At 42.2% G+C, this 57,671-nt stretch carries 46 protein-coding genes and 5 pseudogenes (1 of these 51 running past the window's edge); 22 read left to right on the plus strand and 29 right to left on the minus strand.

Annotation, left to right across the window (positions count from 1 at the left end):
• Positions 1 to 348 precede the first annotated feature (348 nt).
• The 15 genes and pseudogenes from V7L12_RS03900 to V7L12_RS03970 all read right to left on the minus strand — a co-directional run bounded on the left by V7L12_RS03900 (position 349) and on the right by V7L12_RS03970 (position 16,259).
• Positions 349 to 1,092, minus strand: a complete 744-nt coding sequence (locus tag V7L12_RS03900) for a 3-oxoacyl-ACP reductase family protein (protein ID WP_335082313.1) — start codon at positions 1,090 to 1,092, stop codon at positions 349 to 351.
• Between the two features lie 175 nt (positions 1,093 to 1,267).
• Entirely contained in the window at positions 1,268 to 1,480 is a 213-nt protein-coding gene (locus V7L12_RS03905; protein WP_335082315.1) for a hypothetical protein, read from the minus strand.
• Between the two features lie 129 nt (positions 1,481 to 1,609).
• Positions 1,610 to 2,302 (minus strand): alternative oxidase, encoded by a 693-nt coding sequence (locus V7L12_RS03910; RefSeq protein WP_335082317.1) that lies wholly within the window; start codon positions 2,300 to 2,302, stop codon positions 1,610 to 1,612.
• A 129-nt stretch (positions 2,303 to 2,431) separates the two neighbouring features.
• Positions 2,432 to 2,890 (minus strand): hypothetical protein, encoded by a 459-nt coding sequence (locus V7L12_RS03915; protein WP_335082319.1) that lies wholly within the window; start codon positions 2,888 to 2,890, stop codon positions 2,432 to 2,434.
• 45 nt (positions 2,891 to 2,935) lie between these two features.
• The gene (locus V7L12_RS03920; RefSeq protein WP_335082321.1) at positions 2,936 to 3,217 is read right to left on the minus strand and encodes a hexameric tyrosine-coordinated heme protein; all 282 of its coding nucleotides are present in this window, start codon (positions 3,215 to 3,217) and stop codon (positions 2,936 to 2,938) included.
• A 31-nt stretch (positions 3,218 to 3,248) separates the two neighbouring features.
• The gene (locus V7L12_RS03925; protein WP_335082323.1) at positions 3,249 to 3,899 is read right to left on the minus strand and encodes a nitroreductase; all 651 of its coding nucleotides are present in this window, start codon (positions 3,897 to 3,899) and stop codon (positions 3,249 to 3,251) included.
• 44 nt (positions 3,900 to 3,943) lie between these two features.
• On the minus strand, positions 3,944 to 4,351 hold the full coding sequence (locus V7L12_RS03930) for a hypothetical protein (protein WP_335082325.1): 408 nt from the start codon (positions 4,349 to 4,351) through the stop codon (positions 3,944 to 3,946).
• Between the two features lie 82 nt (positions 4,352 to 4,433).
• Positions 4,434 to 4,709: pseudogene (locus tag V7L12_RS03935) on the minus strand (GMC oxidoreductase); the annotation flags it as partial.
• Between the two features lie 326 nt (positions 4,710 to 5,035).
• Positions 5,036 to 5,974: an NAD-dependent epimerase/dehydratase family protein gene (locus V7L12_RS03940; protein WP_335082329.1), complete on the minus strand. Its 939-nt coding sequence runs from the start codon at positions 5,972 to 5,974 to the stop codon at positions 5,036 to 5,038.
• Positions 5,975 to 6,033: 59 nt separating this feature from the next.
• Positions 6,034 to 6,414 (minus strand): nuclear transport factor 2 family protein, encoded by a 381-nt coding sequence (locus tag V7L12_RS03945; RefSeq protein ID WP_335082331.1) that lies wholly within the window; start codon positions 6,412 to 6,414, stop codon positions 6,034 to 6,036.
• 121 nt (positions 6,415 to 6,535) lie between these two features.
• A complete protein-coding gene (locus V7L12_RS03950) occupies positions 6,536 to 7,060 on the minus strand; it encodes a DsbA family protein (protein WP_335082333.1) in 525 nt (174 codons plus the stop codon).
• Between the two features lie 257 nt (positions 7,061 to 7,317).
• Positions 7,318 to 8,769 (minus strand): class I SAM-dependent methyltransferase, encoded by a 1,452-nt coding sequence (locus tag V7L12_RS03955; RefSeq protein ID WP_335082335.1) that lies wholly within the window; start codon positions 8,767 to 8,769, stop codon positions 7,318 to 7,320.
• Positions 8,766 to 9,429 (minus strand): annotated as a pseudogene (locus V7L12_RS03960) (restriction endonuclease). Before V7L12_RS03960 ends, V7L12_RS03955 begins: the two are co-directional and overlap by 4 nt.
• Before the next feature lie 14 nt (positions 9,430 to 9,443).
• Complete coding sequence (locus V7L12_RS03965; RefSeq protein ID WP_335082337.1) at positions 9,444 to 10,094, minus strand: response regulator transcription factor; 651 nt, start codon at positions 10,092 to 10,094, stop codon at positions 9,444 to 9,446.
• A 102-nt stretch (positions 10,095 to 10,196) separates the two neighbouring features.
• Positions 10,197 to 16,259, minus strand: a complete 6,063-nt coding sequence (locus V7L12_RS03970) for an AAA family ATPase (RefSeq protein WP_335082339.1) — start codon at positions 16,257 to 16,259, stop codon at positions 10,197 to 10,199.
• 76 nt (positions 16,260 to 16,335) lie between these two features.
• On the opposite strand from V7L12_RS03970, the pseudogene V7L12_RS03975 reads away from it, so the two are divergent.
• Positions 16,336 to 16,686, plus strand: a pseudogene (locus V7L12_RS03975) (ATP-binding protein); the annotation flags it as partial.
• Here V7L12_RS03975 and V7L12_RS03980 read toward each other — a convergent pair.
• Both V7L12_RS03980 and V7L12_RS03985 read right to left on the minus strand, forming a co-directional pair.
• Positions 16,658 to 16,945 (minus strand): hypothetical protein, encoded by a 288-nt coding sequence (locus tag V7L12_RS03980; protein WP_335082341.1) that lies wholly within the window; start codon positions 16,943 to 16,945, stop codon positions 16,658 to 16,660. The pseudogene V7L12_RS03975 and the gene V7L12_RS03980 sit on opposite strands and share 29 nt — an antisense overlap.
• 133 nt (positions 16,946 to 17,078) lie before the next feature.
• Positions 17,079 to 17,702, minus strand: a complete 624-nt coding sequence (locus V7L12_RS03985; RefSeq protein ID WP_335082343.1) for a 4Fe-4S single cluster domain-containing protein — start codon at positions 17,700 to 17,702, stop codon at positions 17,079 to 17,081.
• A 199-nt stretch (positions 17,703 to 17,901) separates the two neighbouring features.
• Between V7L12_RS03985 and V7L12_RS03990 the strand changes: the two genes are divergently transcribed.
• From V7L12_RS03990 to V7L12_RS04000, 3 genes are all read left to right on the plus strand, one after another.
• Positions 17,902 to 19,095 carry an NAD(P)/FAD-dependent oxidoreductase gene (locus V7L12_RS03990; protein ID WP_335082345.1) on the plus strand — a complete coding sequence of 398 codons (1,194 nt, stop codon included), beginning with the start codon at positions 17,902 to 17,904 and terminating at the stop codon, positions 19,093 to 19,095.
• A gap of 156 nt (positions 19,096 to 19,251) precedes the next feature.
• On the plus strand, positions 19,252 to 19,899 hold the full coding sequence (locus V7L12_RS03995; RefSeq protein ID WP_334821189.1) for an HAD-IA family hydrolase: 648 nt from the start codon (positions 19,252 to 19,254) through the stop codon (positions 19,897 to 19,899).
• Positions 19,900 to 20,019: 120 nt separating this feature from the next.
• On the plus strand, positions 20,020 to 20,880 hold the full coding sequence (locus tag V7L12_RS04000; RefSeq protein WP_335082347.1) for a Tab2/Atab2 family RNA-binding protein: 861 nt from the start codon (positions 20,020 to 20,022) through the stop codon (positions 20,878 to 20,880).
• A gap of 157 nt (positions 20,881 to 21,037) precedes the next feature.
• Here V7L12_RS04000 and V7L12_RS04005 read toward each other — a convergent pair whose 3' ends face one another.
• Positions 21,038 to 21,172: a hypothetical protein gene (locus V7L12_RS04005; protein ID WP_334821193.1), complete on the minus strand. Its 135-nt coding sequence runs from the start codon at positions 21,170 to 21,172 to the stop codon at positions 21,038 to 21,040.
• 15 nt (positions 21,173 to 21,187) lie between these two features.
• Between V7L12_RS04005 and V7L12_RS04010 the strand changes: the two genes are divergently transcribed.
• On the plus strand, positions 21,188 to 22,501 hold the full coding sequence (locus tag V7L12_RS04010) for a TldD/PmbA family protein (protein ID WP_335082349.1): 1,314 nt from the start codon (positions 21,188 to 21,190) through the stop codon (positions 22,499 to 22,501).
• Between the two features lie 72 nt (positions 22,502 to 22,573).
• Positions 22,574 to 25,243, plus strand: a complete 2,670-nt coding sequence (locus V7L12_RS04015) for a chloride channel protein (protein ID WP_335082351.1) — start codon at positions 22,574 to 22,576, stop codon at positions 25,241 to 25,243.
• Positions 25,244 to 25,267: 24 nt separating this feature from the next.
• Here V7L12_RS04015 and V7L12_RS04020 read toward each other — a convergent pair whose 3' ends face one another.
• From V7L12_RS04020 to V7L12_RS04030, 3 genes and pseudogenes are all read right to left on the minus strand, one after another.
• Complete coding sequence (locus V7L12_RS04020; RefSeq protein ID WP_104909255.1) at positions 25,268 to 25,459, minus strand: hypothetical protein; 192 nt, start codon at positions 25,457 to 25,459, stop codon at positions 25,268 to 25,270.
• A gap of 29 nt (positions 25,460 to 25,488) precedes the next feature.
• Positions 25,489 to 25,833: pseudogene (locus V7L12_RS04025) on the minus strand (glycosyltransferase family 4 protein); the annotation flags it as partial.
• Between the two features lie 449 nt (positions 25,834 to 26,282).
• A complete protein-coding gene (locus tag V7L12_RS04030; protein WP_335082353.1) occupies positions 26,283 to 28,355 on the minus strand; it encodes a serine/threonine-protein kinase in 2,073 nt (690 codons plus the stop codon).
• A gap of 546 nt (positions 28,356 to 28,901) precedes the next feature.
• Between V7L12_RS04030 and V7L12_RS04035 the strand changes: the two genes are divergently transcribed.
• Both V7L12_RS04035 and V7L12_RS04040 read left to right on the plus strand, forming a co-directional pair.
• Complete coding sequence (locus tag V7L12_RS04035) at positions 28,902 to 30,143, plus strand: peptidase (RefSeq protein ID WP_335082355.1); 1,242 nt, start codon at positions 28,902 to 28,904, stop codon at positions 30,141 to 30,143.
• 54 nt (positions 30,144 to 30,197) lie between these two features.
• Entirely contained in the window at positions 30,198 to 30,428 is a 231-nt protein-coding gene (locus V7L12_RS04040; RefSeq protein WP_335082357.1) for a hypothetical protein, read from the plus strand.
• 4 nt (positions 30,429 to 30,432) lie between these two features.
• On the opposite strand, the gene V7L12_RS04045 is transcribed toward V7L12_RS04040, so the two are convergent.
• Positions 30,433 to 31,824 (minus strand): TIGR03985 family CRISPR-associated protein, encoded by a 1,392-nt coding sequence (locus V7L12_RS04045; RefSeq protein WP_335082359.1) that lies wholly within the window; start codon positions 31,822 to 31,824, stop codon positions 30,433 to 30,435.
• A 114-nt stretch (positions 31,825 to 31,938) separates the two neighbouring features.
• Between V7L12_RS04045 and V7L12_RS04050 the strand changes: the two genes are divergently transcribed.
• The 7 genes from V7L12_RS04050 to V7L12_RS04080 all read left to right on the plus strand — a co-directional run bounded on the left by V7L12_RS04050 (position 31,939) and on the right by V7L12_RS04080 (position 39,628).
• A complete protein-coding gene (locus V7L12_RS04050; protein WP_335082361.1) occupies positions 31,939 to 33,213 on the plus strand; it encodes a Card1-like endonuclease domain-containing protein in 1,275 nt (424 codons plus the stop codon).
• Positions 33,210 to 34,841 carry a Cas10/Cmr2 second palm domain-containing protein gene (locus tag V7L12_RS04055; RefSeq protein ID WP_335082363.1) on the plus strand — a complete coding sequence of 544 codons (1,632 nt, stop codon included), beginning with the start codon at positions 33,210 to 33,212 and terminating at the stop codon, positions 34,839 to 34,841. Before V7L12_RS04050 ends, V7L12_RS04055 begins: the two co-directional genes overlap by 4 nt.
• The gene (locus V7L12_RS04060; protein ID WP_335082365.1) at positions 34,842 to 35,513 is read left to right on the plus strand and encodes an RAMP superfamily CRISPR-associated protein; all 672 of its coding nucleotides are present in this window, start codon (positions 34,842 to 34,844) and stop codon (positions 35,511 to 35,513) included.
• Positions 35,510 to 37,165 (plus strand): RAMP superfamily CRISPR-associated protein, encoded by a 1,656-nt coding sequence (locus V7L12_RS04065; protein ID WP_335082367.1) that lies wholly within the window; start codon positions 35,510 to 35,512, stop codon positions 37,163 to 37,165. The genes V7L12_RS04060 and V7L12_RS04065 overlap by 4 nt, the downstream gene beginning before the upstream one ends.
• On the plus strand, positions 37,162 to 37,518 hold the full coding sequence (locus V7L12_RS04070) for an RAMP superfamily CRISPR-associated protein (RefSeq protein WP_335082369.1): 357 nt from the start codon (positions 37,162 to 37,164) through the stop codon (positions 37,516 to 37,518). The genes V7L12_RS04065 and V7L12_RS04070 overlap by 4 nt, the downstream gene beginning before the upstream one ends.
• Entirely contained in the window at positions 37,466 to 39,334 is a 1,869-nt protein-coding gene (locus V7L12_RS04075) for a TIGR03986 family type III CRISPR-associated RAMP protein (protein WP_335082371.1), read from the plus strand. Before V7L12_RS04070 ends, V7L12_RS04075 begins: the two co-directional genes overlap by 53 nt.
• A 144-nt stretch (positions 39,335 to 39,478) precedes the next feature.
• Entirely contained in the window at positions 39,479 to 39,628 is a 150-nt protein-coding gene (locus tag V7L12_RS04080) for a hypothetical protein (RefSeq protein ID WP_335082373.1), read from the plus strand.
• 178 nt (positions 39,629 to 39,806) lie between these two features.
• Here V7L12_RS04080 and V7L12_RS04085 read toward each other — a convergent pair whose 3' ends face one another.
• The 6 genes and pseudogenes from V7L12_RS04085 to V7L12_RS04110 all read right to left on the minus strand — a co-directional run bounded on the left by V7L12_RS04085 (position 39,807) and on the right by V7L12_RS04110 (position 49,138).
• Positions 39,807 to 41,834 (minus strand): serine/threonine-protein kinase, encoded by a 2,028-nt coding sequence (locus tag V7L12_RS04085; RefSeq protein ID WP_335082375.1) that lies wholly within the window; start codon positions 41,832 to 41,834, stop codon positions 39,807 to 39,809.
• A gap of 527 nt (positions 41,835 to 42,361) precedes the next feature.
• Positions 42,362 to 43,456, minus strand: a complete 1,095-nt coding sequence (locus tag V7L12_RS04090) for a serine/threonine-protein kinase (protein WP_335082446.1) — start codon at positions 43,454 to 43,456, stop codon at positions 42,362 to 42,364.
• 372 nt (positions 43,457 to 43,828) lie between these two features.
• Entirely contained in the window at positions 43,829 to 44,389 is a 561-nt protein-coding gene (locus V7L12_RS04095; protein WP_335082377.1) for a hypothetical protein, read from the minus strand.
• A 145-nt stretch (positions 44,390 to 44,534) separates the two neighbouring features.
• On the minus strand, positions 44,535 to 45,758 hold the full coding sequence (locus V7L12_RS04100) for a type II secretion system F family protein (protein ID WP_335082379.1): 1,224 nt from the start codon (positions 45,756 to 45,758) through the stop codon (positions 44,535 to 44,537).
• Positions 45,759 to 45,837: 79 nt separating this feature from the next.
• Positions 45,838 to 46,968: pseudogene (locus V7L12_RS04105) on the minus strand (type IV pilus twitching motility protein PilT); the annotation flags it as partial.
• 163 nt (positions 46,969 to 47,131) lie between these two features.
• The gene (locus tag V7L12_RS04110) at positions 47,132 to 49,138 is read right to left on the minus strand and encodes a GspE/PulE family protein (protein ID WP_334821222.1); all 2,007 of its coding nucleotides are present in this window, start codon (positions 49,136 to 49,138) and stop codon (positions 47,132 to 47,134) included.
• Between the two features lie 439 nt (positions 49,139 to 49,577).
• On the opposite strand from V7L12_RS04110, the gene grpE reads away from it, so the two are divergent.
• Together grpE and dnaK are read left to right on the plus strand one after the other, a co-directional pair.
• Complete coding sequence (gene grpE, locus V7L12_RS04115; RefSeq protein WP_334931598.1) at positions 49,578 to 50,324, plus strand: nucleotide exchange factor GrpE; 747 nt, start codon at positions 49,578 to 49,580, stop codon at positions 50,322 to 50,324.
• 228 nt (positions 50,325 to 50,552) lie between these two features.
• Positions 50,553 to 52,511 (plus strand): molecular chaperone DnaK, encoded by a 1,959-nt coding sequence (gene dnaK / locus V7L12_RS04120; protein WP_335082383.1) that lies wholly within the window; start codon positions 50,553 to 50,555, stop codon positions 52,509 to 52,511.
• 193 nt (positions 52,512 to 52,704) lie between these two features.
• Here the strand turns inward: dnaK and V7L12_RS04125 are convergent, their stop codons facing one another.
• Positions 52,705 to 52,965 (minus strand): hypothetical protein, encoded by a 261-nt coding sequence (locus tag V7L12_RS04125; RefSeq protein ID WP_334931594.1) that lies wholly within the window; start codon positions 52,963 to 52,965, stop codon positions 52,705 to 52,707.
• A gap of 168 nt (positions 52,966 to 53,133) precedes the next feature.
• Between V7L12_RS04125 and dnaJ the strand changes: the two genes are divergently transcribed.
• From dnaJ to V7L12_RS04150, 5 genes are all read left to right on the plus strand, one after another.
• Positions 53,134 to 54,264 (plus strand): molecular chaperone DnaJ, encoded by a 1,131-nt coding sequence (gene dnaJ / locus V7L12_RS04130; protein ID WP_104909241.1) that lies wholly within the window; start codon positions 53,134 to 53,136, stop codon positions 54,262 to 54,264.
• Positions 54,264 to 54,521: a sulfurtransferase TusA family protein gene (locus tag V7L12_RS04135; protein WP_335082385.1), complete on the plus strand. Its 258-nt coding sequence runs from the start codon at positions 54,264 to 54,266 to the stop codon at positions 54,519 to 54,521. The genes dnaJ and V7L12_RS04135 overlap by 1 nt, the downstream gene beginning before the upstream one ends.
• Complete coding sequence (gene rsgA, locus V7L12_RS04140; protein WP_335082387.1) at positions 54,518 to 55,657, plus strand: small ribosomal subunit biogenesis GTPase RsgA; 1,140 nt, start codon at positions 54,518 to 54,520, stop codon at positions 55,655 to 55,657. The genes V7L12_RS04135 and rsgA overlap by 4 nt, the downstream gene beginning before the upstream one ends.
• A gap of 91 nt (positions 55,658 to 55,748) precedes the next feature.
• Positions 55,749 to 56,468 carry a Uma2 family endonuclease gene (locus V7L12_RS04145; protein WP_335082389.1) on the plus strand — a complete coding sequence of 240 codons (720 nt, stop codon included), beginning with the start codon at positions 55,749 to 55,751 and terminating at the stop codon, positions 56,466 to 56,468.
• Positions 56,469 to 57,194: 726 nt separating this feature from the next.
• Positions 57,195 to 57,671 carry the beginning of a glycoside hydrolase family 57 protein gene (locus tag V7L12_RS04150; protein WP_334821235.1) on the plus strand. Its footprint extends 1,113 nt past the window's final position, so the window shows 477 of its 1,590 coding nt (coding positions 1–477); it begins with the start codon at positions 57,195 to 57,197; its stop codon lies beyond the right edge, outside the window.

Below are 57,671 nucleotides of genomic sequence, written 5' to 3' on the forward strand. Positions count from 1 at the left end.
ATGTTTGAGTGGTTTATCCGAAACACTACCTTTGATTTTCTATCTCTCCAGATGTACGGAGTTTTTTCAGAAATCAAATACTAATCCTATAGATAAATAAAAGTAAATCTTTGACAAAGATACCTCCTTGGGATTCTGCATACTGGAAATACACCGGATATAGTCATTGACAATTTTAGATGAATATGCGTATTATTCCTCACTTGTAGCGAACTACTGATTTGACTCAGGAAGCTAAAAATAGCTCTGACTATGGGTTACAGTGTACTTGCAGTTAGTGTATCCACTCATTGCTGAGAATACGCGGTTTTAAGGGTTGATGTTTGCAATTCGCTACACCTGCGGCAGTTAGGCGCTGAACCCTCCATCAATCATTAGGTTTGCACCAGTGATGTAAGCTGCCTCAGACCCAGCTAGATAAGCGACCATCCCTGCAACCTCCTCAACAGTGCCGTAGCGGGGCAGTGCTAGCTGCTTTTTGAGCATCTCGGCAAACTCACCCTCTGGGGGATTCATATCCGTAGCGATCGGCCCGGGCTGCACGTTATTGATCGTAATTCCACGCGGGCCGAGGTCACGCGCCAGCCCTTGCACAAGCCCTTGCAAAGCAGATTTGCTCATGGCATAAACAGAGCCGCCGGCAAATGGCATACGTTCGGCGTTGGTGCTGCCAATGTTGATGATGCGTCCGCCTTCTTGCATATGCTTGACTGCGGCTTGGGTCGCCACAAATACGGCACGCACATTAATGGCAAAGGTGCGATCAAAGTCCGCAAGCGTGAAATCATCGATAGGAGCTATCTGCGCTACACCTGCATTATTCACAAGGATATCAATGCCACCCAATTTCTCTACTGTCTGTTCAACAGCAGCCACCACTTCACTAGCTTCAGCGCTGTTGGCTTGGATGTCCAAAGCCTGAACGCCGAGCGCCTGGACTGCTTCGGCGATTTCCTTGGCGCGGTCGGGCGAGCTGGTATAGGTGAAAGCGACATCAGCGCCTTCAGTTGCCAAACGCTTAACGATGGCGGCCCCGATACCGCGACTTCCTCCAGTGACGAGTGCGCGTTTATTTTTGAGTGTGTAGTTCATATTCGATACCGTCGATTAGAAATTGGATAAAATGCTTAGCGTCTAATGGGTAAAAGCTGCAAATTCTGCAACAACCTAATCTACTCGTCATGAAAGTCACAATTGATTAGAATACATTTGTGCATTGCTGTTCCTTTTGTAGTTGACTACTCTAGGAATGCCAACCTGTAAAATGTTACCCAATAGTACCCTCAGAGAAATTATAGGGTGTATCAGGCTTGTGTGCGTGGCGATCCTGGGGTACTCCCTTGCAGTTCTTGCCTTCGTTAGGGAAAATATCGCGCTCCACTACTGTTACTTGCTGGTAATAATCTGCTAATGCCCTCGCTGCCAGCAGTCCGCCCATGCTTGCGCCCATCACAATTGCTTGTTGAGCGATCATTTTCATAGTTTGTTCCTCTTCTAGGTCGCAAAGGTGCTAATAAATTTGTCTGCAAAACTAAAGTCAGGAGGTTGTACCTTTAATTACGTAGCTTGCTTCTCGCAAAGGGAGTATTAGGAATTAGTAATTATTTAGTCAAACTTCTGCTTCGCTCGATAAAACTTTTGTGACTTCAAAAACCGTATGGGGACTTTTGAAGGTTAGCCGCGCTTGTGGTTTCTGGAGTGCCACCATAGTTTTCACATGTTCGCATTCGTCATCACGGATGTTCACAAACACGTCGTATAAATTATCTACCTTGGGACGGCGAAATTCATGACCTGGTGCAGTCTGAACTTCATCAAACATATAGAGATCGCCATCGCGGTAGAAGTTGATTCCAACCTGGGGCGCTTTTTGAGCTTTCAGTTGGGCTTCATTGGTTTGCAAATATTCGTCATAGGTGTGGTAGGCATGACCTTCAATCAGTTCCATCAGATAGTAGGCGTAAGAGGGAAACAACATGTAAATCGGCACAACCACCCAGTAGTAAGCTACAGCAACGTGTTGAGCGATGAAGCGATCAATCCAGAGGCGATCGCCCCCCAGTGATTCCATGATCAACAGATGATGTAATTCGTTCCAGGTTTGGGCAAAGTGAACCTTCAACAAGTCAGCTTTGCGCCAGTAACCCAATGTCTCGTAAAAATGCAGCACCGATAGATAAGAAAAGTAAGGAACGCGGGCGATGGTTTCCAACATATAAAACCGGGCGTAGGAACGATTTCCGTACACTACATCTACAATGAATACGAAAAAACTGACGATCGCTTTAATCAAAACTTTCATGGTGCATTCCTCCAAAATCAGAACAGATTACTAAATTTAAGGGACATATTAGCCCCCAATCCCCAATCCCTAATCCCCAGTCCCCAGTCCCTTTTACAGCCATAAGTTCTACTCCCAATATGTAAACATTTAGGGAAACACGAGTTTGGATGTAGGTGAATGACCCAAGTAAATGTGAGCAGACGATTTCAGCACAATTTCAGAGTAGATAATTTTTTGAATCTCTAAACTGGGGACTCGATTTGCAAGTGTGCGGTAAGCAGTGATTTCTCCTTCAAGGCTAAAGTCAGCATTTGCTACACAGTGGTAATAATCGTGAATTGCCAGGAACGCAAAACCATAAAACGGATTCGGATAAATCTCGCTATCGTAACTATCAGCCGACACCCAAAGCTGCTGTTGGGCAATATCCGCACACATTTGGGCCGCAGTGCGATAGCGCATATAGTTGGAGAACATGGGATTAATCGGAAGTTGTTGGAACTCGCTTATCAGCCAGTCACAGAGTTCTAGTTGAGCTATGTCTGAGATTTCGACAGATTCTCCTTCTAGGTAGAGTTTGGCTAGGGTTTCTACTTTGGGTGTCATTGAAATCACCTCTGAGCAAATTACTGATTTGACGCTTTTGAGATATTACTTACGCCAGTAATTATTAGCTGCGGCGATCGTGGTAAACTCTGTTGCAACCGTTTGTCCAACGGCAATTAGCATCATGGCATCGTTACCATATACATCTCGTAACTGTTTGCGTTTTTCTTCATCAGGCTGAGTCAGTTTAATAATTAGCCGTGCCATTTTGACTGCCAGTTGTCGTCCTTCCTCTGGTGTCTCGGTCAATAGTGAGTTATTAGGAACTAATGTAACTTGGGGTGACGTTACAACAGGTGAATTGGTTGGAGCCATTGTATTATCCATGTCAAAATCTCCTAAATAAGAAAAATAGCCTTCAATGGTCAAGAAACGCAACGTTTTTCTCAACAGCCTCACGGCTGATATGTAGATGATTCGCAGGAAAATCAGGATCGGAATAGCCAACGGCTAAACCACAAATAATCAATAATTCCGGTGGGATATTTAATTCGTTACGGATGATTTCGGGATAACCTGCTAGCGAAACCTCTACGCAAGTGCCAAGACCACGAGCAGTTAGGCACAAAACCAGTGTTTGTAGATACATCCCCACACTCAAAGCATCCGCAACACCGAGGTCTTGATGCATACAAACAATACCAACCACTGGTGCGCCAAAAAATTCGTAGTTGCCAAGAACTGCCAGTTCTCTATTTGCTTTATCGTCACGAGTAATACCCATCGCCCCGTAGACTTGCACGCCTAGTTCCTGGCGGTAATACCGGAAGGCTTCTGGAAGTGGCGGGATGTTGGGCTGTTGTTGCTTGGCTTGGTTTAGCAAAGCCTTTTGGAGGCGATCGCGACGAACACCAACAGCAAACACCATCCGCCACGGCTGGATGTTTGAATTTGACGGCGCACACTGCGCTAAAGCGAGGGCTTCATCGAGCAAAGCTCGTGGCACTGGTTGAGATAAGAATTTGCGTGTTGAGTGTCGGTCTTTAATAGTTTGTTCGAGATCGAACATATTAAATCAACCCTGATGAGAAATAAATATGAACTCGAAAGAACTCATAAGACTTGTTGTTGCTGAGTCGTCGTTTTCAATGCCCATATACCAACCCAACAGCCAAATCCATCCACAATTAATATCAGGATAGCTGTGACTTGGAATAGCATTCCCCAACCTGCAAAGGCAACTTGAGACACATGATCGGGACTAATTACGATGAAATGATTGTAAATTCCAAAAAGCAGCGATCCAGCTATTGAACTCACCAATAGCCAGCTACCGATGCGGTAAAACTGCGTCCAAAGTAAAACGGCGGCAATGATGGGAGTTAGAAAAATCACAATCCCCACAAATGAAATCTGAAGCAAAGATAGGGCAACTGGGATTTGTATATGTGCTAAACCATGCAGTCCGTTGGCGATCGCATGAAGAACCGCGATCGCTGTTCCATATTGAGCAATCTTCATTTTTCTTCTACCTCGGGGTAAAATCCCCATTACAAAAAGTAATTGCGTTAGCGTAGCGAAGCCCATTGCGAATTGGTATGAGTCACTTGGCAATTGCTTTGGGTGCTTGCTTGGAAACGCTACCTGCTGCTTTAATTAAATCTGCGGCTTTTTCGCTAACCATTATTGTGGGCGCGTTTGTATGTCCCGTGATTAGCGTTGGCATGACCGAAGCATCTACAACTCGTAACCCTTCAACTCCATAGACCCGCAATTTTGAGTCTACAACTGCCATTGAGTCCGTGCCCATTTTACAGGTGCCGATTGGATGAAACACCGTACCGCAGGTTTCCCGCACATAAGCTTCAAGGGCTACATCGTCAGTGTAAGTCATGATTCTTTCTCCTTTTTCGTTGTCTGTGATGAATTAATTAACAGGACTTACGCAAAATTATGAAAAAATGTAGACGCGCAAGCGGCTGACCGCAGGGTACCGCAAAGGACACGAAGTAAAGAGGTTTTCAGAGAGTTCTTGTGTAAGTCCTAATTGAGTCCAACTGAGTTCAACCCCATTTTTGGTCTTGTGGTTGTTGAGTTTAACAGGGAACAGTTAAGGAATACAGCGATTTTAGTGGTGTTGAAAAAAGCATAAATATTTTTGCCTAACTACTGATCGTGAAATTTCCTTACTTGTCCCTTAACTTGTTAGCTGGCACGAGCAACGGGAGTGTCAACCATCCATTCCAAAGGTCGCGGCTGAAAATTGAGTTCGCGTTTTGCCTTGGCATTTGAGGCCCCGCGCATCTGGATGCCGTAGTAAACAGCATCCGCACCACCTAGTCTTAGCGCCTCTTCAACTGATATCTGGGGAGGCGGCGGCGCATTCAGCCAACGAGCAAAAGCCGGGAGCCACTCGCGTACTTCTAAGGGGCGATCGCCTGTAATCAGATAAATGCCAGGATTGCCTTGCTCAACTGCTGCAACTGTGGCGATCGCCACATCCTCAATGTGAACCCACGACCACACACCTTCGCCATTGCCAACGATGGGAAATTGTTGCTGTCGCACCTGTTGAGCAACGTCGCCATCAGGAGCAAACCAAGTGCCAGGCCCGTAAAAGAAGCCATAGCGCAAGACAATCCCTTCTAGATTGGGCGTTTCCAGGAGGCGATGCTCGATTTCATTCACCGTGCGAGCATCGGCGGCAACTGCGGCCGAAGCATATATAGATAGCGGTGTTTCTTCATTTGCCAATCCCGTACCGGGAACTGCCCAGAATGCGATCGACTGTCTCAGGTAACGGCGCACGCCTGCCGCTTGCGCTGCTGCTAGCACATTAGCACCGCCTTCTAGACGAATACGCTGGTTTAATGGTGCTGCCGCACTCATCGATTCGCCAGTGTAGGTCTTGGGTAGAGCGGTGAGTTGTTCGATTACTACTTCTGGTTGAGCGCGGGTGACAGCGGCTTTGACAGCATCAGCATCGAATACATCTGCGATCGCAGATTCTACACCTTGTTCGGCTAAAGTTTTGGCTCTGTCTGGAGAACGGGTCAGAGCAACTACATCGTGTCCTTTTGCCAGCAATTGCGCGATTAGCGGATGACCAATTGCTCCCGTTGCTCCTGCAACAAAAATTTTCATCTGTGAACCTCCTGTTAAATTCTTAACCGCGTTTAACTGTTGGTTAAAACTGATTAGACTTATATCAGTGCAGCTTTTAGCACATCAGTGTCAATGTAAACCTCTAATCTCACAATTTTTTCCTCCTTGACTGTCCAGATGTGAGCCAAATTACAACTAAACTTTTTTCCAGTTTGCTTGGCGATGCCATTCGTTTTACCGATCGCAACGATTTGATTACCTGATGAAATGTAATAAGAGACATCGACTTCTGAATCAATCAATGGAGAAAACTTAGAGAAAAAAACCTTGCTCTCATCAAAGCCACGATAGCGACCACCCCAAGGAACTTCTTCCGTTTGATAAAACTCAACATCAGGGGACATGAGTGCGAAATAATTTGGAATGTCTTTCTCGTTGAGATAAACGTAAGCCTGCTTGACAATTTCTAAAGCTTTCATTTACATACTTTCCTGATTTTGACTAAGCCTGGTTAGGTGTCACTATTTCAGCACTAATTTTTTGTTCTCCCCACATTTCACACTCAATTGATGATTGCTTTTGATTACTAAATCGGTGTGTCTAGAGAATCGCTGCAAGTAATCTCTCTGTATGCCAGGCATCTCTATAGCGAACTCCGTTAACAAATAAGGCTGGTGTACTACTGACACCGCTGTGTATACCACCTTGCATATTTTGATTGACTCTTTGAGCGTGAACGCGATCTGTCATATCCCGAAGGAATCGATTGATGTCAAGCTGTATTGCATTGGCATACTCTAGAAGATAGCCATTGTTAAGTGCGGATTGATTCGCAAATAAGAGATTGTGCATTTGCCAAAACTTATTTTGCGCGGCGGCGGCTTCTGCTGCTTCTGCTGCCTTTTGTGCTTGGGGATGAAGTTGTGTGCGGGGGAAATGACGAAATATAAAGCACAATTGGATCTGTTGCTGAATCTCTTGAATCATCCTGTTAACCTCACTACAGCAAAGACATTGATAGTCACCGTATTCCACTAAAATGACTGATGCATCGATTTTTCCTTGGGTATGGTCGTGTTCTGAAATTGGCATGAGCAGCCTGTCGCGATCGCTTGTCTGACTCATCTTTGTTTTATGCGGTCTGTGGAAGCATCTTGGCGATGAAAATGCTGGAAAGAACAGTAAGAAATTGAATATCGTTTCTTGATTCTGAGAATATAGAAATTGCTGCTACTTGTCGCATCCCCCACGGTAAGTTTTTAGGCTAACAATAGGGGTAGCAAATAACTTACTCTTAAGGCTAGAAACAACCTATCCTTAAGAGCAGGTATCTGAGAAAATTGCAGGAAAGTGCAGTCAATGATTTGTAATAATTTTTATTATTACAAATCTATGGATAGTCTTTTTGCTAAAGCAGACAAATTTAAGGTGTTCAAGATACTAGACTTAATTGGACGCTTTTCATCCCAAAAAATTAGAGAAGAGTAGAACTCTATTGCTGGTATAGAAGTCAAAAGTGCAAATATTTGGCTAGCAACTTGTTCGTCATCAAAACTTAGAAAATAGACAGTATCATCAAAGACAATAGCTTTACCATCCATTTTTCCAACCAGCCTAAAATCTAGTTTTTTATAAAGTCCACAAATAGCAATCTTCCAGGGAGCGAATGTGTATGAGCCAACTCCAAATATAGAAAAACGGAAACTGTTTTTATAAATTTTGCTTTTTCTACTATCTAAATATTCTGAATGAGTCTCTAAATATTCCCAAGTTTTAGGAGCTAAGTCTCTGATGTACTCAGTTGTTTCACCAATACATCTTTGAGTAACTAAAACATATCGATTAAGGCTTTTTGTCCGATTCTGAGCGACATCAGAACCCTTAGCCAAAGGAAACAGATAAGTCTCCTCAATATCGACAACTTCTCCTAGTCCATTGGTAAAAATATCATTAACTTTAGAAAGTTCCATGACAACAGAAGAATCATGCTTAATGCCAGATCGCCATTTTAATCCCATGTTAGGATTATGTAAATCTTGTAGCTTATCGAAAGATGTTACATCTCTAATTTGAGTGTTGTTACGATAACCTATTCGGTAATAATTATTGGAGTTAAGATTATTAAACACATCACAAAAATAGTTTTGCGAGTTTAAGTCAAATTTGCAAAATAGAAGACAAGCATCAACAGTTGCATTAAAATATTTTTTGGCATCTATTTTGTAAGTTGCACAGTAAGCAAGATTTAAACTTTGGGAATGAATGTAATTCAATAATTTTCTTGAAACAGAAGTTTTGCATAGCATTGCCAGATAAGCTTCATGCTTTTGCAACCACTGAATTGAATGAATTAACATCCACTCAGAAATATCAAAATTGCTCTTGCCTGTGATTGCCTCTAAACCTTTGTGATTCTGAAAATTGTTTTTTTGGGGCAAATTTTCGCCACCTATTAAACCTTGTTGAGAGTTAGTAACCCAAGGGAAGTTTCCTAGCATCAATATTTTTCCACTAAACTCATCACTTAATGATGACCAATCAAACTCAAAAAAATTTCCTTGCTGAACTTGGATTCTTTGATCGTTTAAAAGCTGATTGTTTTTGCTAATCTCTTGTATATAGTCTTGATTTATTTCCAATCCAATGATTTTACTTGCCGATGGAAACGAATTTGCGGCAGCTTGAATAAAGTTGCCAATACCACAGGTTGGCTCAACAATCACATCAGGAATTACATCAAGCTCTAGTAGTTTATGGCAAATTTTTTCAGCTAACTCTGATGGAGTTTGAAAGTCTCCGTACTCCGCTTTCAGCTTTGCAGGAATCTGAATCATAAGATTGCCCTATAAACAGCAACTACACCTGCTTCTTGCCCAGCACGCTCAATGACTCTTCCATATTGAAGCCGCCATTTGCAAAGCATTGGAAATTGTTAAAAATCCTTGGATTGGAGGATTCGCAAATATTTCATCCGCAATGTTTGCTGCTTCAATCTCATCAACAGGCAGGTTTCGATCCAGCATAAATGCAATCAAATCATCTTTATTGCCTTCATTGTCCAAAATATTACGAACTTTGCGAGTCATCTGGAAATCTGCTGTTCTTTCAGCAGCTACATAAACCGTGTATAAAATACTTAAAGTTGCTGTTCGGCTTGTACTGTTGTCTGCCTTGTCGTAAACAAAAATAATCAGCGAATATCCAAGACCAAAAATCTTTTGTCGTGCAGATTTAAAGGGACATGACGACTGAGGTTGTCTAATGCTGGTTACTTTTACGTCAACAAGCAAACCAGGAAAGTCGATTCCACTTGCTGAATTACCTTCCAAAAACTCATATTTTCCTTTTAGATAAAGTCTAAACTTCTGTTCTAAATACGTTCCAACAGCTTTACCGTCTGTGACACCGTAAAGAATGGGTTCTGGATGCTGGGACTCGGCTGCCGAAAAGATTGCTGCTTCAGAGCATAGGGTTTCTACCGTCAAGATTGGCATGGGCAGTTCAATTCTTAAAGTGTAATAATACCGCGCTTGAGAGCAACAATCATTGCTTGAGTCCGATCGCTCACTCCCAGTTTGCTCAAAATATTTTTCACATGGAATTTGACCGTTCCCTCAGCGATCGCCAAAGCAGTGCTAATCTCTAAGTTACTCTTGCCTGTTGCCATCAGGCGCAACACTTCCAATTCGCGATCGCTCAGTTCTGGACTCCGTATCCGTTCTGCTAGTTTTGCGCCCACGGCAGGGGGGATGTACTGCTGACCTCTGTGAACTGACCGAATTGCTGTCAGTAGTTCGTCTGGTTCTGCATCTTTTAAGACATAACCTTTTGCGCCTGCTCGCAGTCCCCGATAGATGTCTTCGTCGCCGTCATAGGTCGTCAAGACAATGATTCGAGCGTCGGCAAACTCAGCGCAAATGGTAGCGATCGCTTCCACGCCACTGAGTTCCGGCATCCGCAAATCCATCAATGTGACATCGGGTTGATGTTGGCGGAACAATTCTACTGCTTCGTAGCCGTTGCAGGCTTGCCCAACCACGGTCATATCTGGTTGATAATCGAGTACGGCTGCTAGACCTTCTCGCATAAATGGATGGTCGTCAGCGATCAAGATGCGGATTACAGAGGAGTCAGGTGTAGTGGGTGAGCATTGGGTCACGTCGCTTCTCTTCGAGACGCCAAGGGCGAACGCTCCGAATTCAAAATTAAAGACACTCATAAATAAATAAATTTATTGGCTCTGTATCCTTTTCATTTTCGGTCATGGCGTTTGTACTCTGACTACAATTTCTGTGCCTTGTCCCAAGTGGCTGACAATCGTCAATTCTCCTCCAATGCGTTGGGCGCGTTCGGTCATTCCCAGTAACCCAAAGCCCCGACTGACGGATAGACTTTGGCTTTCAAACCCTTGCCCATTGTCTTTGATTTGCAAGACGACTTGCGATGATTCATACCGCAACTCAACGCGGATTTCGCTGGCATTAGCATACTTAAAGGCATTGGTTAACGCTTCTTGCCCGATGCGAAGTAAATTACTTTCCACCTCTTTCGGTAAAGTATATGGTTCGCCGATTGCTTCGCAGACGACCTGCACTGAGGTATGAGAAAACATCTGAGCCGCGAGGCGATCAAGTGCGCTATGTAAATCCCCTTCTTCTAATATCTGCGGGCGGAGCGCTTCTACTGAGCGACGGGCATCCGCCAGCCCGGAACGCGCCAAGATCCGCCCTGTTTTTAGGTGTGACTGGGCGGCATCTGGATCGAGGGTAAGACGTTGGGAGGCAGCATCTAAGTGAACGATGATACTAGTAAAAGCCTGGGCTAGTGTATCGTGGATTTCTCTAGCCATGCGGTTGCGTTCTTGCAGAATTGATGATTCTTCGGCGCGTTGGCGTTCCCTTAGTGCAGCGTTGCGCTGTTCACTAATGTCTGCAATCAAACCATAGTATCCTTTGACTTGAGCGTGGCGATCGAAATCGGGAATGGAGGTGACAGCAAGATACTTTTTGCCCATCGGCAAAGGGACTTCTGCTTCATAGGTTGTAAATTGTCCTGCTAGGGCTTGATTGATGTACGGTTCAATAATTTGATAAGCTGCCTCACTCATGACTTCACGAACCTGCTTACCCAGAATTTTATCTCGACTACAGCCATACCAGTCCTCATAGGTGCGGTTGATAAATCGATAGCGCTGCTCTGTATCTATGTAGCAGATACAAACGGGGAGAGCGTCGGTAATCAGTCGTAATTCCTGTTCTCGATGGCGCAGTGCGGCTTCGCTTGCTTGTAAAGCTGCCGTTCGTTGGGCTACTTGTTGCTCTAAGGTGCGGTTGTAATCGGCTAACAGTTGCTCTGCTTGCTTGCGTTCTGTAATGTCTTGAAAAGCTGAGATCGCATAAATCACATTGCCCTGTTCATCAAAAACTGGAGTTCCCCACCCTTCAACTGGAATGATGGCGTTGTGTTGGTGAATTTCTAAATCGTCAATTCTCGTGTGATCGCCTTTTAACGCCCGCATCACTGGCAAGTTCTCAATGGGATATGGTTCCTCTGTTCCCGCTAGATAAAGTTGATAAATTTCTGCAAGTTGCTCTGGTGTCGCACCAGGAATAATCCCTTTGCCCAATAGCTGAATTGCCTGTTGATTGGCGTAGCAAGGGCGACCCAGTGTATCCACGACTCCAATTCCTACCGGCACCGCTTCCAGGAATTGAGCCATCTGACTTTCGCTAGCGCGCAACTTGGAGTAAAGTTTGGCATTTTCAATGGCGATCGCTGCTTGGGTAGATAGGAGATGTAAAACTTGCGATCGCTCTGGTGTAAATGCTCCAGTTGCTAATTGATTTTCTAGATACAATACGCCAACAAGCTTACCTTGGTTCAACAGTGGCAAACAGAAAATAGATTGAGTTTGGTTGTGTTGAATGTATGGCTCATTGATAAAATTACCTTCACGAGTGGCATCATTTAAAATGACAGATTCATGAGTCCGAATCACATAATTAATAATTGATTCAGGCAATCGATTTGCTGGTGGAATGGATTGCAGTATTTGTGTAGCACAGACATTCTTACCATCATTGAGTTCATAAGAAGCTTCAATCGCCCATTCTCCTAAGTTTTCCAAAATCAGAAATCCTGTTTGTGCGCCAGCATTCTCAATTAAGATTTTCATCAAAGAACTGAGCAATTGATCCAGTTCCATTTCACTAGAAATTGCTTGGAATGCTTTTAGTACCGCCGCTAAATCGAAAGCGATGTCTGAGTTATTAGAGGTGGTTCCAGAAGTTGTATGAATTGGTGTAGAAGCCATACCCAATGGCTGAGGAAATAGCTGCGGATAGCGAGTCTCTAAATCTTTGACCTTTGCAACTGCTCCCCAACGTTCATAGCAGTAGTGAGCTTCTTTCATGTAGGTTTGGGCAAACTTTTCTCTACCTCGCACCAAATAATGTTTTGCAGCCAATTCATAAGCTAACGCTTCTTCTTGGATATATCCATTTTCACTGGCTCCTTGAATGGCTTGTTCATAGAATTCTTCTGTCTCAAGCAATTGTCCTGAAACTCGTGCAATCTCTGCTTGCACCAAATGATATTTATGTAAATAATTCATGGGCGCATAACGTGCCCAATCTTTTATTGTTTCCTGGTTAACCGCAACTTTTTTGAGGATTTCCTCTTGCACTTGATTATTGCTTCTAGGGTATACCGCAAGCCTTGCCAGAGAGTCATAGAGGTAGTACAAAGGAACAGAGGGTGTCGCTCTTACTTGGAGTAAATAACTTTCTGCTCTAGCTGAGTTTTCAACTGCTTGATCGTACTTAGAAAATAGATAGCATACGAGAAGTTTGTTGAAATACACTAGAAAGATTGCAAATCCATCTTGTCCGTCTTGTGTAAGTGTATTCTCCTCATTGTTGGATTCGCCAATTAGACTGGTTGGATTGACCGGACATTCCCTCAAATTTAAGATAGACTGCTGAAATATTTCAGCCCAATTGAGTACTGCTTCCTGTTTAAATTGACGGATTGCTTCACTGAATGTCCTCATCTCCCGTTCAACCTCCAAGAGGTCCTTTCCAACGACAAAGGATTGGAGGCAGTAAGTGTGAGCGCAATAGGCAGCAAACTCAAAATCTCCAGTTTCTAGTCCACTTTGATAGGCTTCTAGTAATGGCTGCAATATTTTTCTAACATGTTCTTTCCGATGGATGATGAAGATATTTACAAACATCAATGTCCTGGCTTTGAGGGAATGGGTATTCGGCTGTGACAACTGCCTTAAAGCAAGCTGTCCAAACTGATAGCCAGACTCGATGTTTCCCACCATTCCACAAAGAATTAATCCACACAAGGCATAGGCAAAGGGAGAAGCAAACGCATTACCATACTGAATGGACAAGTTGACCTGTTTAGATGCAAGTAGAGGCATCAAATCGGGAGCCACAATATAGGCAGCAACCGTGATGCTTGATAAAATTCGCATCGCCGCTAACTTGTCCGGCTCTGTCATTTGGGGCAAATGGCTCAAGTCCTCAATCGGCTTTGAGCCGATGAGTGATGCGATTGCGTCTAGTTCAAGGCGAATATCTGATTGACTTGGCTTTTCAGGGAAACCGATTCCCAGTTGCTGCAAAACTTGCAATGCCGTATTGATCGCTTTCAATGATTGGTTCTGCGCTATGTATGTTTGAATTTTGACTTCGTAAACTTTCACGCTGTCGAGAACTGTTTTAGCTTTTTGTAGAATGATCGCCACCCAATATTCTACCTGCTCAAAATCGCCACACAAATATGCGACTTCTGTTGTTTCTGAATATAAATCTAAGGTCAGGTCATAGTTTGTTTGCCAGCTAGATGCTGCCAGCCATTCTCTCCCTGTGGCTAAATAGTTTTTAGCGATATTATGGGCGATCGCTGCTTTTGCTTTTTGACCTGCGATTAAATTTAATCGCGCAATTTCATTGCGTTCGGATTGCTCGGTAATCAGCCCAATTCCATGATTGAGATGATCGACAATTTCAAATATTCGTTCTGATAGTTGCTCTGGCAAAGTTTTTTTGAGGAGATTACACCCAATTTGTAAATGAACAACTTGTTTATGCGGCTCATCAATTAAGGCGTATGCTGCTTGCTGTACGCGATCATGCAGAAACTTATGCTCTTTAATTAACAAGTTTTCATTTAATTCAGATAGGGGTTGAATTAATCCATTTTGTATGGCTGCGAGTAAATCTAAAAAGACTAATTGAGGTGATTTATTACAAACAATCGATAAAACATCTAAATCAAATTCAGCTCCAATACAAGCCGCTAATCGGAGAATTTGCTGTGTGGAGTCTGGTAGTTTCTTCAACTTGACCAGCATTAATTCCACAACATTATCGGTAATATTTTGGGCTTGGATTCGAGCAATGTTCCATTGCCACCCCCCCTTACTAAGGGGAGCCAGTGCGTTGGGCGGCTCTGCCGACTTGTTCGCTCTTAGCGTTCCCGCAGGGTAGCATCTGGCGTGGGATTGAGGGGGGTCAAAGGTCAACAAATTTTCGCTATACAGCATTTTCAAAAATTCATTGACAAAAAAAGGATTACCCTCAGTTTTACGCAGCACTAACTCAGCCAAAGAATGAACATTGTCAGGATTGTAATGTAGTGTCTCGGCAATCAACTGATTCAATGGTTCCAGCGTTAAGGGTGTCAGAATAATTTCTTGAAAAACTACTCCTTGTTTTCGCAGTCTTTCTAGCATTAATGCGAGTGGATGCGTTGAATTTACCTCATTATCTCGATATGCTCCAATTAAAAATAGAGATTGGATTTGCTCATCTAGCAGCATCAACTCGATTAACTTCAGCGTTGCTGAGTCTATCCACTGCAAATCATCGAGAAAAATTACTAGGGGATGTTCCTTGTCACAAAACACCCGCACAAACGATTGAAAAATCCGATTGAAGCGATTTTGAGCTTCAGTTGCGCCTACCTCCGTTGCAGGTGGCTGCTTGCCAATAATTAACTCAACTTCTGGGATGATATCAATAATGATTTGTCCGTTGTTACCTAAGGCTGCAAGCAGACGCGATCGCCATTGCTGCACTTGCTCGTCTGACTCACCGAGTAGTTGCTGTACTAATTTTTGCAGAGCATCTGCGATCGCACTGTAGGGAATATTACGCTGAAATTGATCGAACTTCCCAGAGATAAAATAGCCCCGCTTTTGGGTGATTGGTTTATAAATTTCCTGCACTAACGCTGATTTCCCAATTCCAGCATAGCCAGATACCAACATCATTTCGACTGGGAATGTTGAGTTGCTATTTTGTTCCTGTTCTGAAATATTTTCTGGATGGTTTGGTGAAGCAGCAACGCGCTCAAAAGTCGCTATTAACATTGCAACTTCTTTGTCTCTTCCATAGAGTTTTTGAGGAATTTGAAACCGATCTTGAATGTCTTGCAGACCCAGTTGAATATTATCAATTTTACCAATTTCTGTTAATTGCTCGGCACAAATTTCTAAATCCGCTTTGATTCCCCAAGCACTTTGATAGCGATCCTCGGCATTTTTTGCCATCAGTTTCATAATTATATTTGAAACTGCTTTGGGAATCGTTGCATTCAATTCATGAGGTGGAGGTGGCTGTTTAGCAATATGACAATGGACTAGTTCAAGGATGTCCCTTGTGGGAAACGGCAGTTGTCCGGTTAGCAGTTCGTAAAAGGTCACACCCAGCGAATAGAAATCAGTGCGGTAATCGAGTAAACGATTCATTCTCCCGGTTTGTTCTGGAGACAGGTAGGGGAGGGTTCCTTCTAAAGCATAGTGGCTTTTGAAAGTTGGATTTGTGCGGTTAAAGCGGGTGGCAATCCCAAAGTCAATGATTTTTACAACACCAGTATGTGGATTGAGGACAATGTTGCCGGGGTTGATGTCCTTATGAATCACATCAGCTGCATGGATTCTGCCTAAAATGTCTGTGAGGTCAATGGCAAGCCGGAGGAAAGTAGATAAGGGCATGGGGGAGAAAGTCTCTGGACACTTGTGCATCCATTGTTCTAAAGACTCTCCACCAAAGTCTTCTAATAAAATTACAAGCGTGCGTTGATATTCCTGCTGGCTGTATGCCTTGATGACTCCTTGCAGGTTGAGGGAGCGGGTAATTTCATATTCTTGTTTGTAGCGAGTCAGTTCTTGGGTAGAGGGATAATCAAGCTTTAGCATCTTGACGATGAGCGATCGATTATCTTGCACTTTGATCCCCCGATACACCAGAGATGCCGAACTCTCATAGATTTTGCTTTGGATGGCAATTCCAGGTAGGGCAATCATTGTGATCTCTTTCGATGATTATCATGAGCCGCATCGCTAATTATACAGTTTGCGATTTATTTTAATGATAATGATCAACTTTGAGTTAGGAGTGCGAGATATTTGCGTAGGCGTAGCCCGTCGTAGACATCGCTTCATCATCCCAGAAAAACTCTATGGTCGGCAAGCAGAAGTAGAAAGCTTACTCGCAGTCTTTGACAGAGTAGCACAGGGAAACACTGAAACGATTTTGGTAGCAGGTTTCTCTGGTATTGGTAAAACTGCCGTTATTAATGAAGTCCATAAACCCATTGTGCGACAAGGGGGTTATTTTATCAAAGGGAAATATGACCAATTCCAACGCAACATTCCCTTGAGAGCTTTTGTACAAGCATTTCGGGATTTAATGGGGCAATTACTTAGTGAAACCGATGCCCAACTTGAACAATAGAAAGCCAAAATTCTGACAGTTTTGGGTGAGAATTGCCAAAATTGCGATCGCAAATACCAATGATTTGCAAGGTATAGTATGCAACAGTAACTATAGGTTCATCTCTTTGTATACCCGAAATAACTTCAGCATAGTTGCTCTGGTCAATATACAAATCGTTAGAACCTGGAGTATTGGAATTTCCACATGGTGCATTGATTAATTTGCCAACAAAGTGGCAGTGTTCAAAACCAGACAGTGGATGCTGGCGTACCAAAGCCGCAAGGCGTTCAGCATCAGACGGAGCATTCGATCAGGAAGCGGGGGTGTAAAAATTTAACCCTCAGAAGGTCAATGTCGAGCCTCAGAAGGTCAATTTTTAAGCTTTAACCCCCACACCCCATACCCCACTACGTTAGTTCTAGTCCACCTTGATAGCCAGTGACAATGCGACCACCATCTTTGAGGATGTGGATTTCTATCTGGTCGCTAGCCCAAGTAATCTGGTCTTGGAAAGCCGGGTTTAACACCCGAACCCGTTGATTGCTAGAAGAAACTGGAGAATTGGGAGAATTAATTGCCAGAGATTGTACAAAAGGCCCGTCAATCAGAATATCGAGTTGTTCTAACAATGCTTGGGAACCTGGCGGCGCGGATTGTGACTGTAGCTGCTTAAGAGTGAACCCAGAAAAAGACATTACATTTAAACCAGCAGCTTTTACCTTCCGGGCTAAAGATGCTAGTGCGGTTGCTTGCCAAAATGGTTCTCCACCAGAAAATGTTACACCCGTGTTGCGCGGATTGCTGAGAATATTATCGGCAATGGTATCAACAGCAATCAATTGATTAGCCTCAAAAGACCAGGAGTTAGTATTAAAACAGCCAGGGCACTCACGCAGACAACCTTGTACCCAGACGACTGCACGACAACCAGGGCCATTAACTTCTGATTGATCGACGTAACCCATAATATTGAGATAGCCTGGGGGAATTTCCATGAGTGCTAGCGATGGGTCAGTTGGCTTAATTTCCATCTCTTTAACTCCTTTTAGCCGTTAACTGTTAAATATAGCGAATCTCCAGTTAGATAACCGTGACAATGGTTATATAACTGGAGATTTAATTGATGATTAATTTCTCAAAAACTTTTGGAGGTTTGGAAAAGTCCGCTTTAACTTACTAGACTGAAGTTAGTTGCCTAATTAATATTGATTGTTGCATAGCATAGAATAGATGACTGAACAAACTTCTAGAATTTGTATCCTTGGCGGAGGCTTTGGTGGTCTCTACACAGCCCTGCGGTTAAGCCAATTACCTTGGGAATCTACGCAAAAACCCGAAATTGTTCTAGTAGATCAAAGCGATCGCTTCCTATTCTCTCCTTTACTTTACGAATTACTCACTGGCGAACTGCAAACCTGGGAAATTGCCCCACCCTTTGAAGAACTTTTGCAAGGGACAGGAGTGCGTTTTTATCAAGGGGTTGTGTCTGGAATTGACATCGACCAGCAACGGGTAAATATACAAGAAGGGCCGGAAATCCCTTACGACCGATTAGTGCTGGCGCTAGGAGGTGAGACACCGCTAGATTTAGTCCCTGGTGCAACAGCCTACGCCTACACATTCCGCACAATCTCTGATGCTTATCGTTTAGAAGAACGCCTGCGATTTTTAGAAGAATCGGATGCTGATAAAATTCGGGTAGCGATCGTTGGGGCTGGCTACTGTGGTGTAGAGTTAGTTTGTAAATTAGCCGACAGACTAGGCGAAAGAGGACGCTTTCGGATAGTTGAAATCGCCGACCAAATTTTGCGAACTTCCCCGGAGTTTAATCGGGAAGCAGCAAAGAAAGCAATAGATGCCCGTGGTGTATTTCTTGACTTAGAAACCAAAGTCGAATCAATCGAGCAAAATAGCATTTCCCTAGAGTACAAAAACCAGTTAGATACGATTCCCGTGGATTTGGTAATTTGGACTGTGGGAACTAGAGTTGCGCCCGTAGTAAAATCTCTTTCTCTCAAGCAAAATCAGCGTGGTCAAATCACCACTACACCCAATCTGCAAGTCCTCGATCATCCAGAAATCTTTGCCTTGGGAGATTTAGCAGACTGTCATGATGCTGAAGGACAACAAGTCCCCGCTACTGCACAAGCGGCTTTTCAACAAGCTGATTATACTGCTTGGAATATCTGGGCAACTCTGACTAATCGCCCCCTCCTTCCCTTCCACTACCAGCAGTTAGGAGAAATGATGGCACTAGGAATAGACAACGCCACTCTCACTGGTTTGGGAATTAAACTAGATGGTCCCTTGGCATACGTCGCCCGCCGTGCTGCTTACTTATATAGGCTGCCAACTTTAGACCATCAGCTTAAAGTTGGTTTTAATTGGCTAGTCCGTCCGATCATAGAAACACTTTCTCGATAACTTTCAAGGTTGGGCATTGGGCATTGGTAAAAACCAAGATGTTTACGATGATTTGTTTTATTTCCGCCAATCTACTTAGCAGATGCTAGACTCTACCCACAGAAGCTCTTAACAAGCCAAAATCTAAAATTCAACATTCAAAATTTTCAAAATTTAATGGAACAACCGAAAGTTATTTTTTTAGATGCTGTGGGTACACTCTTCGGTGTTAAAGGTAGTGTGGGCGACGTTTATAGTCAGATAGCCCAGGAATTTGGCGTTATAGTTTCAGCCGAAACATTAAATACAGCCTTCATCCAAAGCTTTAAAGCAGCGCCGCCACCGATATTTCCAGATGCAGAACTGCAAGATATTCCCCAGCGCGAGTTTGATTGGTGGCGGATAATTGCTCTGAACACTTTTGAAAGGGCAGGTGTTCTCAAGGAATTTTCTGACTTTTCGGCTTTTTTTAGCGAACTTTACATCCACTTTGGCACTGGCGAACCGTGGTTTGTCTATCCCGATGTCTTACCAGCTTTAATCAACTGGCGGCGGTTGGGGGTTACTTTGGGAGTACTGTCCAATTTTGATTCTCGGATTTACTCTGTATTGCAAAGTTTGGGATTGAGAGAGTTTTTTACCTCCGTCACTATTTCTACCCAGGTACGTGCAGCGAAACCCGATCCTCAAATTTTCGCTATTGCCTTAGACAAACATAAATGTTCTCCAGAGGCAGCCTGGCATATCGGCGATAGTATTGTAGAAGATTATCATGCAGCCAAAGCAGCTGGACTCCGAGGCGTTTGGATCGATCGGGGAAAATAAAGGCTTTTTCTAAATTACCACTCAGCACTCTTTTGCCCAATCCCCAATCCCCAATGCGCCCCAACACTCGTATGATCAACATATCAGGAAAACATAACAGCCAGATTTTTACCGCAAAACATGGGCAGTATTTGGGAAATCGATTTTTACTCCCGTCCGATTTTGGACGATAATCAAAAAAAAGTTTGGGAAGTTTTAGTCTGCGAAAGCCCCTTGGATATCGGCGCAAAAGCAGATTCTTTGTTTCGTTATGCTCAATATTGTCCCAGTACCCAGGTAAATTCGGGCTGGTTGCGGACAGCATTGCAGGAGGCTATTAACCAAGCTGGAAAAGCACCAATTAAAATCCGCTTTTTCCGCCGCCAAATGAACAATATGATTACTAAAGCCTGCCAAGATTTGGGCATTCCCGCCCAGCCTAGCCGTCGCACTTTGGTTCTTAACCAATGGTTAGAACAGCGCATGGAAGAAGTGTATCCTCAAGAGGCAGGGTATCAAGGGGGGACTAATCCCTCAGTCCGCTTGGAGAAACCTTTGCCGCAACGTTTACCAGATGCTTTGGAAGGACAGCAGTGGGTATTTGTTACCTTAGATGCTGCGGATTTTGCTGATATGCCAGAGTGGGAAATTGGCTTTGGTGAAGCTTTCCCTTTAGAGTTAGCGAAAGTTTCACCCGAAGCCCGTATTCCTGGTATTTTGATTTTTTCATCAAGAGCGCTACCCTTGGCTGGCTGGATGTCTGGTTTGGAGTTAGCTTTCTTAAAACTTGACACCAGTCAAGAGGCGAGATTGCTTTTAGAAACTGGTGTAACTGAAAGTTGGATTGTGGCAAATATCAAAAAACCTCAAATCTTAGCAGAAGCTAAAGGTTTTGAAGAAGCCAAGCAAAAAGCTAATGGAGTACATTTTATGGGTGTACAGTCCGATCCCAAAGCACAATCTTTTGCTGGTTTTTGGCTGTTGCAAGAGGTTAATCTGTGAAAATGGACTGGGGACTGGCAACTGAGGACTAGGGACTGGGAAGATAAGGAGAATAACCATACCCAATGAATGACTAATGACTAATGACAAATGACTAATGACTAATGACTAGATCCGTTGAGACATGACAATGATTTGGGATAATTAACTGCGTCCATCAGTGTTGATCTGCGGTTCCAAATCGTAACTGTAAGGAAACACTGATGATTTTTGGATAGTTATCTGCGTTCATCACTGGAAAGTGCGATCGCACTTCTCTTGAGACAGCGTTGATATGCGGTTCAAAATCCACAATTCACTAAGAGTCATGGGTTCTGAAAATTTGTCACAAGATACACTAGCCGAACAGTTGCTGGAACTAGCTATAAAATCTGGAGCAGAAGCTGCTGAGGTGTATCAGTCGCGATCGCTTTCTCGTCCAGTGTTTTTTGAGGCAAACCGGCTCAAACAGCTAGAAACCAACCAATCTGAAGGTACAGCACTACGGCTTTGGCGAAACGGGCGTCCGGGACTGACAGTAGCTTACGGTTCTGTCTTAGCTGAAGTAATGGTGGAAAAAGCTCTGGCTCTGAGTCAACTAAATCAACCGGAAACTGTAGAATTAGGCTTTAACTTTCAGCCTGACTACCCAGATTTAGGGGAAAGTTTGCCGATAGAGGTTTTGGTGGACTGGGGCAAAGAAGCGATCGCACTCATCCGTGATGCCTATCCCGAAGTTGTATGCAATGGTGACTGGGAATGTGATATTGAAACCACCAGACTAGTCAACACCAAAGGTTTAGATTGTCACTATACTGATACTACCCTCAGCTGCTATGTATCAGCAGAATGGGTGCGTGGTGATGATTTTTTAAGTGTTGCTGATGGTCAAACCAACCGGGGGGAACTCGACCCACAGAGATTAGCTAATCAAATTTTACAACGGTTAATTTGGGCCAGAGAAAATATCTCACCTCCCACTGGTCGCGTCCCAATTTTGTTTACTTCTAAAGCCGCCGATATGCTTTGGGGTACTGTGCAAGCCGCTTTGAATGGCAAGCGAGTTTTAGAAGCAGCTTCACCTTGGGCAGAACGTTTGGGTAAGGAAGTAGTTGCACCCAGTCTCACCCTCTACCAAGATCCAGAAGCTGGCCCTTACAGTTGCCCTTTTGATGATGAAGGCACTCCGACTCAATCTTTGGTATTTATCCAAAACGGGATTTTACAGCGTTTTTATGGCGATCGCACCACCGGCTCACAACTGGGTACTAACACCACTGGAAATGGTTTTCGCCCTGGTTTAGGTAGCTATCCCACCCCTGGTTTATTTAATTTTCTCATCCAACCAGGTTCGGCATCCCTACCAGATTTGATTCAACAACTAGATAATGGCTTAATTGTCGATCAAATGTTGGGTGGTGGCGGCAGTATTTCTGGAGATTTTTCGATCAACGTCGATTTAGGCTACCGCGTCCAAAACGGTCAAGTAATTGGGCGCGTTAAGGATACGATGGTTGCAGGTAATGTTTACACAGCCTTGAAGCAATTGGTTACACTAGGCAACGATGTTGATTGGAATGGTTCTTGTTATACTCCGTCTTTGATAGTAGAAGGGCTATCCACGACGGGGAGAAATAATTGAAGAAGAATTCAGGAGCGAAGCAAGGAAAGCTCCGCTCCTGAATTGTGAATTATTTTTGAGAAATTTGACATTATGTGGTACTCACCTATTTTCCAACGCTTGCGGCAACTGCTACAACCACGGCGTCGTTTAGCAATTTTTGAAGCTTGTCTGATTGGTTTGGTTTCTGCTCTTGGAGCAGTCTTACTTAAATCGGGGGTAGGATTGCTAGGTGCCTGGCGAGTGCAGACATCGCTGCTGCTACCAGCTTGGTTGGTGCTACCAGCTATCGGACTTGCCTTTGGATTCCTTGCCGGATGGCTGGTTGAGCGCGTAGCACCAGAAACTTCTGGGAGCGGGATTCCTCAGGTGAAAGCAGTGTTAGCCCGTATACCAATTGCTCTAGATTTGCGAGTTGCCGTGGTCAAGCTAGTGGGCGGTATTCTGGCACTAGGTTCTGGGCTAGCTTTAGGGCGGGAAGGACCAACAGTTCAACTTAGCGCCGCTTTAGCAGCTCAACTCAGTCGGTGGTTTCCGACTTCGCCAGATCACCGTCGCCAGTTGATTGCTGCTGGTGCAGGAGCAGGGTTAGCCGCTGCCTTCAATACGCCGATTGCAGGTGTGTTGTTTGTAGTAGAAGAACTGTTACAGGATTTTTCGGAATTTACCTTGGGTACTGCGATTCTGGCTTCTTTTATCGGTGCCGTCGTCTCGCGCGTATTGGGCGGTCGCAGCCTGGATCTCAATCTAGCATTAACTGCTTCCAAGACAGATTTTTTTGTTCAAGATATTCCCTTCTATTTAGTGTTAGGGGTTGTGGCTGGGTTGATGGGGGCGTTATTCAATCGCGGGATTATTGCTAGCTTAAGTGTTTACCGCCGCTCTCTACGTTTTGGATTACCTGCTCGTGTGGCCCTAGCTGGGGTAGTGTCTGGAGTGATTGTGGCATTACTACCGCTAGCGTTTCGAGACAACACGGGACTGCGGGAAATTTTAATTACAGGTGAGGCTAGCTGGTCAATGGCCGCGATCGCCTTTATCTCCCAGTTTATTCTAACTCTCGTCGCTTATGGCTCTGGTGTACCAGGAGGATTATTTGCTCCTGCTTTGACCCTTGGGGCTGCCCTTGGCTACTTGGTGGGTATGGGAGAACAGACTTTGCTTCTTCCTTTCGGGATAGCGAGTGGATTACCAATTACTTATGCATTGGCAGGAATGGGCGCATTTTTTACTGCGGTAGCCAGAGTGCCGATGACGGGGATAGTAATTGTGTTTGAAATGACTACAGATTTTAACTTAGTGCTGCCCTTAATGATTGGCTCTGTAACATCGTATCTAGTTGCTGAAAAGTTAGCGCCAGGATCGCTATACGACAAACTTTTGGCGTGGAATGGCATAACTATCGAAAAAGCAGCGCCGGCGGGAGGGATAATGACAAATTTGACAGCCAAAGATGTCATGCAGCAACAGGTAGAAACTCTCGATACGGAGATGCCTTTAGATGAAGTCATCCAAGCATTCGCCCGTTCCCATCATCGTGGTTTTCCAGTGGTAGAGGAAAGTAAGCTTGTAGGGATTGTGACGCAATCAGATTTACTAAATATTCGCGATCGCAACTTAGCAAATGATACTCCCTTAGGGAAAATTATGAGTACCACTCCGGTAACAGTCACACCGATTCACACCCTAAGTAATGTCCTGTATTTACTCGATCGCTATCAAATCAGTCGCTTACCGGTCGTAGATGGACGAAAACTGATTGGAATTATTACCCGTGGAGATATTATTCGGGCGGAAGCAGACCATCTTAATGGTGAAAATGCGACACCTAAACTGCGACCAGAACCTTCATACATAGTTTACCAAACGCGATCGCCCAGCACTGGTAGAGGTAGATTATTAGTACCCGTAGCTAATCCCGAAACAGCAGGTGTTTTATTACTTATGGCAGCAGCTATTGCCCGCGATCGCCATTATGAAATAGATTGCGTGCAAGTGATGCTGATACCCCGCCACAATTCCCCATCAGAAACACAGGTAAGAACGGCAAAAAGCCGCCGCTTGTTACGACAGGCGGAAGTCTTAGCAAAAAAATGGAAAATTCCTCTACACACGCAGATTAGAGTTACCCACGATGTGGCGCAGGCAATTTTGGAGACAATCAACGAACAACACATCGACCTAATTTTGATGGGATGGAAAGGTAACACATCTACCCCTGGTCGGATTTTTGGCAACGTTGTTGACACCATAATTCGCCAAGCCACCTGCGAAGTCGTGTTAGTAAAATTAGGCAATACTCCCCATTACCCCTTATCCCCAGAGGAGATCCCACCTTCCCCAATAATCCCCAGTCCCCAGTTCAACAACTGGCTAGTTCCAGTTGCTGGTGGCCCCAATTCCCCGTTAGCAATTAAATTGTTACCGGCTTTAATTACATTGGGAAACGATCCCAAAATTCGCCTAACACAGGTGTTTAAGCCATCTGAACTAAAGCCAGATATGTCAGTTTTAGAACAAGCCATCCGCCATTTAATGCGTCGCCGCAAATTGTCCAGTACTATAGTCGCTCTCCCCGTACAAGCTAATTCAGTCGCTGAAGGTGTGATTAACCTAGTGAAAACCGAAGGTTACGATGTTATAGTTTTGGGAGCTTCCCGCGAGGGATTGTTACAGCAGGCGATTCAAGGTAATATTCCCGAAGCGATCGCCTCTGGTGTAGAAAGTACAGTGATTTTGGTTAGAGGTGCGATTCAAAAGTAAAAAACATAGATTTTAGTGATTTTATTAATGATAAAATACACCAATAATCAGAGTAAAAATTATTGGTATTAAGATTGGAATAGCAACTATAAGTCCCCACTTACCAAACTTAATTTCCTCACCCTCAGATTTTAGAAACGCAATCCAACCTACAACTCCCATCAAAACCCAAATAAACCCAAAGGCAAGAAATATAACAAATACTGAATCTTCCATTTTTGTTACCAAATTTTCTTAAATTGTAACTAATCACCACTAACTAACTTTGCTAAACTTGCACGAAACTGGCTAAAATCAAAAGCTTCAATAGTTTTTTGTTGTAAGTATTTTGGTTGGTAAATTGCTCGATTAGAGCAATCGCCTTGCCGGATTTGAATTAGATTATCGGCAATTTCTTCAACGTTATCAGGATCGACCAAACATCCCAACTTCCCGTCAGCCAAGGGAGCAATAGAACCATCTTGATTACCCGCCAATACAGGTTTACCACAAGCTAAAGCTTCTAGAAAAACAATCCCAAATCCTTCTCCTTTACTAGGCAGAGCAAAAACATCGCAGAGATTGTAATGATCGCACAATTCTTTATCTGGAAATACATTAGACTTATAGATATCAAAATTATTTTATGTTTCTTAACAACTTTTGGTATCTCTTTTAAAGATAAACTGATGATTCCCAAGCAAAATGCCGGAAGTAATAAATAATGAATACCAATATTTATCCCTGGAAATTTAATTCGCCCTAAAAGTGAAGAAAATAGTATGAGCAGGAAAAATATATTAATCATAACCTTTTATTTAGAGATATTTTTTTGACAATACAAAACCTATCTAAACCCACTTTCGTAGGCTTAGGGATAGATTTTGATATTTTTTTCAATCTATAATCCTGAGCACGTAAAGAATATTATCATAATGCAGTCTTCGCCAATATCATCTTTTGAAGCTAGGATTAATTTGAGATTTTTGCACAGCTAAATATTCTGAGGTAGAACCCGAAAAAGTCGCAATCTACCCCGAATGTACACTATCAGATATTTTTAATTAATCATCTGCCAAATTTTGAGAATGTTCTCACCACTTCCACCACCGGCAATGGTTTGTCCATCTGGGCTAATGGCAACGGCATAAATATATCCAGAACCTGTGTCCAAAGTGCGGATTTCCTTTCCTGTGACTGGGTTCCAAAGTTTGATTGTCTTGTCACTACTGCCACTTACAAGGGTGATACCATTTGAACTTACGCTTGGCAAAAAGGCTACAGAATTAACCTTATCATGATGTCCTTTTAAGGTGTGGATTAACTTTCCTGTTTTCAGATTCCACAATTTAATTGTCTTGTCTTTACTGCCACTGGCAAGGATGACACCATCGGGAGCAAAAGCGACTGAAAGAATCGACTCTGAATTTCCCTCTAAGGTGCGGATTAACTTTCCTGTCCCCAGATTCCACAATTTAATTGTTTTATCCCAGCTACCACTGGCAAGGGTTTTACCATCAGGACTGAAAACGACAGATGCGACACCACTGGTATGCCCCTCTAAAGTGCGGATTAACTTTCCTGTCTCCAGATTCCACAGTTTGATTTTCATATCCTTACTAGCATTGCCACTGGCAAGGGTTTTGCCATCAGGACTGAAAGCTACAGAAGTAACTCCGTCACTATTTCCCTGCAAGGTGCGGATTAACTTTCCTGTCTCCAGATTCCACAGTTTGATTGTCTTGTCTGCACTGCCACTAGCGAGGATTTTGCTATCAGGACTGAAAGCTATAGTCCAAATCCAATTGGAATGTCCTTCTAAGGTGCGGATTTCCTGTCCACCTGTCAGATTCCATAGCTTGATTGTCTTATCATCACTGGCACTGCCAAGGGTTGTACCATCAGGACTGAAAGCTACGGAATTCACGTCACTAGAATGCCCCTTGAAGGGTTTGGGTAGATAAGAATTTTCTGAGACGTTTTTTTGGGGCTGAATAGGCTGAGAAATAGGCTGAGAAATAGGTTCAGGAACCTCGCTGACTGCATGGGGACGAGACTGAAAATACCAAACTCCCCCTAATCCCAAGACCAAAATGCTAGAACCTAACAGCAGTTGACTTTTCAGATTGTTATTTGATTTTGGTGAAACTGGCCACTTGTTTGCTGAGGTAGCTGCAAATGTTGGTGTAAGTATAGTTGGGGGCACAGATGACAATGGTGGTAGTTGAGGTGTCAAGTCAGTGATGACTTCATCAGCCGATTGATAACGCTTTTGGATGTCTAGTTGCAACAGCTTATCCAAAACTTCACCCAACTCTACAGATATAGAAATCCCGTCCCTACCTGAACTGGTTAAATGTTGCCGCCAAGATGCAACCCAACCATAACCCTGGTATATCCACAGTTGAGATGGGCGAACTCCAGTCAGAAGATGAAAACAAGTAGCTCCCAAACTGAATAAATCACTGGCTGGGTAAGCTTTTCCATCTTGCATCTGTTCAAGTGCAGTGTAACCGTGTGAGCCAATCACAGTGCCTATTTTAGTCTGCACTGTTGCTGTCAGCAGTTTGGAAGCTCCAAAATCAATTAGGATTAATCGCCCGTCACTTTGACGGCGAATAATATTCTGTGGCTTGATATCTCGGTGAATCACTCCCCGCACATGGATAAACTTCAGTACCGGTAGTAAATCTAGCAAAAGTTGGCGAATCTCCGTTTCGTTATAGTTTGCCCGCGTTTCCGATTCTTTGAGCAAGTTTTGCCCATCGATAAACTGCTGCACCAAAAAGAGATAGCTATTTTGCTCAAAATAAGCTAATAAAGTTGGAATTTGCGGATGTTCTGCCAGTTCTTGCAGTCGGCTCGCTTCTTGTTTAAATAGTTCAACAGCCTTAGTTAGGGGCCCAGTTCCCTGAAGTTTTGGCGCGAATTGCTTAACAACACAGCATTCATTCAGTTTGTGTACATCTTTTGCCAGATAGGTTCTACCAAATCCGCCTTCGTCTGATAAAACCTGAGTGGGGCGATAGCGACCTCCTAGCAGGGGTATCAATTCCGCTCTACAACTGTGGCAATAGTTGTTTTTGTCAGGATTTAAGGGTTTTTGGCAATCGGGATTCACACAACAGAGCATACTGGGAATCCATTTGAATTGGGGTATATATTCATCTTAAGTCATGCAGTATAATCTCTCTTGTTAGTAAATATCACTGAGACACCATACAAATCCCCAATTTACTTACCTCATCAGGTATTGAACAATTTAGATAAATTACAAAAAATAGTGTTTGAGCGATGCCTTTTGACGAATTGATGGGCATCAAGTCTGCTTGTGTATTACATCTGTGTGAGTCATTTAGTCAGGTTTACAAAAATATCTGGGCAAAAATCCGAAAAGCAGCAATTTAAGTTTGTAGCTCAGTATATACTTACGAAATTGAGATTTCCTCTAGTAGTCTAAATTGAAAATATAATTTTTCCGATTTGATTGTGGCAAATATTTGGATATGTAGGATATACGAATTCATTTGATTACAGGCGATGCCTTTAGCAAGCCGCTAAGGTATATACGCTAAATTTCTCTTTCAGTTTACATAACTGCTGCGGTTAAAACAGCAACTAGTATTAATTTTGTCTTTCAGAAAGAGGCAAAATTACCAGCAAAATTAGGAGCGTAATTATGTTATTAGACAACAAGAACTATCGTCGCAAATTAAGTCATGTTTTAATTGGTTGCGTGACTAGTAGTTTGTTAATCACAAGTAATGTGCTGCCTATAAGTGCTTTAGTGAAATCTCAAAGTTCTCAAGACTTCATAATTGCTAAATCACCAGATGAGAGACAACCAGAAGCAGTAAAAAAAGGAATTGAGCAAATCCCTGCTTCTCAGGCATCAGTATCTCCAAGACGGAAGACTTCTATTGAGTCTCCAATACAGCAGACTCCTCGTGTATCATCTCATAGAGAAAATTCTCAGCGAACTTCCAGCGTTTCAGATAATAGCTCTACTCCTAGATCGTCTAGACGTAGGACTTATAACTCAAACTCTAATCGTTCCAATGGTGGTGGCTCTGCATCTAGATCGTCTAGAGCTAGAATTGCTAACTCAAACGCCAATCGTTCTAATGGTGGCTCTGGGAGAGTTCGCAAGCCAAGTTCTAATGTCGCTACAACTGGGAACCAAAATCTCGATAATTCAGCGATTTCTTCACCTGCAACACCAACTTACAAAGAGATTAACTTTGTAGATGTTGCATTGGGTATTTTAAGTAAGAGTGACTTTCAATCTGAAGGTAGATATTTTCATTTCTATGAGTTTGAGGGCAGAGAAAATCAATTAGTCCAAATTAGACTGATTGGCAGTAATGATACACGTAGATCCAATAACTTGAGTTTAAAACCCTTGTTGTTTCTGCACGATCCTGATAACAATATCATCGTTAAAAAAGGCGCTTTGGATAAAAGCAGTGGTGGCGATGATGCATTCATTTTTGCGCGACTGCCTAAGAATGGCATTTACAAGATTGCTGTTACTAGTCAAGATCCTGGAGATACAGGTCGCTATAGTTTGGCTCTCAGGAATGATAGAGCTAGCTATACTTTAGATGAATCAGACCAACTAACTGCCAAAAGCTCAACCCTGAAACAAAATGGGGGCGCTTACAATGTTTCTAATTTTCAAGGTAAAAAAAATCAGCTGATAAGTATTCGGGTAGATAGTGTTGATGAAGAGTTTTCTCCTTATGTAGCTTTGCTAAATTCTAAAGGACAGGCGATCGCGATCGATAAAGACAAAGACAAAAGTGGTGTCTACAGTGCTTTAATTGACCGAGCTAGGTTGCCTGAAGATGATACATACTATATAGTTATTACTTCCAAAAATCCACAGGAACGCGGTAAATATAGATTGACTATTTTCTGAAGTAATTACTGATTCTGGTGTCGAGACCATTGCTATGAGTGGATATAGCCCGGAATGTTTTCTTTATTTACCGTAATAGTCTCGATACCATTGCACAAAGTTCAGTTAAGGGTTATTGGTGTAGATAATTGGTCTTTTAAGACGATTATTTTGGCTTTGAGTATAGCGATCGCTAATGTAGTAATTTTATTTTCTTTGGAGAGCGATCGCATCTACACGAGTGCCAATTATTGCTCGACTCGCCAACATTGCTTCCAAGAGGGTATTTATGTACGTAATTCATGACGGATTACTTATACAAATTCCAGATATTTTGGATTTCCTCAGCCATTTCTTGGCGCAAATTTAAAGGAAGTAAGACTTCAACTTTAGAACCTAAAGCTCGCAACCATCGAAGTACGTAATAGTCTCTAACTCGGTAATCCACTTGGTAATAAGCATCTGTGCTTGGACGACATTGGAGAGTTTCTAAAATAGTCTTTTGATCTTCTGAATTAAGAGTACTTTGTTTAATTAGTTTTGCCACCATTTTGTAGTCAATACTTTTAAAAGTATCGTGAATGCTGATTCCTTGTATATAGCGTTTATGAAAATCTCGTTCAAACCGTAATATCATTAGTTCTTTATCTTTATAAAAATCGCATCCCCAAGCTTCTGTTAATTTAGTATTAACTATTTTTGGAGTTGGTAGTTGACGATCGTAATATTGTTCTCTTAATAATTGAGGAACGCGAGGGTCTTGCCAATCTAGAGTTTCTATCCGTTTAGAAACTATTCTATCTAAGCGATATTTGTACCAGTTAATTTCACCTGTTGGAGTACTACCGTAAGCACACAAATATTTAGCTCTTTCCATAAAGTAAATACAAACAGGGTAAACAGCGCACTCGTTTTGTAAATTCAGATGAGCGCTGTAATAAGTCAATAGTATGGGGAGAATTTCTCTTGAATTCCAAAGCGACTGCAATTCGCTTTGAATCTCATCTACTGCATCTTGTATGGGACTTGATTCTGGTACGAGATAATCAACATACAAAAATACGCGATGATTATCTTCATCTAATTGTTGCGAAAATTCTTCAGCGAGTAAAGGTAAACTGGGGTCAATAAAACTGAACATACCTAAAGTCTCTGCCAAATAAACTTTATTTTTACTACTAAAATAAGTTTCAATAACTGGCAATATTTCGACTCGATAGTAATACTTACTTCTCCCAGGTGTGCAATATACCCTTTGCAAATACTTTCGACTGACTAATAAATCTAAATCACTTTGCAATGATTTGCGAACTTGAGAAAATAAGCGTTCTTCTAGTAATTTCTCTAGTTCAGAATTAGATATTGATATTTTTTGTTGTAGAGAATATTTCCATTGCTCTATAGGTACTTCTAATTCTAGAAACCATTGTCTAATAGTTTTGACACAAGCACAATTCGGGTCTTGGTGATTGAGAATAGCTTCCTGTTTTTCGTCTTTATGAGTTTGACTAAAGAAAGCTTGACGCCAATCTGCGTAAGTAAAATTATTTCCTAATTTTGTATGCTCTTTGTCGTGATAAAGCCAATGCAGCAACGCCCATAACCGGATAGCACGGGTAAGATTTTGACTTTGGTCTAAAGAGCCTTTGGCTAGTTGTTGTAATAATTGTAAAGATGGGGGATGAGTAAAACGTATATTCACGGTAGCTGAGTACGTCTGAGATACGCCTTCCAGATTAGCAAGTATTGGAAGGGGGTATTTCCGATACCATGTAATACTAGTGGTAGATTTTTAAACAGCTGATACCTCAACCCCATGAGTACAAACGAGTTTGAACAGTATAAAGTTGACCATCTGTTTTTGCTGGTAGGTCAAAATCCCCTACCTAATTATGTAGCAACCAAGCTGTTGCTTCACCGGGGTGAGACAGCGTATTTAGTACATACTACAGATACTTTGGATGAAGCCAAGCGGCTGAAAAAGAGTTTTGAAAGTGAGTTTAATGTGGAATTGCGATCACTTAATCATTATGAGTCAGATGCTTACCACATTCAAAAAGAAATTGCAGCCAAGCTAAAAAGCATCAATAACGGGAAAATAGGGCTAAATTATACAGGTGGTACAAAAGCAATGTCCGCGCACTCTTACCGAACCTTGTTTTATGAAGAGATTCAAGATAAAACTGGTAAAGTATACAGACGGCGCAAGGGTATGATTTTTAGCTATCTTGACCCTCGTAGGTTAGAAATATGTATAGATAGGGAAGATAATGAACGGGAGCGTTTAAAAGTTAAACCAGACACGCTGCAAATTCCACTTATCACAATTTTTCAGTTACATGGGTTGAATTTAAAAAAAAATCCGACTCAGCAAGCACAGTCACCAGAATTAGCTCAAGAACTTGTCAAAGTGTTTGCAGATAAGGCTAAGCAAACCCAGTGGTTTGATTGGTATAACAAAATATTTTCTCAAGCAGCACGCAAGGATAATCGAAAATGGAAGAATAAGACTGATTTGGCTAAGTTATTCATACCTTTAGATAAATTATCATTAGAAATAGTAGAAGTATTCAATAATCAACAGCTATTAACAAGTGACGATAATCTGGCTTTAGGAGAAGTCAAAAAACTCGGAGTCTTTCCAGAAATTGAAGATTTGTGTAAATTTTTAGATGGAATATGGCTAGAGCATTATGTTTTAGAGCAAATTAAAAAGATTGCTCATAGCCAATCCATACTATACTATGGCTTAAATTTTATTATTCCGCCTCAGGGAACTAAAGATGGCTTTGAATTTGATGTAGCCTTTACACGGGGTTATCAGCTTTTTGCAATTTCTTGCACAAGTGATAACGATAAAAAGTTGTGCAAAAGTAAACTTTTTGAAGCATATTTAAGAGCTATACAAATGGGAGGAGAAGAAGCAAGGGTGGCTTTAGTTTGCTGTTCTGATGAACCAGATACTCTCAAAGCAGAAATTGCTGATACACTCTCCAATAAGAAAATTGCTGTTTTTGGACGTGCAGATTTACTAAATCTGTCTGAGAACATTATTAAGTGGATTGTTGACAATGATAGGGAGGCAAAATGACACAGTTTACTATAGTTGATACAACTGGCAAGCAAAATTATATCTTCAATACCAACCGTCTGCGCGAAAATATTGGAGCTTCGTTTCTCTTGTCCCAAGCTACAAAAGAATGGCTTGAAGATATACTAAAAACTAGATTTGGAGTTCCTAAAAAGCCTCAATCAGAACCTATTGAAACTAGTGGACTTGGTGCAGAAATAGTTTATGCAAATGGTGGTAATGCACTGATAATATTTAAGTCACGGGAAATTGCTATCAAGTTTACTCGGCTATTGAGTAAAAAAGTTTTAACCGAAGCATCAGGAGTTAATTTATTAGTTGTTCATGCTGATTTTGATTGGGAAAATGACAATTTATATACAATAGTTGAAGACTTAAAGAAAAATGAATTAGAGCATCAAAAATCCGAACGGATACATTCTGCATCATTACTTGGTTTAGGTGTCACTGGTAGTTGTAATTCAACTCAACTCCCTGCTGTAGATAGAAGTGATAAGTACATCGATTATGATGACGATGAAGGAAAAGATAGCTATTTAATTTCTACTGAAACAAGGCAAAAGCTAAAAGCTGTTAGAAAAGCTAATCGAAAACTCCAGCAAATTTTCTCGAATGTAGTTGACGAAAATATTTATCAATTTCCCTACCGAAGCGATAATTTAGGACGTTCTGAAGGTGAATCTAGCTATGTAGCAGTTGTGCATATTGATGGTAATGGCATGGGAGATAGATTTAAAAAGCATGGTGAGGGTGAGGGTAAGAAGAATAGAGATTACATTAATGCAATGCGAGATTTTTCTAACAGTGTTGAAACAGCAGGTACTGAGGCGCTGAAAGCTGTGACTGAAACTATTGTAAATTCCATTAAATCGGGAAGAGTTGTCGGTAAACTTGGAGGATTTGATTTAAATAAAAATAGCAAAAGTAATATTTTTTATCTTCCTTTCCGTCCTTTAGTTTATGGAGGTGATGACATTACCTTTATTTGTGAAGGTAGATTAGGTTTAGAATTGGCTGCATTATTCTTGCAAAAGTTTGAGGAGCAAAAAGTCACTGATGGAGAACCTTTAACAGCTTGCGCTGGTATTTGCGTCGTCAAAGCTCATTATCCTTTTTCACGTGCTTATAAAATGAGTGAAGATTTATGTAACGTAGCAAAAAAATTTGTGAAATCTGAGCAACAAAAACATGGAGTAGACTATTTTTCAGCAATTGATTGGCATTTAGCAGCTAGCGGTTTACTTGGTTCAATATCAGAAATTCGTCAACGTGAATATCGAGTGAATAATAAATCTTGGCATTTAGAAATGCGTCCATTATGGTTAAAACGCGATGATGAATGGCGTACTTGGTCAGGTTTTACTCAAGTTGTGAGCGAATTCAAGCAAGGAGATAATTGGAGAGAACGTCAAAACAAAATTATGGCGTTGCGAGAGGTACTACGTCAGGGTTGTATTGAAGCTGTTAGGGAATTTTTGCTGAATTATAAATTACCAAATTTACCATTGTTTCCAGAATCATCTAGTCAAAGTGAACAATTGATAAAGCAGGGTTGGAACAACGAAATTTGCGGTTACTTCGATGCAATTGAAGCTATGGATTTTTATCTAAAAATTGGAAGTGATTAGGTGACTATATATAAATTGAAAATTACACTTTTGAGTGATACAACTTTTGGTAGAGGTGACGGTATAGCTGGTTTAATTGACCAAGAAGTAGAGCATGATGCTTATGGATTTCCTTACTTGCGCGGACGGACTTTGAAGGGGTTGTTAAGCGAAGAATCAGATAATTTAATTGGTGTATTACTACCAACAGATGTTTGTTCTTACTGGGAAAATATTGCTTGTACTTTATTTGGTGTACCCGGTAGTTCTTTGCAAACGATGGGAATCATGCACGTTGGAGATGCTTGTTTACCAGAAGATTTACGAACAGCAGTAGCTTGGCAAATTAAAAAAGAAAAATTAATGAACAATGAAGTTCTTGATTCTTTGACTACTATTCGCCGTCAAACTGCTATTAATTCGCAAATAGGTGTAGCTGATGAAGGAAGTCTGCGCTCGTTTCGCGTAGTTATACGTCAACTTGAATTCCAGGCTGATTTAATTTTTGAAACTCAACCAGGTCATGAAATTCTGTCTCTTTTATCTGCAAGTATCTTAGCTTTGCGACGCATAGGAAGTGGACGCAACAGAGGGAGAGGTCACGTAAAATGCACCCTACACGATGCTTGTGGAAAAGATATTACCTATGATGATTTAAACTTGTTTGGAAAAGTTGAGGAGAAAATTAGGTGAAGATAATCACTTTTTCATTGCGAACGCAACAACCGCTACTTGCAACTTCATTTCAAGGCGACCCAAATAGTGACGTTTCCTACTCTTATATTCCTGGTAGTATGATTCGGGGTGCTGTGATTAGACGGTATATGAAGCAGCATGGTTTATCAGAATTGGATTTAGCTAAGGATGAAGTTAAGCGGTTGTTTTTTGATGGGAATAGTACCTGTTATTTAAATGGTTATTTGCAAAGTAATGATGGTTATTTGCAAAGTAACGAAGGTAAACGCACACTTCCCATTCCTCGTTCTTGGTTCAAGGAAAAAAATGCAGAATTAACTGATGAATCTCCTATACTAGTTTATGATTTTAGCCCTGAAAGAGGAGACGAACTAGAAAACCCCAAACCTGTTGGTGAAGGTTTTTGGACTACAGAACGTGGCAGTATAAATTATTATACAGAAAAGCGACGGATTAATATTCACAATCAACGCGATCGCAAAAAAGGACGCTCTACTCAAGGAGAAGGAGAAATATTTCGTTACGAAGCGATAGATAGCGAACAAACTTTCCAAACTGTGATTTTGTGTAGTAGCGAAACTGATGTTCAGATAATCAGAGATTTGTTAGCAAAATCATCAGATATTTGGCTTGGTGGTTCCCAAAGTGCAGGTTACGGACACACTAAAATTACTAACATTAGTAATATCATTGATACTAATGCTTGGAATGAAGTAAATATTCCTATAGATGATGATAGAACTGATAGAGAGTTTTTGACAGTTACACTCCTGAGTGACTTGATTTTACGTGATGATTGTGGGCAATATGCCATAATTCCACCTTCAACCAAACACGAAATATCTGCACCGCTAACACGAGAATTAAAAAAAGTTTTAGGTGGAGAAATTCAGCCGCAAAGATGCTTTACTAGTAGTACCATAATCGGTGGATTCAATCGTAAATGGGGATTACCTCTACCCACAGTTCCAGCACTCGCAGCCGGGAGTGTTTTTGTTTTTGAATTGGGAAATTTTTCTCTAACACCAGAGCAAATTCAAGCAATAGAAATCAAAGGGATTGGAGAGAGAAAAACTGAAGGTTTTGGTAGAGTTGCTATTAACTGGTTAAACAAAAAAGAAGGATTTCCACTCAAGCTACCAAATAAAAGTTCAAGTATTTATTCACCTGGATTACAAACAGATATATCACGCACTTTAGCGACACAAATGGCTGAGAGAATTTTGGATAAAAAAATAGAACAAGCATTACAAAATTATCTTGGACGTAAAACTATTAAAGGTGATATTAGTAACACTCAACTTTCTCGTTTAGAATTGATAGCTAAACAAGCTGTTACCACAGGTGATTGTAATTTAGTTTTATTACTTTTAAATAATCTTCCTCCTCATGCTAGCAGTCAATTTGAAAGAGCAAAAATTGAACCTAATGAAAATAATTATTATTTAAAACAGCAACTAGAGAATTGGTTAATTTATCCAGATACTTGGTCTTGGGTAAGTAACCAACAAGAATTAAAGGTTAATATTGCCAATGTAGAGCGAAGTATTAACGATGAATTTGCCAAGACAAATAAACTGGCAGAAAAATATACCTTACGCCTAATTATGGCACTAGCGAAAAAGGCAACAAAGGAGGAATATAGATGAGTTGTGAACGTCTCAAAAGCCGCAATCAACGCTTGATTAGTGAACGCATAATCATCAAAGCAACTTTAATATTAGATACACCAGCTTCCTTGGGAAGTGGTGATGCTGATGGCAATACTGATTTAGTAGTTTTACGAGATAGTGTAGAAGATAAAGCATTGCTCATGGGTTCATCAATCGCTGGAGCATTAAGAAACTATTTACGAGAATTTGAAAATGGTTACAATGCAACTGAAACATCGTTACTATTTGGTGGTAATCGCAGTGATAAAGATGGCGAACAAAGTCCACTAATTATCAATGATGCACTCAGCAGCAGAATTAGAAACCAATGGCAAGCTGCGCGACAATAACCGCTATTATTCAGATAGATATACTGGCAGAATTGAATGCACATTAACAACTTCTTCTCCTCTCTACATTCGCTGTGGGTTAACTAAAGAAGAATTTGAATGTGGTACAAAAGCAAAAGATTTACCAGATTTTTATTACATTGACCAAATCACTAAAAAACCCGTACTTCCTGGTAGTAGCTTGCGAGGGATGCTGCGGACTTTAGTAGAAATTATTAGTTTCAGCAAAATATCCCAAGTATCAGACTTTCAGCGATTATTCTTTCGTGCTGTTGCTACTAGAACCGATGATGATTCTCTTGCTCAAGCATACCGACAATATATAAATCCAAATCAAGTCAAAGCTGGTTATCTGAAACGTGATGGTGATACTTGGAAGATTATTGCAGCACGAGAAAATAACTCAACATCATTTGCTTGGGTTAAAGAAGAAGATTTATCATCTACTGATTTTCCTGAATTAAAGAGATTTGATAATCCAGTTTATTTACCCCAAGATATACCAGTTAGTTTTCAAGGAATCACCAAACCCAAAGGACGGTATATAGCTGAGGATGTCACCATTCCCAAACAATACCCACTAAATCAAGGAAGATTAGTTACTAGCGGAAACATGAAAGAAACTTCTGATTCTGATAGTGAAAGCATCCGTACCTATCACTGCGTTGTATTTGCTCCTAATCCTAACCTTAATAAAACATACATAATTGACCCAGAAGCAATCAAACATTATTGCAATGCTTTAACTGAATTCCAGCAAAAATCACCATTTGATAAAAAATTAGGGATGTTGCAAGAAAACCGTCCTGTATTTTACTGTCAACCTACACAAGGAAATATAGTTACATTATTTGGTCATAGCCCCTATTTCCGAATTCCCTACTCTCCCAATGGTGATGGTAAAGCTGCTACTGTTGTAGATTTTATTCCAAAAGATTTACGAGATGATTCCATAATTGATATTGCTGAGGCGATTTTTGGTTTTGTGAGACGCGATAAGCAACCTGAAGGGAAAGAACAAAGTCGTGCAGGTAGAATTTCTGTGAGTGATGCAATTTGTCAAAGTTCCTCAAATGACATATTTATGACTCAATGTGTGATTACTCCCAAGATTCTTCTTAGTCCCAAACCAACCACATATCAGCATTATTTAGTGCAGCCAGAAGAAACTCATGCTGAGAAATCAAAACTCAAGCATTATGCTAGTCAACCCACTGAAGAAACTGTAATTCGTGGACATAAACTGTATTGGCATAAAGGAAGTAATCCTGATATTCAACATCCTAAGCCCAATGAAGTGAAAGATACTCAAACAACTCCGATTAAACCAATAAAATCAGGCGTAAAATTTAAATTTACTATCCAATTTGAAAATTTGAGTAACATTGAAATTGGGGGATTAATGTGGATTATTAATATTGCTCAAAATAATGATTACCGTCTCTCATTAGGGATGGGTAAACCTTGGGGTATGGGAGCAGTAAAAATAGAAAGTAACTTATATATAAGCAAACGGAAAGCACGATACACCCAGTTATTTAATAATAACAGTTGGGCAACAGCAGAAAGCCTAGATGATAACCCAGATTATCAGCTGTTTTTTGAAAATTATATCCTTCAGGAGCTTAAGCAAACAGGGAGATTTAATGATATCCCCAGGATTCAAATGCTTTTAGCAATGCTGAGTTGGCAAAGTCCACCATCATCAAAAACTCGATATATGGAAATTGAACGAGAGCAAAATCCATTAGATAGCGAAGCCAATGAATACAAAAATCGGCGTGTCTTACCAACTCCTTTAGACGTAATAAGTTAATGTGCGTTCAAATTGCGTCCTATGTTGCAGTGCCAGTTTTCCATAACTTCATCCCCTAACGACAATTAAAACCGATTTTTTATAGAGCGATCGCCTATCGCCCTTCTATGACTCTGGAGAGAGAATAATTGAGGCGACTGGAAGTTGCGGCTAGAAAAACAAAGTCAGCCTGCGCGAACTAACTTTAATCTGACGAGAGTAATAAAAAAGTGCTATCAAGCCATCAAAGCGATCGCTCACCCAACCAAGACGATTGACAGAAACGCCGAAATGGCAGGTATGGTTTTCAACTAGTGTTAGTTGCGATCGCAACTAACAAAGAATGGTTTTTAAAAGACTGAAACTACCTGTTTACGTTAATACACAGGATAATTCGTTTGTAGTGCGTAAGTCCTAAAGTATTTGAGGTGGATGAATGAGATTCTAACTCTCCCTCATCCTCAATCTCCAATCCCCAGTTCCTAATCCCCACTCACTGAGATAACCGCCAAATCTTAATAGTGTTATCTTCACTACCGCTAACAAGGGTTTTGCCATCAGGACTGAAGGTAACAGATGTGACGGTGTTGGTGTGCCCCGCTAATGTAAGAATTTCTTCTCCTGTAGCTGTATTCCACAGTTTGATAGTGCGATCGCGGCTACCACTAGCAACAATTTTACCATCGGCACTGAAGGCTACGGATGTGACAGTGTTGCCATGTCCCGCAAGGGTGCGAATTTCTCTTCCCGTAGCTAAATTCCAAAGTTTGATGGTGCGATCGCGGCTAGCACTGGCTAAAGTTTTACCATTTGGGCTAATAGCCACAGTTGTCACTGTTTGAAAATTTCCTTCTAGTGTGCGGATTGGGTATCCCTTTGCTAGATTCCAGATTTTGATCGTCTTGTCAAAACTGCCACTGGCCAGAATCACACCATCAGGACTGATAGCTACTGACCGCACCCAGAATGTATGCCCTGCTAGTGTCCGAATTTGCTCTCCTGTTGCCAAATCCCAGATTTTAATGGTGTTGTCATCACTCCCAGTAACTAGAGTCTGGCTATCAGCACTGATGGCTAGGGCATGAACTGAGTCAGAATGCCCTATAAGAGTGCGAATTTGTTTTCGCGTTGCCAGATTCCAGATTTTAATGGTGTTGTCATCACTAGCACTAACCAGAAGTTTGCCATCTGGACTAATTACTACGACATTCACCTCCTGAAAATGCCCGTTGAGTGAAGAGATTAGTTTTCCGGTTGCAAGATTCCAAAGTTTGATTGTGCGGTCGTCGCCACTGCTGGCTATGGTTTTGCCATCGGGGCTAATGGCGACAGATAAAACTGAGTTTTCGTGTCCTTGGAGGGTGTTAGCTAAGGAAACCTTACCCAAGCTAATTTGACTCAAAATTGCGTCATTTTTACCAGGACTATTGTCTTGAATCAACCTAGAGACCAAACTGGTTTGAATCCGGCGAAAATTTTTATACCAAGATTCGCTGAATCCAAACAACAGAATGAAAGCACTGACTAAGATTAAACTTCTCAGTAAGGGATAACTTTTTGGTAAATATGGTGCTTTAGTTGGTGGTAATTTCCCAGATGACTTACCCGCCGGTGGCAGGGCGAGGAGTTGTTTGGGAGTCAAGTCTCTAAGGACTTCTTCGGCTGACTGGTAACGTTCATGGATATCTTTTTTCAAAAGCTTGTCGATGACAAAATCCAACTCAGGATTTAGCGGACTTTGCAAATATTCCCGCCAATTACTTACCCAGGCGTACCCAGATTCCATCCATAATTGAAACGGGGAATTTCCCGTTAGTAGATGAAAGCAGGTAGCCCCCACACCGAACAAGTCGCTGGCGGGGAAAGCTTTCCCATCTCTAATTTGTTCTAGGGGAGAATAACCATGTGAACCAATGGATGTGCCAGATTTTTGCTGAACTTTGGCGGTAAATTGCTTTGAGGAGCCAAAATCAATCAGGCTTAATCGCCCATCATTTTTATTGCGGATAATATTTTCTGGCTTGATGTCTCGGTGAATAACTTTGCGATCGTGGATAAATTTTAGGATGGGCAGTAAATCTAGCAAAATAGATTGAATGTCTCTAGCGTTATAAGCCTTGCGCTGTTGCAACTCCTTTAATAAATTTTCCCCATTGATAAACTGCTGCACCAAATATAGGCAGCCGTCTTGCTCAAAGTAAGCTATCAAAGTCGGAATTTGGGGATGTTCCCCAAGGTCTTGTAGTCGCTGCGCTTCCTCTGCAAACAACTCCATCGCCTTTTTTTGCGACCAAGTTCCTTGGAATTTTGGAGCTAATTGCTTGATAACACAGCGTTCATTGAGTTTATCTACGTCTTCTGACAGATAGGTTCTGCCAAATCCCCCCTCATCTGAAAGGACTCGGATGACACGGAAGCGATTTCTTAAAAGTGACACCAGCGGGGTGCTACAACTTTGGCAAAACTTCTTTCCATTGGGATTCAGGGGATTTGAGCAATCGGGATTTAAGCAGCAGATCATGATCTGACAGGCGCGACTGCATGACAACTTAGGCTAAGTTTGCCCCGAACTTTCCCTTAAGATAATTGACTCTCGCTTACTTGTGGTAGATAAACCCTGTTCTGGGGATTGGGGAATTACTTATATAGTTAGCTTTTGTAAATAGTAGTCAGTCTTCCTCATCTGTGGAAAACTACGAGAGCCATAAGATTAATTATTCTATCGATTATATAATATTCTGAATAAAAAGATTTTTTGAACTTTTAAACCTAGTAATTTTGCTTGTATCTTGGCAAGCGATAACTGACTAAGTATTGAAGATAAACCCTGATTAATTAATGATTACTGACTATCAAATATAGTTAAAATGCTTACTAAATTTGTTTTGGCTATTTTAAATTGCCCATAATTAATTATTCATTTGATACTTTAGCTAAAAAAGGCTGCAACTTACAACAGATTTCAAGTTAGTGAGGTACACAACGATTCGTCTGTTACTCAGGGATAAAGAGTGTTTTACTCCTGAATTCTGAATTCTGCTATATGGGCTATCTTGTTTCCTTGAATCTTGCTCTCCATTTCCGAATGGCACTAGCAGTTCTGGCTACAGGTGGCATGTATACATCGTAATTTTCGTGTTGTGTAATTTCATGTTGTGTAATTTCGTGTTGTGTAATTTCGTGTTGTGTAATACTTTTATTATTTAATTTTTGGGTAGTTAGACAGTTAGCCAAAGTAGGCAAATAACTTTCATTACTTAAAGCTTTTATCACTTCATTGGCAGTCTTAAACCGATCCTCTAAGGTAATTTTCACCATTTTTCCTAAAATCTGGGCGAAACTGTTGCTGATATTTACCTGTTTTTGCCAAGATATTTCACCAGTCTTTGGGTCGTAGTCCAATTCTAAAGGACTTTTAGCAGTCAACATATAAATACAAGTTACACCCAGTGCATAAAGATCACTGGCATAAACTGGACGTAGAGAAAACTGTTCTGGTGGTGCAAATCCCTTAGTCCCGATAAAGTTGGTATTTGCAGCTTGATTGATTGAGTTTTCACAAGCATCAACTAATTTCTCTTTCACCGCACCAAAATCAATCAGCACTATGCGCCCATCATATTCACACCGCAATAAATTCTGAGGCTTAATATCCCGATGAATTACATGATGTTTATGAAGATACTGTAATACGGGTAATAATTCCTGTAAGAACTGTTTAACTGAGGCTTCACTTTTGGGCCCAGTTTGCCGCACTTCTCGCGCCAAAGTCAAACCTGGCACATATTCTTGAATTAAAAAGAACTCCCCATTTGCCTGAAAGTAGTCTAATAGCATGGGAATTTGCGAATGACTACCGAGTTGTCCCAAAGTTCTTGCTTCTTTTTCAAAGCGCATACATGCCTTTTGCCAACTTTGGGGAGTAGTTACTTTTGGACAAAGCTGTTTAATGACACACAGTGGATTCCCAGGTAAGACGGCATTTTTGGCTAAAAATGTCACACCAAAACCACCTCTACCCAAAATTTGTAGTATTTCATAGCGATCGCGAAATAGCCGTTTGGAACCACACATCTGAATCAACTGAGTTTGTTGTAAAATGCTCTCTTGAGAATTCGTTGTTTTTTGAGAAAAACGATTCAGATTCATTAGTATAAAATATCTACTCTTAAATGAATGTCTCTAATTCTATGACAATTCTTTATTGACAACAGTAAGATTACTGAATCTTTGCCAAATCCTCATTACTCTTCAAAAAGTAAAAATAAATTTTTGTAGAACTAGCCCTTTCACGGATGTGTGACGAGCTAATTTGTAGTTTAGTAGAGGTGAAAGTTTGTTGCATGGGTACTTATAACAATTTTGTATGAAGATGCACATAATAAAACCCCTCTGGTTTAGCAAAAGGGGGACGGCGTAGCCGGGGGGTAAAAATATGTAGTTTCACGCTTAGTACATTTATAGGGATGCAAGGACTTGCATCCTGACGATGGGATATTTTTTAACTATAAGTACCTAAGCTGGTGGAGTTTGTGAAGAGAAAATATCTGTGAGATTCTCCTCAACCAGCAAATCTGATGTTTGCATAATAAATGGGAGTTCGGCTCCCACAAGACCTCTTTGGATGCGTTCTAAAGTCTCACTAAAAACGACAAACAGAGGATATATAGTATTAGCTCCCTCACTTAAAATATGACTGTGACGGAGAGGCATCAACCACTCATAATCATTGTCCAGGCAAACTTGGGTTTGTCGCCAACGTCCTAACAAATCAGAAAAGTCTTCGTGAGCGCGATGAATAAAGACTAAAATTTCTGCTCCAGTTTTAATTTTCCACTCTGGATCGCACATCAAAATTGCCACATCACAGGGTAAGCAAATCGTTTGTGGGGCTGTTGTAGCAGTATTGCGAACCCGGACAATTGGCAAGGGTACAGTGATGACACTTTCATCTGGACGGCGCAGACTGGGAATCATCTCCAAGTATGGCCGATATTGCTTTAGTAAGGCGATCGCAGCTAGATGATTGCTGTACTCTGCCAAACTCGCTTCGTACTGAGATTTTTGCACAGTCATAGTTTATTAAATAGTGAGGAGTACAGACGCGATTAATCGCGTCTGTACAGGAGTTAAGAATAAAATTAATCAGTTAGGAGCTAAAAGTTAGGAATAAAAATTTTAATTCCTAACTCATAACTTATAACTCTTAACTATTAATCCTTTATCCCAGCTTTTCAAATACCGCAAACATAGGCAGATACATCGCTAGCAAAATAGTTCCAACCATTCCCCCTAGAACTACAATCATCACCGGTTCCAAAATACTAGTCATTGCTTTTACTGCTTGCTCGACTTCATCTTCATAGAAATCAGCAACTTTCATCAACATTGCATCTAATTCTCCAGTTTCTTCTCCGATACTAATCATCTGAATTGCCATAGCCGGAAAAACGGCATCTTTTTGTAAGGCAATGCTAATCATGCCTCCTTGTTGAATCTCCATACGGGCTGCGTCTATGGCATTGGCAATCACTTGGTTTCCTGATGTATCTCGGACAATTTCTAAGCAAGTTAAAATTGGTACACCTGAACGAGTCAAAGAACCAAAAGTCCGGCTAAAGCGGGCAACTGAAGATTTTTGAATTAAGTCACCAAACAATGGCATCTTCAGGGAAAAACGATCAATTGTGATGCGGCCAACAGGAGTTTTACCGTATTGTGTAAAGGCAAATTTCAGTCCTATAAGAGCAGCAAGAAGAACGAAAGCACCCGGACTTCTCAAAAACTTACTAGCATCCATCAAGAATTGCGTCAAAGGTGGTAACGAGATTCCAATTTGTGTAAAAATCGTGGCAAAAATGGGAATAAGAAAAATAGTCATGCCCAGAAAAATAGCAACTGCGATAAAACCCACGACTGTTGGATAAGACAATGCTGATTTAATTTGGTTTTGTAAACGGGCAACATCTTCTAACAACTTAGCTAAACGATTCAATACTTCGTCTAGAACACCACCAACTTCGCCAGCCTGAATCATACTCACGTATAATCCATCAAAACAGTCAGGATGCTTCCGCATTGCCTCTGAAAGATTCATTCCGCTTTGAACATCGGTGCTAATGTCTACAAGGGCTTGTTTCAATTTAGTATTACTACACTGTTCAGAAAGCACCCCCAGACTTCTAACAATCGCAACTCCCGCATTCATCAAAACGGCAAATTGACGCGAAAAAACGGCTTTGTCTTTCACAGAAACCTTAACTAAGGAATTCTGAAAGTTTTTGAAGGCAACATCTGGCTGAAATCCTTGAGATTGCTTGAGTTCTTGAACTACAAAACCTTGATCTCTGAGATTAGTACGAGCTTGTACCAAGGATTCAGCAACAATTTTTTCTGTTCGGGATTTTCCTTGTGAGTCGCGAACACGGGCAACGTAGTTTGGCATAAATAAATTCAAAATTCAAAATTCAAAATACTCAATCAAGGGGATGAAATATTCTTCATCTCCCCTATCCCCAGTTTCTTTAATGTGCTTTAGCAGCCACACCGGGTTTAGCACCTGCGGCAGCTTGCGGTGTAGAACTACCAATGAGACGTTGAATTTCATCTGGCTTAGAAGTCTTAGACATTGCCGCTTCAAAGGAAATTGTTCCTGCTTTGTAAAAATCGGCTAAAACCTTTTCTAGAGTTTGCATTCCCAATTTGCCGCCGGTTTGAATTGCTGAGTAAATTTGAGATGTTTTACCTTCTCGAATCAAGTTGGAAATAGCAGGAGTGACAATCAGAATTTCTTGAGCCATCACCCGACCATATTCACCGGGTTTAGGGTTTTTCTTGGACACCAAGGTTTGACTAAATACCCCCACTAAAGAGTTAGACAATTGCACCCGCACTTGGGTTTGTCTTTCATGGGGGAAAACGTCGATAATCCGGTCAACAGTTTGGGCGGCGGAACTAGTGTGTAGCGTACCAAATACCAAGTGTCCTGTTTCTGCAGCGGAAATCGCCAAAGAAATTGTTTCCAAATCGCGCATTTCCCCCACCAGAATAATATCTGGATCTTCCCGCAGGGCTGCTTTCAAAGCATTAGCAAAGCTCTTAGTATCTTCTCCTAGTTGCCGCTGGTGAACCAAGCTTTTAATTGGTTCATAGACAAATTCAATTGGGTCTTCCACCGTTAAAATATGCTCTGCCTTGGTGCGGTTAATCAAGTCAATCATTGCCGCTAGAGTAGTTGTCTTGCCGGAACCTGTAGGGCCTGTCACCAGAATAAGTCCTCTGGGTTTATCGCACATTTCTCGCACGATATCTGGCAGACCTAATTTTTCAAAGTTAGGAATCTTAGAACTTAATGCTCGTAAGCAAGCAGCATAAGCACCACGCTCTTTATAGACATTGACCCGGAAACGAGCCAAACCTTTGACACCATAAGAACAATCCAACTCCCAGGTCTGCTCTAAGGTTTTACGCTGGGTATTGTTGAGCATACTAAAAATCAGCCTTTGACATTGATCGGCTGTCAATATATGCTCACCTATGGGGGTAAGTTTGCCACTGATGCGGAAGTAGGGAGGCAAACCTGCGGATAAATGCATATCCGAGCCACCCATTTCAATCAACTGCTCCATCAAGTCTTCAATCATCATTTCCATAGTTCTGCTTCCTTTTAATGTTTTTTATTTGTCCTTTGTCATTTGTCCGTTGTCATTTGTTTAAAGTTACTAAGCATCGACCAATGACTAATGACCAATGACTAATGACTAATGACTAATGACTAATAACTAATAACTAATGACCAATGACTAATGACTATTAGTCTTAAAACCGAGCTGTCATACAGTAAGGACAATCCAGCCATTCTTGTTTCAATGTGGCATCGCAACTCCGACAGGTAAGACCAGTCTTGCGTTTGGCTTTTAACTCTGCTTCCAAGCCAGTATCAGTAAACGTCACTCGTTCTACTTCTTCTAAAGTGGTTGAACCTTCACGCACTAAGTCCAAACTATAAGCCAGCAAGGTTTTCATCCCCTCTTCTATAGCCACTTCCTTGATGCGTTCCGTGGGTGCATCTTCGTTGATCAGAGTTTGCAGATTTTCGGTGACTCGCATGACTTCATAAACACCACAACGCCCTTTGTAGCCGACACCATTACATTTTGGGCAAAGGTGATTTTTGGCTTTGGCATCTGCGATCGCATCTAATGTCAAGGTGTTAGCCTTATAGAAGGTGACTCCTACATCCGAGGAAGCTGATAGACCATAACGAGCTAGTTCCTCAGTTGTGGGAGTGTAGGGAACACGACATTCAGAACATACACGCCGCACTAAACGTTGAGCTAAAACGCCAATTAGGGAACTAGAAACCATGAAAGGCTCAATCCCCATTTCTCCCAAACGAGCGATCGCTCCTGGGGCATCATTGGTATGTAAGGTAGTTAATACTAAGTGACCGGTCAAGGCAGCCTCTATTGCGGTTTTTGCCGTTTCCTTATCCCGCGTTTCACCCACCAGCAGCACATCTGGATCTTGTCGCAAGAAAGCCCGCAATGCAGTAGCAAAATCTAACCCTTTTTCCCGAATCACCTGTACTTGAGTAATCCCTGGAAGACTGTACTCAATTGGGTCTTCTACAGTACTGATATTAATTCCGGGATCGTTCTTTTCAGAGAGTGCAGAATACAGCGAGGTTGTTTTCCCAGAACCAGTTGGCCCAGTCACCAAAATTAGCCCAAAGGGACGGCTGACCATATCCTTGACAATATCCAAAGTCTCTGGATCAGTAATTAACTTATTCAATCCCAGTTGGGTGGAGGAGTTATCCAAAATCCGCAGCACCACCTTTTCCCCATAGCGACTGGGTAAGGTATTCACCCGGAAGTCCACCTTACGTCCCTCAAACATCCGGCGGATACGTCCATCTTGGGGTAGACGGCGTTCAGCAATGTCTAGATTGGAGATGATTTTAAATCGGGCTGTCACCGCCGGGATGATTTTTTTCGGCAGGGGATCGAAAGCTTCGCGCAGTACCCCATCCTTCCGAAAGCGAATGCGTAAGTTTTCTTCTTGCGGTTCGATATGAATATCAGAAACGCCTTCATGCAAGGCTTTAGCCAGAATTCTGTTAACTAGGTTGATGACTGGGGCATCCTCTGCACCCTTCATCGCTGCCCCTAAATCAGCCTCCATTTCTTCAGGAGCATCCGAAATATCCAGATTTCCGAGGTTTTCTAAATCCTGATTAATATCTGTAAACTTTTCTTGTTCCAGATGCTTCTGCTTAACAGCCATTTCATCCAGGTATTGGTTGATTAGCTGCTGGTAGTCTTCCTGGGTAATCACCATGCGCTGCAACGCCAAACCTTGGGGGCGCAAGATCCGGTTCAGATCATCGGAAGCCTCTAGATTATCTGGAGCGACCATCGCCACTAAAACTGAGGGCGGGGTTTGGTCTTCGTGTTTCGACAGTGGTACTAAACGATGGCGACGGCAGATATCCACTGGGATGAGGGTTTCAATCAGGTTCCCCATCATCGTGTTGCCAACGGAATTGACTTCTGGATCGAGGAATTCAACTCCGTATAGTATTTTCAGTTCAAATAGCTGTTGTTTTTTGTATTGCCTGAGCAACTCAGGCGATAGTTGTTGCCCAGTGATTGACTCTAATACTTCTGTTAAGGGTCTGCCAGATTTGCGGCTTTCAATTAGTGCCTGCCTCATCTGTTCGGTATTGACATAGCCAGATTGCACTAGCTTGTTGCCGAAGGGCGAAAACTCTGTTCTGGTAGTTAGAGCGGTACTGCGCCGTTGTGGTGACGAGTAAGTCATAAATGAGCAATTGATTTGGGGAAACCTCTGCTTAAAGTATTCCCCTACCATGAGACAGAATTCTCATTTCCCAAAAAAGTCCTGAGTCACGTCGCTTTGCTTTGAATTCAAAATTCAAAATTAAAGTGAGGTACAGATAATCGTAGGGAACATGGCTGTGCCCCTACCCGTGTACTTCATTTACCTGAAATACGCTGTATTTTCAAATAAGATGAGGGGCGAGTCACATTCAGCGCTACTATTGCAAATTACTCGTTCGGGTTCCCGCCTTAGTAGCGTCTGGGCTAACGTGTTCACCATTTGTCACAATAAGAGGACGGTTACATCACTTCCAGGAACTTGTCGGCAATAAAATCAGCCTCAGTTGCAAGTCGTGGATGACGACGGTTGCAAGCTGTAGAGATACACTGCCATAAATAGGATCTGGAATGAGTAGACAATGATCAATGAAAATAAACAGATAAACAATACAAGCCAGCAATTGGGTGAACCAACAGAGGTAAAGCAAGCAATGAAGAGTGACTTTCCAGCCCAAATTAATTTCAATGAATCTGGTAGCGAGGTGACAGAGCAAGTGGCAGCCCAAACAAATATATCAGGAGATACTGCTGTCAATTCAGAAAATAGCGTTGCAGCAACTGAAAAAACTGAAGTAGAAAGGGCAGCTTTGGCAGAACTGACTCAACAAATCGAGTCCGTCAAAACGCAACTGGAAGAGCGTAGTACTCAATATATGCGGATTGCCGCTGATTTTGAGAATTACCGCAAACGCACTAGCAAAGAAAAAGAAGACCTTGAGTTGCAGGTGAAGCGGAATACGATTTTGGAATTGCTACCAATAGTCGATAATTTTGAGCGGGCGCGATCGCACCTCAAACCGCAGTCTGATGCCGAAATGACCATGCACAAAAGTTACCAAGGCGTTTACAAACAATTAGTAGATAGCCTGAAGCGCTTGGGTGTATCGCCAATGCGTCCCGAAGGTCAAGAATTCGATCCTAACCTGCACGAAGCAGTAATGCGGGAACCTACGGATGAACATCCTGAAGGAACAGTGTTAGAAGAGTTAGTGCGCGGATATTACTTGGGCGATCGCGTGCTACGCCATGCAATGGTCAAAGTAGCTGCTCCCAAGGAAGATACACCTTTTGCACCAGAAGATCAGTCGAGTTCAGCCAGCAGTTAAGCTGTAGTCGCTCGCCTCGCTGACCTCAAGTGCCTGGGTTATAGCAAGGACGAGCATCGCGTACCTAAAACTTGGACAAGGCTTTGGATAACTCTGTTGTGTTTCAACTTCTTGATTGCTACCAGCAATAGGGGTTCCACAGACGTTATCCGCTAGCCTTTGTTCTTAGCAAAAAAGTTAGTCCGCGACATATTACAGCAGAAATATTCAGTAAAAATACTGGCAAATATGGGAAAAGTTATTGGGATCGACTTAGGCACTACTAACAGTTGCGTCGCAGTTTTGGAGGGTGGTCAACCACTTGTGATCTCCAATTCTGAAGGGGGACGAACTACTCCAAGTATTGTGGGATTTGGGAAGAGTGGCGATCGCTTGGTTGGTCAATTGGCAAAGCGCCAAGCCGTAACCAATGCCGAAAATACAATTTACAGTATTAAACGATTTATCGGGCGGCGTTGGGAAGATACTGAAGTAGAACGTGATCGCGTCCCCTACAACTGTGTCAAAGGTCGAGACGAAACCGTTGATGTCCAAATTCGCTCAAAAAACTACACGCCACAAGAATTATCCGCCATGATCCTGCAAAAGCTGAAGCAGGATGCGGAAAATTTTTTGGGTGAGGAGGTGACTCAAGCAGTAATCACCGTACCAGCATATTTCACAGATGCCCAAAGACAAGCAACTAAAGATGCTGGCACAATTGCTGGACTAGAAGTCCTGCGAATCATCAATGAACCAACATCTGCGGCTTTAGCTTTCGGATTGGAAAAGCAAGACCAAGAGCAGCTAATTTTAGTATTTGACTTGGGAGGCGGTACCTTCGACGTATCGATCCTGCAACTTGGGGATGGCGTTTTTGAAGTGAAGGCGACTTGTGGTAACAACCACTTGGGGGGAGACGACTTTGATAATGCGATCGTGCTTTGGATGATGGAACGCTTCCAAGAACAAGAGAAAATCGACCTTTCCAAAGACAAGATGGCATTGCAACGGCTGCGGGAAGCAGCGGAAAAGGCAAAAATTGAACTCTCCAGTATGGTGAATACCTCCATCAACTTGCCCTTTATCACAGCTGATGACACCGGGCCAAAGCATCTGGAGATGGAACTCAGCCGCTCTAGATTTGAAGAACTCGCCGCCAAATTAATTGAAGCGACCATTGAACCAATGATTCAAGCGCTCAAAGATGCGGATCTCAAACCACAAGCCATAGATCGGATTATTTTGGTAGGTGGTTCTACCCGTATTCCCGCAGTCCAAAACGCGCTAATTAAGTTTTTCGACGGCAAAGCTCCCGATCGCTCTATCAACCCTGACGAAGCCGTAGCATTAGGAGCAGCTATCCAAGCAGGTGTGTTGGGTGGTGAAGTCGATAATCTCTTACTACTGGATGTCACCCCTCTGTCCTTGGGAATTGAAACTTTAGGTGAAGTGTTCACCAAAATCATTGAACGCAACACTACAATTCCTACGAGTCGGTCACAAGTTTTTTCCACCGCAGTTGATGGACAAATCTCGGTGGAAATTCACATCCTCCAAGGTGAACGGGCAATGTCACGAGATAACAAGAGTCTCGGCAAGTTTCTATTAGCAGGAATTCCCCCATCGCCCCGGGGTGTACCACAAATTGAAGTATCCTTTGAAATCGATGTCAACGGCATCCTAAAGGTTTCTGCCCAAGATAAAGGTACAGGTAGAGAACAGAGTATCAGGATTACCAATACAGGTGGTTTGAGTAGCAACGAAGTCGAACGGATGCGCCAAGAGGCAGAACTGTTTGCCGAAGAAGATAGAAGACGTAAAGAACTGGTTGAACTCAAAAACCAAGCAGATAATTTGTTGTTCAGTTATGAATCCACAATCAAGGATAATAGCAACTTTATCGGCGACCAGATGAAAACCTTGGCCAGTGAAAAAGTTGCACAACTCCAAGCTGCAATGATTGACTCCAGCATTTCCACAGTGGAATTTAAGCAGCGCTTAGACGACTTCCAACAAACCTTGTTTGCAATTGGTGCTGATGTTTACAATCGAGCTAACAGCCAAAGTGATGAGATTGAGGGGGGTTCATCTGGTCACTTTACCCCAGAAGTAGACTCACCAATGAATGGCACGCTAATACCACAATTCAACTTTGATTTTGACGAAGAAAGTACTGCTCAGGCTGATTATGAGGCAATAGATTAGGGGTTGGGCATTGGGCATTGGTTATTCTCCTTGTCCCCTTGTCTGCCTCATCTTCCCCACTCCCCACTCCCCTAAGTTGCAAATTTTTATTAAGATATTTTAATATATCTAAATATTTAGCGAAGTTTCACAAGACCCCAGCGGTTTGCTAGATTGTAGAAGCAAATTACTTTGGGCTAGGCAATGTGCAAGTTCAGGGCCAATCCAAAGCATAAGGGTGGTTTTCCACACCTAATGGTGCGGCTAGCCCCTCTGGTTGATGGGCGAGGTTTTCCTCTCCTACGTAGCACAATTGTAAAAGAGACAGCCGACTCGGCAGTGAGAAGTCTGAGCAGAGGCTTCCCCTGTTCTTAACTTCTATAGCTTTTGTCGTCTCCCACGAGGAAAGCACCTGTTGCTCAAGATTTGTCGGTGATTTTTGTAAAAGGTAAAGGGTAAAATCAGTTATTAACAAAAATTAATTTTATCTTCTGCCTGCCCTCCGGCAAGCCGCCCTCTAAAGGATAATGTGTTGCTCTTGCATATTCTGTAGGCAAAACACTTAATCCATAGGGTAGCAAGTGACCGTGAATGACGTTCTACTGACTTCTGCTTTCTTCCTTCTAACTTTTACCTTTGCTATATGGCCCGCGACTATTATGAAATCCTGGGTGTCTCTCGTGACACTGACAAAGAAGAAATCAAACAAGCCTATCGCCGTCTAGCCCGGAAGTATCACCCAGATGTGAACAAAGAACCGGGGGCGGAGGATCGCTTTAAAGAAATTAACCGCGCTTATGAGGTACTCTCAGAACCCGAAACTCGCGCTCGTTACGATCGCTTTGGCCCAGAGGGTGTATCGGGCGCTGCTGGCGCGGGCTTTCAAGATGTCGGCGATATGGGTGGTTTTGCCGATATCTTTGAAAGCATTTTTAGTGGCTTTGCTGGCGGTATGGGTAATCCCACGCAACAAAGACGGCGCAGTGGGCCTGCCAGGGGTGATGACCTGCGGCTAGACCTGAAGTTAGACTTTCGGGAAGCTATATTTGGTGGCGAAAAAGAAATTCGCATTTCCCATCTAGAAAATTGTGAAGTTTGTAGCGGTTCTGGTGCTAAACCTGGAACCCGCCCTCGGACTTGTTCGACTTGTGGCGGATCGGCTCAAGTACGCCGTGTGACTAGAACACCCTTTGGCAGTTTCACCCAAGTCTCGACTTGTCCCACCTGTAATGGAACAGGGATGGTAATTGAAGATAAGTGTGACGCGTGTGATGGTAAGGGCGCAAATCAAGTCACAAAGAAACTCAAAATTACCATTCCAGCTGGGGTGGATAATGGCACACGTTTGCGGATTTCTAGTGAAGGAGATGCTGGTCAACGTAGTGGCCCTCCTGGTGATTTATACGTTTACTTGTTCGTGAATGAGGACGAGGAATTCCAACGAGATGGGATTAATATTCTCTCGGAAATCAAAGTTAGCTACCTGCAAGCGATTTTAGGTTGTCGGTTAGAGGTAGATACAGTAGATGGGCCAGTAGAACTAATCATTCCTGCTGGAACTCAACCAAATACAGTAATGAAGTTGGAAAACCGTGGTGTACCTCGCTTGGGTAATCCCGTAAGTCGTGGGGATCACATGCTGAATGTATTAATTGATATTCCCAATAAAGTCACCCCAGAGGAGAGGGAACTGCTGGAGAAGCTAGCTAAAATTAAGGGCGATCGGACTGGTAAAGGCGGTCTAGAAGGATTCTTGGGAAATTTATTTAAGTGATGATGCCCTCTTCTGTTTTAACTCCCGATGCTCAACTTGATTTACGCGGCACCCCTTGCCCGATTAATTTCGTACGCACAAAACTACGTCTAGAGAAAATGCCATTGGGAGGTTTGCTAGAAGTCTGGCTAGACCCTGGTGAGCCGATTGAGCAGGTTCCTGATAGTTTGACAATGGCAGGTTATCAGGTGGAACAAATTACAGACTGCACTAATTATTTTTCTCTGTTAGTGCGCCGTCCAGTTGCTGACCAATGACAGGGGAAATTTTTGCCGCAACTGGACAGTTATTGGGTACGGTGGTGGCTGTACAGGCTAATTTTTACCGGGTACAGATGGATCAAGAGGCTGGGGAGCAGAGCAGCAGGGAAGTAGAGGAGAAACTGGATTTAAATGCCCCTCTGCCCCTCTGCCCCACTGCTCCCTCGCCTCCTCTCCTGCTTTGTACCCGGAGAACACGTCTGAAAAAAATCGGACAACAGGTGATGGTAGGCGATCGCGTTGTGGTAGAGGAGCCAGATTGGGCTGGGGGACGGGGTGCGATCGCTGAGGTTTTACCCCGCCAAAGTGAGTTAGATCGTCCGGCGATCGCTAATGTTAACCAAATTCTATTGGTATTTGCCGTTGCCGATCCACCTTTGGAACCTTATCAGCTGAGTCGGTTTCTAATTAAAGCTGAGTCTACTGGCTTGGATGTGCTTTTATGCTTGAATAAAAGTGATTTAATTTCACAGCAGGAACAGCAACAAGTTAGCGCTCGCCTACTTGGTTGGGGCTATCAACCAATATTTATCAGTGTTAAAGATGGTATAAATACTGAGCAAGCAGCCAGATACTTGAGCAATAAAATTACCGTCATTGCTGGGCCTTCCGGCGTTGGTAAATCCAGTCTAATTAATACGCTGATTGACTCTGCCAAGCTGCGAGTCGGAGAAGTTTCTGGCAAACTGGCTCGTGGTCGTCATACTACTCGCCATATAGAATTATTTGAGTTACCTAGCGGTGGTTTACTGGCAGATACTCCCGGCTTTAATCAGCCAGATATGGATTGTATCCCAGAAGAATTAATCCATTATTTCCCAGAAGCAAGAAAGCGGTTAGCAATTGCTAGCTGTCGGTTTAGTGATTGTCTGCATCGAGACGAACCTGAGTGCGTGGTGCGGGGAGACTGGGAACGATATGAACATTATTTAGAATTTTTGGACGCTGCAATCGCTCATCAAACACAGCTACACCAACAAGCCGATCCAGAATCCACCATGAAGTTAAAAAGCAAAAGCAAAGGCAAAGGGCAGAGTCAATACGAACCCAAGCTAGAAAGTAAAAAATATCGCCGGATTTCCCGGAAGACTCAGTTACAGGACTTGCAGGAGTTATATCGGGATGAGGAATAAGGAGTGCGATGTCTACGACGGGCTGGCCTACGCATTCATAATCCAAAGGTTGGTCACGATAGCATAGATACAAACAGAAAAAGTATCTTGTATGTATCAGCCCATTGCCAACACCCCTAGTTTACAAGCTGTCACTGAGAGTATAATTTTCCCAGCAGGTGATATCTATAGTGACGAACCCCCCTTGGAATCTGATTTACACCGCGAACAAATTGATTTACTCATTCGCCTGATTAAATGGTGGTGGCGCGATCGTCAGGATTTTTATGCTACTGGCAACCTAACTATCTATTTCAGTCCCAACCAGAAAAAGTCAGAAGAATTTCGAGGTCCTGATTTCTTTGTGGTTTTAGATACAGAGAAAAAAGACCGCAAAAGCTGGGTTGTGTGGCAAGAAGACGGCAAATACCCCAATGCGATCGTTGAGCTATTATCTAATTCCACTGCCTCGGTTGATAAAGGTTTGAAAAAGCAAATATACCAAAATACATTTCGCACTCCAGATTACTTTTGGTTTGATCCAAATAACCTAGAATTACAGGGATTTCACTTAGTTGATGGGCAATATCAAGACCTTGTACCCACTGAGTCAGGTTGGTTGTGGAGTCAGCAATTAGGGCTGTATTTAGCAGTATATTTGGGCAAATTACGCTTTTTTACACCAGATGGACAGTTAGTGATGTTGCCAGAGGAAGAATCAAACCAACAGTTAGAGCAAGCAAATCAACAATTAGAACAAGAACGTCAACGGGCTGCAATATTGGCAGAACGCTTGCGAGACGCAGGTATTGACCCTAACCAAATACTCTGAAAAATAGAATTTTATCTCTAAACTAGGCATGAGAAAATAGTGCTATGAACCAAACAATATCTGATAAAGTCCGTTGGACAACCTCAAACTTAGAATTACGAAGCTGCCAATTAAATACCGATCGCAGCCTTGCTAGCTGATGACGAAATCACATCACCATTGTTACCAGGTTTCGGCGTTCGAGTTCAGCGTTTTTTTGTATAATTCTGGCGATTGCTCATCAAACTCAACTTCACCAGAGAAGGCAAAATTAACAATTCAAAATTCAAAATTGTACCCTTACAGGGATCTTGCTACGCGCAGCGTCTCGTAGGAAAGAGAATTTCAGACGTGGATTAAAACCGTTTGACTGAGAGTCCCCGTACTGAGCTTGTCGAAGTGTCACGCCAAAGCTCCGATGGTTCCTGAGCCTGTCAAACGCGAACAGCGTCTCGCAAGGAAGGAATGAAACTGAAGCTACGCGAAGGTGGCTCAAAAATAATTATTAAACTGCCAAAGCACAAAGATAACAAAAATACTGTAACTTAGAAACCCGATTTTTCTACTGCAATAAGCCAACCAACAACTAGAAGAGGAATGATAAGGGGCTGAAAGATCGGTACAAGGCTTTTAAATTGATTTAAAACTGCTACAAATCTACTTTGCGCTCCCCATAAAGTCTTAAAATATTGTTAATTTCAGCCAAACCTCTCGACCTTCAACTACAAGTATCACCCCAAAATCACTATGTCTATCGGCTACGTCGCGCTTGTACTCCACGCACATCTACCCTTCGTTCGTCACCCGGAAAGTGACTACGTGCTGGAGGAAGAATGGCTCTATGAAGCCATCACAGAAACCTACATCCCCTTATTGAAAGTATTTGAAGGCTTAAAGCGAGACGGTATCGACTTTAAAATCACGATGAGTATGACACCCCCTTTAGTGTCGATGCTTCGCGATCCTCTGCTTCAAGAACGCTACGAAGCACACTTAGCTCAACTAGAAGAACTTATAGCACTAGAAGCAGAACATAATGTCAACAACGGGCATCTTCGTTATTTAGCCGAACATTACGCGACTGAGTTTAGCGAAGCGCGTCAGCTATGGGAACGCTATGGCGGGGACTTGGTGACAGCTTTTAAGAAGTTCCAAGACAGTAACAACCTGGAAATTATCACTTGCGGCGCTACTCACGGCTATTTACCGTTGATGAAAATGTAT

Source organism: Nostoc sp., from assembly GCF_036918245.1.
Taxonomy (GTDB): Bacteria; Cyanobacteriota; Cyanobacteriia; order Cyanobacteriales; family Nostocaceae; genus Nostoc.

Coding starts and splice junctions, on each gene's coding strand:
- V7L12_RS03900 (WP_335082313.1), bottom strand. CDS start 1,092: ATGAACTACACACTCAAAAATAAACGCGCACTCGTCACTGGAGGAAGT.
- V7L12_RS03905 (WP_335082315.1), bottom strand. CDS start 1,480: ATGAAAATGATCGCTCAACAAGCAATTGTGATGGGCGCAAGCATGGGC.
- V7L12_RS03910 (WP_335082317.1), bottom strand. CDS start 2,302: ATGAAAGTTTTGATTAAAGCGATCGTCAGTTTTTTCGTATTCATTGTA.
- V7L12_RS03915 (WP_335082319.1), bottom strand. CDS start 2,890: ATGACACCCAAAGTAGAAACCCTAGCCAAACTCTACCTAGAAGGAGAA.
- V7L12_RS03920 (WP_335082321.1), bottom strand. CDS start 3,217: ATGGATAATACAATGGCTCCAACCAATTCACCTGTTGTAACGTCACCC.
- V7L12_RS03925 (WP_335082323.1), bottom strand. CDS start 3,899: ATGTTCGATCTCGAACAAACTATTAAAGACCGACACTCAACACGCAAA.
- V7L12_RS03930 (WP_335082325.1), bottom strand. CDS start 4,351: ATGAAGATTGCTCAATATGGAACAGCGATCGCGGTTCTTCATGCGATC.
- V7L12_RS03940 (WP_335082329.1), bottom strand. CDS start 5,974: ATGAAAATTTTTGTTGCAGGAGCAACGGGAGCAATTGGTCATCCGCTA.
- V7L12_RS03945 (WP_335082331.1), bottom strand. CDS start 6,414: ATGAAAGCTTTAGAAATTGTCAAGCAGGCTTACGTTTATCTCAACGAG.
- V7L12_RS03950 (WP_335082333.1), bottom strand. CDS start 7,060: ATGAGTCAGACAAGCGATCGCGACAGGCTGCTCATGCCAATTTCAGAA.
- V7L12_RS03955 (WP_335082335.1), bottom strand. CDS start 8,769: ATGATTCAGATTCCTGCAAAGCTGAAAGCGGAGTACGGAGACTTTCAA.
- V7L12_RS03970 (WP_335082339.1), bottom strand. CDS start 16,259: ATGATTGCCCTACCTGGAATTGCCATCCAAAGCAAAATCTATGAGAGT.
- V7L12_RS03985 (WP_335082343.1), bottom strand. CDS start 17,702: ATGGAAATTAAGCCAACTGACCCATCGCTAGCACTCATGGAAATTCCC.
- V7L12_RS03990 (WP_335082345.1), top strand. CDS start 17,902: ATGACTGAACAAACTTCTAGAATTTGTATCCTTGGCGGAGGCTTTGGT.
- V7L12_RS03995 (WP_334821189.1), top strand. CDS start 19,252: ATGGAACAACCGAAAGTTATTTTTTTAGATGCTGTGGGTACACTCTTC.
- V7L12_RS04000 (WP_335082347.1), top strand. CDS start 20,020: ATGGGCAGTATTTGGGAAATCGATTTTTACTCCCGTCCGATTTTGGAC.
- V7L12_RS04010 (WP_335082349.1), top strand. CDS start 21,188: ATGGGTTCTGAAAATTTGTCACAAGATACACTAGCCGAACAGTTGCTG.
- V7L12_RS04015 (WP_335082351.1), top strand. CDS start 22,574: ATGTGGTACTCACCTATTTTCCAACGCTTGCGGCAACTGCTACAACCA.
- V7L12_RS04020 (WP_104909255.1), bottom strand. CDS start 25,459: ATGGAAGATTCAGTATTTGTTATATTTCTTGCCTTTGGGTTTATTTGG.
- V7L12_RS04030 (WP_335082353.1), bottom strand. CDS start 28,355: ATGCTCTGTTGTGTGAATCCCGATTGCCAAAAACCCTTAAATCCTGAC.
- V7L12_RS04035 (WP_335082355.1), top strand. CDS start 28,902: ATGTTATTAGACAACAAGAACTATCGTCGCAAATTAAGTCATGTTTTA.
- V7L12_RS04040 (WP_335082357.1), top strand. CDS start 30,198: ATGTTTTCTTTATTTACCGTAATAGTCTCGATACCATTGCACAAAGTT.
- V7L12_RS04050 (WP_335082361.1), top strand. CDS start 31,939: ATGAGTACAAACGAGTTTGAACAGTATAAAGTTGACCATCTGTTTTTG.
- V7L12_RS04055 (WP_335082363.1), top strand. CDS start 33,210: ATGACACAGTTTACTATAGTTGATACAACTGGCAAGCAAAATTATATC.
- V7L12_RS04070 (WP_335082369.1), top strand. CDS start 37,162: ATGAGTTGTGAACGTCTCAAAAGCCGCAATCAACGCTTGATTAGTGAA.
- V7L12_RS04075 (WP_335082371.1), top strand. CDS start 37,466: ATGATGCACTCAGCAGCAGAATTAGAAACCAATGGCAAGCTGCGCGAC.
- V7L12_RS04085 (WP_335082375.1), bottom strand. CDS start 41,834: ATGATCTGCTGCTTAAATCCCGATTGCTCAAATCCCCTGAATCCCAAT.
- V7L12_RS04095 (WP_335082377.1), bottom strand. CDS start 44,389: ATGACTGTGCAAAAATCTCAGTACGAAGCGAGTTTGGCAGAGTACAGC.
- V7L12_RS04100 (WP_335082379.1), bottom strand. CDS start 45,758: ATGCCAAACTACGTTGCCCGTGTTCGCGACTCACAAGGAAAATCCCGA.
- V7L12_RS04110 (WP_334821222.1), bottom strand. CDS start 49,138: ATGACTTACTCGTCACCACAACGGCGCAGTACCGCTCTAACTACCAGA.
- grpE (WP_334931598.1), top strand. CDS start 49,578: ATGATCAATGAAAATAAACAGATAAACAATACAAGCCAGCAATTGGGT.
- dnaK (WP_335082383.1), top strand. CDS start 50,553: ATGGGAAAAGTTATTGGGATCGACTTAGGCACTACTAACAGTTGCGTC.
- dnaJ (WP_104909241.1), top strand. CDS start 53,134: ATGGCCCGCGACTATTATGAAATCCTGGGTGTCTCTCGTGACACTGAC.
- V7L12_RS04135 (WP_335082385.1), top strand. CDS start 54,264: ATGATGCCCTCTTCTGTTTTAACTCCCGATGCTCAACTTGATTTACGC.
- rsgA (WP_335082387.1), top strand. CDS start 54,518: ATGACAGGGGAAATTTTTGCCGCAACTGGACAGTTATTGGGTACGGTG.
- V7L12_RS04145 (WP_335082389.1), top strand. CDS start 55,749: ATGTATCAGCCCATTGCCAACACCCCTAGTTTACAAGCTGTCACTGAG.